General features: G+C 66.5%; 55 protein-coding genes (2 of these 55 only partly in view). 25 read left to right on the top strand and 30 right to left on the bottom strand.

From position 1 onward, the window contains the following. The 3 genes in view from ACIQC0_RS07625 to ACIQC0_RS07615 are tightly spaced (at most 10 nt apart) and all read right to left on the bottom strand, a layout consistent with a single transcriptional unit that may run on beyond the window. Positions 1-518: the 5' portion of a MaoC family dehydratase gene (locus ACIQC0_RS07625; RefSeq protein ID WP_400533887.1), read on the bottom strand. Its footprint begins 394 nt before the window's first position; 518 of the gene's 912 nt are visible here — the first part of the coding sequence; the start codon lies at positions 516-518; the stop codon falls past the left edge of the window. Further along, on the bottom strand, positions 515-1,855 hold the full coding sequence (locus ACIQC0_RS07620) for a 3-oxoacyl-ACP reductase (protein ID WP_400533884.1): 1,341 nt from the start codon (positions 1,853-1,855) through the stop codon (positions 515-517). The genes ACIQC0_RS07625 and ACIQC0_RS07620 overlap by 4 nt, the downstream gene beginning before the upstream one ends. A gap of 10 nt (positions 1,856-1,865) precedes the next feature. Further along, entirely contained in the window at positions 1,866-3,224 is a 1,359-nt protein-coding gene (locus ACIQC0_RS07615; RefSeq protein ID WP_400533881.1) for an acetyl-CoA C-acetyltransferase, read from the bottom strand. Positions 3,225-3,281: 57 nt separating this feature from the next. Between ACIQC0_RS07615 and ACIQC0_RS07610 the strand changes: the two genes are divergently transcribed. Further along, entirely contained in the window at positions 3,282-4,016 is a 735-nt protein-coding gene (locus ACIQC0_RS07610) for a TetR/AcrR family transcriptional regulator (RefSeq protein WP_400533878.1), read from the top strand. A gap of 1 nt (position 4,017) precedes the next feature. Then, complete coding sequence (locus ACIQC0_RS07605) at positions 4,018-6,138, top strand: acyl-CoA dehydrogenase (protein ID WP_400533876.1); 2,121 nt, start codon at positions 4,018-4,020, stop codon at positions 6,136-6,138. Positions 6,139-6,223: 85 nt separating this feature from the next. Here the strand turns inward: ACIQC0_RS07605 and glgA are convergent, their stop codons facing one another. Continuing rightward, entirely contained in the window at positions 6,224-7,429 is a 1,206-nt protein-coding gene (gene glgA, locus ACIQC0_RS07600) for a glycogen synthase (RefSeq protein WP_400533873.1), read from the bottom strand. Positions 7,430-7,530: 101 nt separating this feature from the next. Between glgA and glgC the strand changes: the two genes are divergently transcribed. The 3 genes from glgC to ACIQC0_RS07585 all read left to right on the top strand — a co-directional run bounded on the left by glgC (position 7,531) and on the right by ACIQC0_RS07585 (position 10,949). Further along, entirely contained in the window at positions 7,531-8,940 is a 1,410-nt protein-coding gene (gene glgC / locus ACIQC0_RS07595) for a glucose-1-phosphate adenylyltransferase (protein WP_377215848.1), read from the top strand. 70 nt (positions 8,941-9,010) lie between these two features. Then, on the top strand, positions 9,011-10,462 hold the full coding sequence (locus tag ACIQC0_RS07590; protein ID WP_377215847.1) for an SDR family NAD(P)-dependent oxidoreductase: 1,452 nt from the start codon (positions 9,011-9,013) through the stop codon (positions 10,460-10,462). A 19-nt stretch (positions 10,463-10,481) separates the two neighbouring features. Continuing rightward, a complete protein-coding gene (locus ACIQC0_RS07585; protein ID WP_400533870.1) occupies positions 10,482-10,949 on the top strand; it encodes a pyridoxamine 5'-phosphate oxidase family protein in 468 nt (155 codons plus the stop codon). 4 nt (positions 10,950-10,953) lie between these two features. On the opposite strand, the gene ACIQC0_RS07580 is transcribed toward ACIQC0_RS07585, so the two are convergent. The 3 genes from ACIQC0_RS07580 to ACIQC0_RS07570 form a co-directional block, all read right to left on the bottom strand. Next, the gene (locus ACIQC0_RS07580) at positions 10,954-11,805 is read right to left on the bottom strand and encodes a transglutaminase N-terminal domain-containing protein (RefSeq protein ID WP_377215845.1); all 852 of its coding nucleotides are present in this window, start codon (positions 11,803-11,805) and stop codon (positions 10,954-10,956) included. Beyond that, positions 11,802-12,728 carry an alpha-E domain-containing protein gene (locus ACIQC0_RS07575; protein WP_066275749.1) on the bottom strand — a complete coding sequence of 309 codons (927 nt, stop codon included), beginning with the start codon at positions 12,726-12,728 and terminating at the stop codon, positions 11,802-11,804. Before ACIQC0_RS07575 ends, ACIQC0_RS07580 begins: the two co-directional genes overlap by 4 nt. A 78-nt stretch (positions 12,729-12,806) precedes the next feature. After that, complete coding sequence (locus tag ACIQC0_RS07570) at positions 12,807-14,363, bottom strand: circularly permuted type 2 ATP-grasp protein (RefSeq protein WP_400533866.1); 1,557 nt, start codon at positions 14,361-14,363, stop codon at positions 12,807-12,809. A gap of 112 nt (positions 14,364-14,475) precedes the next feature. Here ACIQC0_RS07570 and ACIQC0_RS07565 point away from each other — a divergent pair, with 112 nt between their 5' ends. After that, complete coding sequence (locus ACIQC0_RS07565; protein ID WP_377215843.1) at positions 14,476-15,501, top strand: YeiH family protein; 1,026 nt, start codon at positions 14,476-14,478, stop codon at positions 15,499-15,501. A 19-nt stretch (positions 15,502-15,520) separates the two neighbouring features. Further along, entirely contained in the window at positions 15,521-18,151 is a 2,631-nt protein-coding gene (gene pepN / locus ACIQC0_RS07560) for an aminopeptidase N (protein WP_400533862.1), read from the top strand. A gap of 66 nt (positions 18,152-18,217) precedes the next feature. On the opposite strand, the gene ACIQC0_RS07555 is transcribed toward pepN, so the two are convergent. The 4 genes from ACIQC0_RS07555 to ACIQC0_RS07540 form a co-directional block, all read right to left on the bottom strand. After that, positions 18,218-18,475: a type B 50S ribosomal protein L31 gene (locus ACIQC0_RS07555; protein ID WP_076803010.1), complete on the bottom strand. Its 258-nt coding sequence runs from the start codon at positions 18,473-18,475 to the stop codon at positions 18,218-18,220. A gap of 139 nt (positions 18,476-18,614) precedes the next feature. Then, positions 18,615-19,424, bottom strand: a complete 810-nt coding sequence (locus ACIQC0_RS07550; RefSeq protein ID WP_400533858.1) for a TrmH family RNA methyltransferase — start codon at positions 19,422-19,424, stop codon at positions 18,615-18,617. 7 nt (positions 19,425-19,431) lie between these two features. Beyond that, a complete protein-coding gene (locus ACIQC0_RS07545) occupies positions 19,432-20,217 on the bottom strand; it encodes a sulfite exporter TauE/SafE family protein (RefSeq protein ID WP_400533855.1) in 786 nt (261 codons plus the stop codon). Positions 20,218-20,227: 10 nt separating this feature from the next. Continuing rightward, positions 20,228-21,013, bottom strand: coding sequence for an ABC transporter ATP-binding protein (locus ACIQC0_RS07540; protein WP_400533852.1), 786 nt, complete (start codon positions 21,011-21,013; stop codon positions 20,228-20,230). 156 nt (positions 21,014-21,169) lie between these two features. Between ACIQC0_RS07540 and serB the strand changes: the two genes are divergently transcribed. Then, positions 21,170-22,063, top strand: a complete 894-nt coding sequence (gene serB, locus ACIQC0_RS07535) for a phosphoserine phosphatase SerB (RefSeq protein WP_400533849.1) — start codon at positions 21,170-21,172, stop codon at positions 22,061-22,063. A gap of 89 nt (positions 22,064-22,152) precedes the next feature. Here the strand turns inward: serB and ACIQC0_RS07530 are convergent, their stop codons facing one another. Together ACIQC0_RS07530 and ACIQC0_RS07525 are read right to left on the bottom strand one after the other, a co-directional pair. Further along, the gene (locus tag ACIQC0_RS07530; protein WP_400533846.1) at positions 22,153-22,905 is read right to left on the bottom strand and encodes an SDR family oxidoreductase; all 753 of its coding nucleotides are present in this window, start codon (positions 22,903-22,905) and stop codon (positions 22,153-22,155) included. A gap of 128 nt (positions 22,906-23,033) precedes the next feature. Continuing rightward, positions 23,034-23,759 carry a beta-ketoacyl-ACP reductase gene (locus ACIQC0_RS07525; RefSeq protein ID WP_400533843.1) on the bottom strand — a complete coding sequence of 242 codons (726 nt, stop codon included), beginning with the start codon at positions 23,757-23,759 and terminating at the stop codon, positions 23,034-23,036. A 153-nt stretch (positions 23,760-23,912) separates the two neighbouring features. Here ACIQC0_RS07525 and ACIQC0_RS07520 point away from each other — a divergent pair, with 153 nt between their 5' ends. From ACIQC0_RS07520 to ACIQC0_RS07505, 4 genes are read left to right on the top strand one after another with little or no spacing between them, the layout of a single operon-like run. Beyond that, the gene (locus ACIQC0_RS07520) at positions 23,913-24,365 is read left to right on the top strand and encodes a DUF3099 domain-containing protein (RefSeq protein WP_377215835.1); all 453 of its coding nucleotides are present in this window, start codon (positions 23,913-23,915) and stop codon (positions 24,363-24,365) included. Beyond that, positions 24,362-24,628 (top strand): hypothetical protein, encoded by a 267-nt coding sequence (locus ACIQC0_RS07515; RefSeq protein ID WP_400533840.1) that lies wholly within the window; start codon positions 24,362-24,364, stop codon positions 24,626-24,628. Before ACIQC0_RS07520 ends, ACIQC0_RS07515 begins: the two co-directional genes overlap by 4 nt. After that, positions 24,629-25,504 (top strand): SURF1 family protein, encoded by an 876-nt coding sequence (locus ACIQC0_RS07510; RefSeq protein ID WP_400533837.1) that lies wholly within the window; start codon positions 24,629-24,631, stop codon positions 25,502-25,504. A 3-nt stretch (positions 25,505-25,507) separates the two neighbouring features. Further along, positions 25,508-25,984, top strand: a complete 477-nt coding sequence (locus ACIQC0_RS07505) for a YbaK/EbsC family protein (protein ID WP_400533834.1) — start codon at positions 25,508-25,510, stop codon at positions 25,982-25,984. A gap of 9 nt (positions 25,985-25,993) precedes the next feature. Here the strand turns inward: ACIQC0_RS07505 and abc-f are convergent, their stop codons facing one another. Beyond that, positions 25,994-27,592: a ribosomal protection-like ABC-F family protein gene (gene abc-f, locus ACIQC0_RS07500; RefSeq protein WP_377215831.1), complete on the bottom strand. Its 1,599-nt coding sequence runs from the start codon at positions 27,590-27,592 to the stop codon at positions 25,994-25,996. A 295-nt stretch (positions 27,593-27,887) separates the two neighbouring features. Between abc-f and ACIQC0_RS07495 the strand changes: the two genes are divergently transcribed. The 3 genes from ACIQC0_RS07495 to ACIQC0_RS07485 are packed head-to-tail and all read left to right on the top strand — an operon-like array spanning position 27,888 to position 29,883. Further along, the gene (locus ACIQC0_RS07495) at positions 27,888-28,529 is read left to right on the top strand and encodes a biotin transporter BioY (RefSeq protein WP_377215830.1); all 642 of its coding nucleotides are present in this window, start codon (positions 27,888-27,890) and stop codon (positions 28,527-28,529) included. An 11-nt stretch (positions 28,530-28,540) separates the two neighbouring features. Further along, a complete protein-coding gene (locus ACIQC0_RS07490; RefSeq protein WP_400533830.1) occupies positions 28,541-29,263 on the top strand; it encodes an energy-coupling factor ABC transporter ATP-binding protein in 723 nt (240 codons plus the stop codon). Beyond that, positions 29,260-29,883, top strand: coding sequence for an energy-coupling factor transporter transmembrane component T family protein (locus tag ACIQC0_RS07485; protein WP_400533827.1), 624 nt, complete (start codon positions 29,260-29,262; stop codon positions 29,881-29,883). Before ACIQC0_RS07490 ends, ACIQC0_RS07485 begins: the two co-directional genes overlap by 4 nt. An 11-nt stretch (positions 29,884-29,894) precedes the next feature. On the opposite strand, the gene ACIQC0_RS07480 is transcribed toward ACIQC0_RS07485, so the two are convergent. Together ACIQC0_RS07480 and ACIQC0_RS07475 are read right to left on the bottom strand one after the other, a co-directional pair. Further along, positions 29,895-31,079, bottom strand: coding sequence for a thiolase family protein (locus ACIQC0_RS07480; RefSeq protein WP_377215827.1), 1,185 nt, complete (start codon positions 31,077-31,079; stop codon positions 29,895-29,897). Beyond that, a complete protein-coding gene (locus ACIQC0_RS07475) occupies positions 31,069-32,478 on the bottom strand; it encodes a class I adenylate-forming enzyme family protein (protein WP_400533823.1) in 1,410 nt (469 codons plus the stop codon). The genes ACIQC0_RS07480 and ACIQC0_RS07475 overlap by 11 nt, the downstream gene beginning before the upstream one ends. A gap of 60 nt (positions 32,479-32,538) precedes the next feature. Between ACIQC0_RS07475 and ACIQC0_RS07470 the strand changes: the two genes are divergently transcribed. Continuing rightward, positions 32,539-33,426 (top strand): neutral zinc metallopeptidase, encoded by an 888-nt coding sequence (locus ACIQC0_RS07470; RefSeq protein ID WP_400533820.1) that lies wholly within the window; start codon positions 32,539-32,541, stop codon positions 33,424-33,426. Positions 33,427-33,498: 72 nt separating this feature from the next. On the opposite strand, the gene ACIQC0_RS07465 is transcribed toward ACIQC0_RS07470, so the two are convergent. From ACIQC0_RS07465 to ACIQC0_RS07440, 6 genes are all read right to left on the bottom strand, one after another. Next, positions 33,499-33,831 carry a metal-sulfur cluster assembly factor gene (locus ACIQC0_RS07465; protein ID WP_377215824.1) on the bottom strand — a complete coding sequence of 111 codons (333 nt, stop codon included), beginning with the start codon at positions 33,829-33,831 and terminating at the stop codon, positions 33,499-33,501. Positions 33,832-33,840: 9 nt separating this feature from the next. After that, complete coding sequence (sufC, locus tag ACIQC0_RS07460) at positions 33,841-34,632, bottom strand: Fe-S cluster assembly ATPase SufC (protein WP_400533817.1); 792 nt, start codon at positions 34,630-34,632, stop codon at positions 33,841-33,843. 80 nt (positions 34,633-34,712) lie between these two features. Continuing rightward, positions 34,713-35,066: a non-heme iron oxygenase ferredoxin subunit gene (locus tag ACIQC0_RS07455; RefSeq protein WP_400533814.1), complete on the bottom strand. Its 354-nt coding sequence runs from the start codon at positions 35,064-35,066 to the stop codon at positions 34,713-34,715. A gap of 10 nt (positions 35,067-35,076) precedes the next feature. Further along, positions 35,077-36,363 (bottom strand): Fe-S cluster assembly protein SufD, encoded by a 1,287-nt coding sequence (gene sufD / locus ACIQC0_RS07450; RefSeq protein WP_400533811.1) that lies wholly within the window; start codon positions 36,361-36,363, stop codon positions 35,077-35,079. 2 nt (positions 36,364-36,365) lie between these two features. Then, positions 36,366-37,826, bottom strand: coding sequence for a Fe-S cluster assembly protein SufB (gene sufB / locus ACIQC0_RS07445; RefSeq protein ID WP_377215820.1), 1,461 nt, complete (start codon positions 37,824-37,826; stop codon positions 36,366-36,368). Beyond that, positions 37,826-38,611 (bottom strand): helix-turn-helix transcriptional regulator, encoded by a 786-nt coding sequence (locus ACIQC0_RS07440; protein WP_377215819.1) that lies wholly within the window; start codon positions 38,609-38,611, stop codon positions 37,826-37,828. Before ACIQC0_RS07440 ends, sufB begins: the two co-directional genes overlap by 1 nt. A 124-nt stretch (positions 38,612-38,735) precedes the next feature. Here ACIQC0_RS07440 and ACIQC0_RS07435 point away from each other — a divergent pair, with 124 nt between their 5' ends. The 3 genes from ACIQC0_RS07435 to ACIQC0_RS07425 are packed head-to-tail and all read left to right on the top strand — an operon-like array spanning position 38,736 to position 41,412. Further along, positions 38,736-39,704 (top strand): ABC transporter ATP-binding protein, encoded by a 969-nt coding sequence (locus ACIQC0_RS07435; protein WP_400533807.1) that lies wholly within the window; start codon positions 38,736-38,738, stop codon positions 39,702-39,704. Next, the gene (locus ACIQC0_RS07430; RefSeq protein ID WP_400533804.1) at positions 39,701-40,459 is read left to right on the top strand and encodes an ABC transporter permease; all 759 of its coding nucleotides are present in this window, start codon (positions 39,701-39,703) and stop codon (positions 40,457-40,459) included. Before ACIQC0_RS07435 ends, ACIQC0_RS07430 begins: the two co-directional genes overlap by 4 nt. Before the next feature lie 8 nt (positions 40,460-40,467). Then, on the top strand, positions 40,468-41,412 hold the full coding sequence (locus ACIQC0_RS07425) for a heme A synthase (protein WP_400533801.1): 945 nt from the start codon (positions 40,468-40,470) through the stop codon (positions 41,410-41,412). Between the two features lie 198 nt (positions 41,413-41,610). Here ACIQC0_RS07425 and ACIQC0_RS07420 read toward each other — a convergent pair whose 3' ends face one another. Continuing rightward, entirely contained in the window at positions 41,611-42,570 is a 960-nt protein-coding gene (locus ACIQC0_RS07420) for a heme o synthase (protein ID WP_400533798.1), read from the bottom strand. A 448-nt stretch (positions 42,571-43,018) separates the two neighbouring features. Here ACIQC0_RS07420 and tkt point away from each other — a divergent pair, with 448 nt between their 5' ends. Genes tkt through pgl form a run of 6 tightly spaced genes read left to right on the top strand, consistent with a single transcriptional unit; the run spans position 43,019 to position 51,246 of the window. Then, the gene (gene tkt / locus ACIQC0_RS07415) at positions 43,019-45,136 is read left to right on the top strand and encodes a transketolase (protein ID WP_400533928.1); all 2,118 of its coding nucleotides are present in this window, start codon (positions 43,019-43,021) and stop codon (positions 45,134-45,136) included. Between the two features lie 23 nt (positions 45,137-45,159). Next, positions 45,160-46,275, top strand: coding sequence for a transaldolase (gene tal, locus ACIQC0_RS07410; protein ID WP_400533795.1), 1,116 nt, complete (start codon positions 45,160-45,162; stop codon positions 46,273-46,275). Between the two features lie 6 nt (positions 46,276-46,281). Continuing rightward, positions 46,282-47,913: a glucose-6-phosphate isomerase gene (locus tag ACIQC0_RS07405; RefSeq protein ID WP_400533792.1), complete on the top strand. Its 1,632-nt coding sequence runs from the start codon at positions 46,282-46,284 to the stop codon at positions 47,911-47,913. 15 nt (positions 47,914-47,928) lie between these two features. Beyond that, entirely contained in the window at positions 47,929-49,500 is a 1,572-nt protein-coding gene (zwf, locus tag ACIQC0_RS07400) for a glucose-6-phosphate dehydrogenase (protein WP_377215812.1), read from the top strand. Then, complete coding sequence (locus tag ACIQC0_RS07395; RefSeq protein WP_377215811.1) at positions 49,497-50,438, top strand: glucose-6-phosphate dehydrogenase assembly protein OpcA; 942 nt, start codon at positions 49,497-49,499, stop codon at positions 50,436-50,438. The genes zwf and ACIQC0_RS07395 overlap by 4 nt, the downstream gene beginning before the upstream one ends. Further along, positions 50,428-51,246, top strand: coding sequence for a 6-phosphogluconolactonase (gene pgl, locus ACIQC0_RS07390; RefSeq protein WP_400533789.1), 819 nt, complete (start codon positions 50,428-50,430; stop codon positions 51,244-51,246). The genes ACIQC0_RS07395 and pgl overlap by 11 nt, the downstream gene beginning before the upstream one ends. On the opposite strand, the gene ACIQC0_RS07385 is transcribed toward pgl, so the two are convergent. The 7 genes from ACIQC0_RS07385 to whiA all read right to left on the bottom strand — a co-directional run. Further along, on the bottom strand, positions 51,199-51,591 hold the full coding sequence (locus tag ACIQC0_RS07385) for an RNA polymerase-binding protein RbpA (protein WP_400533786.1): 393 nt from the start codon (positions 51,589-51,591) through the stop codon (positions 51,199-51,201). The genes pgl and ACIQC0_RS07385 overlap by 48 nt on opposite strands. 118 nt (positions 51,592-51,709) lie before the next feature. Next, on the bottom strand, positions 51,710-51,967 hold the full coding sequence (gene secG / locus ACIQC0_RS07380; RefSeq protein WP_377215808.1) for a preprotein translocase subunit SecG: 258 nt from the start codon (positions 51,965-51,967) through the stop codon (positions 51,710-51,712). A 47-nt stretch (positions 51,968-52,014) separates the two neighbouring features. Next, positions 52,015-52,830: a triose-phosphate isomerase gene (gene tpiA, locus ACIQC0_RS07375; protein WP_377215807.1), complete on the bottom strand. Its 816-nt coding sequence runs from the start codon at positions 52,828-52,830 to the stop codon at positions 52,015-52,017. Between the two features lie 119 nt (positions 52,831-52,949). Next, positions 52,950-54,176 carry a phosphoglycerate kinase gene (locus ACIQC0_RS07370; protein ID WP_400533782.1) on the bottom strand — a complete coding sequence of 409 codons (1,227 nt, stop codon included), beginning with the start codon at positions 54,174-54,176 and terminating at the stop codon, positions 52,950-52,952. Between the two features lie 10 nt (positions 54,177-54,186). Beyond that, positions 54,187-55,197 (bottom strand): type I glyceraldehyde-3-phosphate dehydrogenase, encoded by a 1,011-nt coding sequence (gene gap / locus ACIQC0_RS07365; protein ID WP_377215805.1) that lies wholly within the window; start codon positions 55,195-55,197, stop codon positions 54,187-54,189. A 263-nt stretch (positions 55,198-55,460) separates the two neighbouring features. Next, complete coding sequence (locus ACIQC0_RS07360; protein ID WP_377215804.1) at positions 55,461-56,087, bottom strand: superoxide dismutase; 627 nt, start codon at positions 56,085-56,087, stop codon at positions 55,461-55,463. Positions 56,088-56,187: 100 nt separating this feature from the next. Beyond that, positions 56,188-56,742, bottom strand: partial view of a DNA-binding protein WhiA gene (gene whiA, locus ACIQC0_RS07355; RefSeq protein WP_377215803.1) — the 3' portion only. The gene runs 426 nt beyond the window's last position; the window shows 555 of its 981 coding nt (coding positions 427-981); its start codon lies beyond the right edge, outside the window; the stop codon is at positions 56,188-56,190.

Genomic DNA, 56,742 nt, shown 5'->3' with positions numbered 1-56,742 from the left:
GGTTTGTCGATGCCCGGCAGGAACACGCCCTTGGCCAGGTAGGTGGAAACCCCCCGCCAGCAGGGTAGGGAGGCTCCTGACAGCCGCACCTCAGCGATGACATCAATCTGCGTCCCGGCCCGGTGGCCACGCAGGTGTGCCACCGACGCCGCGATGTCCAGGACGTCGGTGAACAGCACTGGAGCCCGTTGCTCCACCGTGTTGCGCAGGTGGATCATCCCGAGCAGGGGCAGCGGGAAGTCGTCACGGTTCATGACACTCATGGCCACGGGAAACGCCAGCGCGTGGAGGAAACCGGCCGGAAGGACGTCGCTTGCCGTCTCGCCCACCAGGTGCTGGTAGGCGGTGAGGTTGGCGACATCCACGGTGACGTCCCGGACTTCATGTCCGGCAGCGGGAAGGTCCGCCGCGTCGTGTGTCCCCAGCAGGCGCCGCCGCGCGGCCTGGGCCGCTGCATTGACGTAGAGCTTGGACAGTGACGGCATCTCCCCCAGGATCACCGGCTGCACCGTACTCACGCGCCCACCAGGTTCTGTCCGCACACCCGCACTACCTCGCCGTTGATGCCTCCGGCCGCGTCACTTGCCAGGAACGCGATAGTTTCTGCCACGTCTACCGGCAGGCCCCCCTGCTGCAGCGAGTTCAGGCGCCGGGCAACTTCCCGCACGGCGAACGGAATCCGGGCCGTCATGTCGGTTTCGATAAAGCCCGGAGCCACGGCATTCACTGCTCCTCCCTTGGCCGCTGCCAGAGGCGCTGTTGCCCGCACCATCCCGATGACTCCTGCCTTGGACGCCGCATAGTTGGTTTGTCCGCGGTTCCCGGCAATGCCACTGGTGGAGGAAACAGAGACGATCCTCGGCGCCGTAGCCAGGCGGTCATCAGCAAGAACGGCATCGTTAATACGGAGCTGGGCCGCGATGTTGATGTTGATCACCGAGCTCCAACGTGCGTGGTCCATGTTGGCCAGGAGCCTGTCCCGCGTAATACCTGCATTGTGGACCATGATGTCGAGGCTCCCGTGGCGCTGCAGGGCGTGGCTGATGATCCGTCGCCCCGCGTCCTCTGTGCTGATGTCCAGCTGGAGTGCGGTTCCGCGGACCTCGTTGGCCACGGCAGCGAGGTGGTCGCCGGCGGCAGGGACATCCACCAGGACCAGGGTTGCGCCGTCCCGGTGGAGGATCCGGGCTATGGCAGCGCCAATCCCGCGAGCGGCGCCGGTGACCACGGCCGTCTTACCGGCGAGCGGTTTGTCGACGTTTCCGGTGGGCACGTCGTCTCCGGCACCGACGGTCAGGAACTGCCCGTCGACGAAGGCCGACCTCGCTGAGAGCAAGAACTGCAAGGCTGCCAGCGCACCGGGGCTCGCCGGGGCGGCTGCCCCGGCCAGCAGGATTCCGTTCCCCGTAGCACCAGCCCTGAGTTCCTTTGCCAGGGAGCGAAGCAGCCCATCCACGCCCTGGCGCGCAGCGGCGGCAGCCGGGGATTCAGCGTCCAATGCCGGTCGCGAGATTGTGATGACGCGGCCTCCCGGCGCGAGGTCCCGCAGTGAGGCCGCTGCCGCCAAGACCGGCGTTTCCAGGTCCTCCGGACGGGAAACAGCGTCCAGGACCAGGATGATGGCAGCGAGTTTCTCCCGGGGAACGGCGTGGCGCCGGACGTCCAGGTCCCAGCCGAGCAGCGCGGCAGCAAGGTCGTCGGCGCCGGACGAGCTGCCCTGAACCAGGACGGGGCCGGTCACCAGAGGCTGTCCGGGCTCATAGCGGCGGAGCGCCGCCGGCTGCGGGAGGCCCAGCTTCCTGGCGAGCCTCTTCGCCGGGCCTTTTTTGACCAGTTGTGCGTAAGTGTCTGTCACGGCTGCCTTCCTACAGTGATTCGAGGATAGCGACCACGCCTTGTCCGCCCGCAGCGCAGACGGACACCAGGCCGCGGACGGGACGACCGCCGTCGGACGCCTTGGCGTGCAGCATTTTCGCCAGCGACCCGACGATCCGTCCGCCGGTGGCTGCGAAGGGGTGGCCGGCGGCCAAGGAGGAGCCGTTCACGTTCAAGCGGCTCCTGTCGATGCTGCCGAGGGCAGCGTCAAGCCCCAGGCGGGTGCGGCAGAACTCGTCGTCCTCCCACGCTGCCAGGGTGCTGAGAACCGTAGCAGCGAAGGCCTCGTGGATTTCGAAATAGTCGATGTCCTCGAGGGTGAGTCCATGGCGGGCCAGCAGGCGGGGCACTGCGAAGACAGGTGCCATGAGGAGTCCGTCCTTGCCATGGACGAAGTCCACTGCGGCGGCTTCCGCGTCCACCACTGCTGCCAGCTTGGGCAGGTCGTGGGAATCGGCCCACTCCTCGGAACCCAGCAGGACCACGGAAGCACCGTCCGTCAGCGGGGTGGAATTTCCGGCCGTCATAGTGGCGTCCATGCCGAGGTTCCGACCAAAGACCGGTTTGAGGGTGGCCAGTTTTTCCAGGGACGTGTCCGCGCGCAGGTTGCTGTCTCGGGCCAGGCCGCGGTACGGCGTGACGAGGTCGTCAAAAAAGCCTGAGTCGTAGGCGGCGGCGAGGTTGCGGTGGCTGCTGTAGGCCAGTTCGTCCTGTGCCTCCCGCGTGATCTTCCACTGGGCTGTGGTCAACGCCTGGTGCTCCCCCATGGAGAGGCCGGTACGTGGTTCTGCCGTTCCGGGTGCCAACGGAGCAAGATCCTTGGGGCGCAGCCGGCTGATGGCCTGCAGGCGCTGGCCCAGGGTCTTAGCACGGTTCAGGTCCAGGACCACCTCCCGCAGGCCCTCGCTCACCACGATGGGGGCGTCTGAGGCGGAGTCCACGCCGCCGGCGATCCCCGAATTAATCTGCCCCAGCTTGATCTTGTTGGAGAGGCCAACCACTGTTTCGAGTCCGGTGGCACAGGCCTGCTGGAGGTCGTAGGCCGGAGTCTCCGGCGACAGCGCCGACGCGAGGACGGCCTCACGGGTGAGGTTGAAGTCCCGGGAATGCTTGAGTACGGCACCCGCGGCGACTTCGCCGATGCGCTCGTCCTGCAGGCCGAACCGGGCAATCAGTCCGTCCAGCGCTGCGGTGAGCATGTCCAGGTTGGATGACTTGGCATATGCGCCGCCGGAACGGGCGAACGGAATGCGGTTGGCCCCGATGACCACCGCTTTGCGGGTGGAAGGGGCAACAGGCTGGCCGCCCGGCGCGGCGGCTTCGGCGGGGGGCTGTCCTTCTACGGGCATGGGATCTCCTCTGATCAACGATTACCGATACCCAGCGTACCTGATACGCTGGGTATCGTGAACATCCAGGACCCGGCAAGTGGGCTTTCCTCCGGCGCGGCCACAGACGGCCGCTCATCGCGCTGGCAGTCGCACCGTGAGGAACGGCGGCGCGAGCTCATCAAGGCTGCACGCCGCGCCGTCCACGCTTTGGGCAGCGACGCGAACATGGAAGACATCGCGGGTGCCGCTGGAACGTCAAAATCGGTGTTCTACCGGTACTTCGGCGACAAGGCCGGGCTCCAGCAGGCGGTTGGCGAAGTTGTCCTGGACCAGATGCAGCGCCGGATCCGGGAGGCTGCCCAGACCGCCCAGACACCGCGTGAAGGCCTGCTGGCCATGGTGGCGGCATACCTCCAGATGGCAGCCACGAGCCCTAACGTCTACACATTCGTTACGCGTCACGGAGCCACTGAGCCCGACGGCGCAGCGGCGTCCGCCACCGATTCGGGCGCGCTGGGGCACTTCTTCGAAGCCGTGGCCGAAATGATAGCCGCACCTATGCGTTCACATCTGGGCGGCGGCAACGAAGCGGTGATCGGCTATTGGCCCAAGGCGGCGATCGGGCTGGTCCGCAACGCCGGCGAGCAATGGCTGAACACACCGGACTCGCCTGCCAAACCCGGCCAGGAGGCGATGGCGCGGCTCATTACGGCGTGGCTTTGCGTAGGGATCGCCCCTGAACTCAGCCAGTCCGCCGGCAGGCAATTTTCCAGCATCAAACAATCTGTCAGCACCAACGAAGGACAATGACATGACTGAACTCGTGGACCGCGCCGCGCGCGGCAACCAGCGCCAGGACCAGGCGACGCAGCCCGGGCCCGGCGCAGGACCCTCCGGCGGGCACGCCGCCGTCAACGTGGAAGCCTTGGGCAAGCAGTTGCTGGGCCGGTGGTCGGGCGTGCGCCTACAGGCGCGCAGCATTGCCGCGTACCCGGAGCTGCGAAAGATCGAAGGACTGACACACACGGACCACCGGGCGCGCGTCACCGGGCAGCTTAAGTTGCTGGTGGACCACAACGCCGTCCACCGCGCCTTCCCCGAGGAGCTCGGCGGAACCAACGACCACGGCGGCAACATTGCGGGTTTCGAAGAGCTGGTCGTGGCGGACCCGTCGCTACAGATCAAGGCTGGCGTGCAGTGGGGCCTGTTCGGCTCCGCAGTTCTGCACCTGGGCACTGCTGAACACCACGCCAAGTGGCTGCCGGGCATTATGGCCCTGGACATCCCGGGCTGCTTCGCCATGACCGAGACCGGGCACGGTTCGGACGTTGCCAGCATCGCCACCACCGCCACTTATGACCCGGACACTGAGGAATTTGAAATCCACACACCGTTCCGCGCGGCGTGGAAGGACTACATCGGCAACGCGGCCGTGGACGGTCTGGCCGCGGTGGTCTTCGCCCAGCTGGTGACCCGGGGAGTCAACCACGGAGTGCACGCCTTCTACGTGGAACTGCGGGACCCGCAGACGCGGGACTTCCTGCCGGGCATCGGGGGCGAGGACGACGGTATCAAGGGTGGACTCAATGGCATCGACAACGGCAGGCTGCACTTCACCCGAGTCAGGATCCCGCGGACCAGCCTGCTGAACAGGTATGGCGACGTCGCCCCGGACGGCACATACAGCTCACCGATCGCCAGTCCGGGACGCAGGTTCTTCACCATGCTGGGAACGCTGGTCCAGGGGCGGGTATCACTGGACGGCGCAGCCGTCGCTGCGTCCAAGGTGGCGCTCAAAGCGGCCATCCAGTACGGCACGGAACGGCGCCAGTTCAACTCGTCCTCCGCCACCGACGAGGAAGTCCTGCTCGATTACCAGCGGCACCAGCGGCGCCTGCTCACGCGCCTCGCCACCACCTACGCGGCCGGGTTTGCGCATGAGCAGCTCCTGACCAAATTCGACGACGTGTTTTCCGGGGCCTCTGACACTGACGAGGACCGCCAGGACCTGGAGACCCTGGCTGCTGCCCTTAAGCCGCTGAGCACCTGGCACGCCCTGGATACCCTGCAGGAATGCCGCGAAGCATGTGGCGGGGCCGGCTTCCTCATCGAGAACCGGTTCGCCTCGCTGCGTGCCGACCTGGACGTCTATGCCACGTTTGAAGGTGACAACACCGTCCTGCTGCAGCTGGTGGCCAAACGCCTCCTGGCGGACTATGCCAAGGAGTTCCGCAGCGTTGACTTCGGAGTGCTGGCACGCTACGTCGTGGGACAGGCCACGGGCGCGGCCCTGCACCGCACCGGCCTGCGCCAGGTCGCCCAGTTCGTGGCCGACACCGGCTCAGTCCAGAAAGCAGCGATTGCGCTGCGGGACGAGGAAGGCCAGCGCGCACTCCTGACGGACCGCGTCCAGACCATGGTGGCCGAGGTGGCCACGGCGCTCAAGGGAGCCTCCCGGCTGTCGCACGCACAGGGTGCCGCGGTATTCAACCAGCACCAGAACGAACTCATCGAGGCAGCCCAGGCGCACGCGGAACTGCTGCAGTGGGAAGCCTTCACCGACGCCCTGGGCGAGGTCGCCGACCCCGGAACGAAAGTTGTCCTGACCTGGCTGCGGGACCTGTTCGGCCTGTCCCTCATCGAGAAGAACCTTGCCTGGTACCTGATGAACGGCCGGCTCTCCATGCAGCGCGCCCGCACGGTGGGCGGCTACATCAACCGGCTTCTGGCCCGGATCCGGCCGCATGCCCTGGACCTCGTGGACGCCTTCGGCTACGGCGACGAGCACGTCCGCTCCGCCATCGCGACGGGGGCCGAGAAGCAGCGCCAGGACGAAGCCCGCACCTACTTCCGGGAGCAGCGGGCCACCGGCTCGTGGCCTGCGGATGAAAAATCCCTGAAGCCCGCCGCGGCACGCACCCGGCGTAACTAGGGACACCTTGAGGAAGTAAAGAACGACGGCGCCGCCCCCGCACGTGGGGAGCGGCGCCGTCGTGCGTGGCCGCCCTGGACGGCTGCTAGTGGGCTGCAGGAAGTACCGAGCGGTACACCTCGAGGGTGGTCTGGGTGATGGATTCCCAAGAGAAGTGCTCTTCGGCGCGGCGGCGGCCAGCCTCCCCCATGGCGCGGGCGCGGTCGGGGTCCGAAACGACCTCCGTCAGCGCAGCCGCGAACTCTGACACGAACTTCTCCGGATCCAGCGGGGTCCCGGTACCGTCCGTGACCTGCTCCAGTTCCACGAGCAATCCGGTGCGGCCGTGCTCCACTACTTCCGGAATGCCGCCGGTGGCGCTGGCCACCACAGCGGCACCGCAGGCCATGGCTTCAAGGTTCACAATGCCGAGCGGCTCGTAGATCGAGGGGCAGGCGAATGCCGTCGCATGGCTGAGCACCTGGATCAGTTCGTGCCGCGGCAGCATCCGCTCGATCAGCACCACCCCGGTGCGCTCGCGCTGCAGGTCTTCAATGAGGCGGGCCGTTTCCGCAGCGAGCTCCGGGGTGTCCGCAGCTCCGAGGCAGAGAACCAACTGAACGTCGGCGGGAAGCCTGGACGCCGCGCGAAGCAGGTACGGGACGCCCTTCTGCCGGGTGTTCCGGCCAACGAAGACCACGCTGGGCTTGGCTGGATCGATGCCGAAGGCGCGGACGGCGTCGTCATTCTCATCACGCTTCCACAGCTCTACGTCGATGCCGTTGTGGACCACCCGGACCTTCTGCGGATCAACTGCCGGGTAGCTGCGCAGGATGTCCTGGCGCATGCCTTCCGAAACGGCGATAATCGCGGCGGCGGCTTCGTAGGCTGTCTTCTCCACCCAGGAGGACAGCGCGTAGCCCCCGCCCAGCTGCTCGGCTTTCCAAGGCCGGAGCGGCTCCAGGCTGTGCGCGCTGAGCACGTGCGGGATGCCGTGCAGCAGGGAGGCGAGGTGGCCGGCCATGTTGGCGTACCAGGTGTGCGAGTGGACCAGGTCCGCGCCGGCGACGTCCGGGACGATGCGCAGGTCCACGCCCAGGGTCTGGACGGCCGCGTTGGCCGAGCCGAGGTCCTCCGGGACCGAATACGACGTCACCTCCGCACCGTGATAGTCGGTATCCCGCGGCGCTCCGAAGGCACGAACCTGCAGGTCAACATGCTTACTAAGCACCCTGCTCAACTCGGCGACGTGCACCCCTGCTCCCCCGTAGATCTCCGGCGGGAATTCTTTAGTCACAATGTCTATTCGCACAAGACCCAAGGTAGTCCTTCACGCTGAACTGTTCTACTGTGAAGAAGTCCGGGGCAGACCGGACTGTTGGGGAGATACGAAGGCGTACAGGAGCGACCACTATGCCGTTGAACAAGAAAGTCCTGGCCATTGTCCTCGCAGGCGGCGAGGGAAACAGGCTGATGCCATTGACGGCAGACCGGGCCAAGCCAGCCGTGCCTTTCGCCGGCAGCTACCGCCTCATCGACTTTGCGCTGTCCAACCTGGTGAACTCCCGCTACCTGCAGATCGTGGTGCTCACGCAGTACAAGTCGCACAGCCTTGACCGGCACATTTCGGAAACGTGGCGGATGTCCACCCAGCTGGGCAACTACATCGCCTCCGTGCCGGCTCAGCAGCGCGTGGGGAAAAGCTGGTTCCTGGGCAGCGCGAACGCCATCTATCAGTCGCTGAACCTGATCCATGACGCGAACCCGGACATCGTGGTGGTGGTGGGCGCGGACCACGTGTATCGGATGGACTTTGCCCAGATGGTGGCCCAGCACGTCAGCAGCGGCGCGAAAGCCACCGTGGCCGCTGTCCGCCAGCCGCTGCACATGGCCAACCAGTTCGGCGTCATCGAAGTGGACCAGAACGACCCGCAGAAAATCGCAGCCTTCGTCGAGAAGCCGGACAGCACTCCCGGGCTGGCGGCGGATCCGTCCCAGTTCCTTGCGTCCATGGGCAATTACGTGTTCGACGCCGATGCCCTTGTGGCCGCGCTGCACGTCGACGCCGAACGGTTGGACACCAAGCACGACATGGGCGGGGACATCATTCCCTACTTTGTGAACCAGGGCGAGGCCGGCGTCTACGACTTCACCCTCAACGACATCCCCGGCTCCACTGAGCGCGACCGCACTTACTGGCGCGACGTGGGAACCATCGACTCGTTCTATGACGCCCACATGGACCTGATCTCGCCGCTTCCCGTGTTCAACCTGTACAACTCCGAGTGGCCCATCTACACCCGGCAAAGCATCTCCCCGCCGGCCAAGTTCGTCCGGGGCCAAAAGAACACCATCGGAACTGCCCTGGATTCAATCGTGTCCAGCGGTGTGGTCATCTCCGGTGGCGTGGTGGAAGGTTCGGTACTGTCCAACGACGTTTTCGTGGGGACCAGCAGCCGGGTCATCGACTCCGTCCTGATGGACAAGGTGTACGTGGGCGAAGGCGCGGTCATCAACCGCGCGATCCTGGACAAGAACGTCAGGGTCCCCGCGGGGGCGGCCATCGGCCTGGACCCTGAACTGGACCGCGCGCGCGGCTTCAAGGTGACGGAGTCGGGCATCACTGTCCTGGCGAAGGGGCAGCAGGTCCCGGAGCCCGGCGAAGAGGAACGGAAGCTCGCAGCCAACAACCTGCACCTGGTTCCCAACGCCGTGAAGGCTGCGACGGCGGACTACCCTGACGTGCGCGATTCCGTGGAACGGGCAGCAGGAACGCATGCATCGGCGGCAGCAGAATCGGTTCCCCGGGCACAGCTGTCCTAGCAGCTTTCGGGCGGCGACCAAGGGGCGGGGCCGGGCCGGGGCTGCCGCCGAAGGCTGTAAAATCAGTCCAATGAGCTCCCCCGACCTGACCCCTGAGGAAATCGAGGCCTGCCTCAAGGTCTTGAACACCATCCACGCATACGACGAGGAGCACCCGGATTACGTTGCGGTACGCCGTGCCACGGGAAAGATGTTCAAGGCCGTCAAGCGCCACCGCAGGGTCACCAAGCGGGACCTCATCGCCGAAGCGGACAGGGCTGTCATCGCACAGACCGCCACCGCCGCGCCGGACCGGATCGACGACGAAACCCGGGGCAACAAGCTGGCGCCGTCAGCCTCGGGAAAGGTGGCCGGGCACCTGATCCGGTCCCGGCCCTGCTACATCTGCAAGCAGCACTACACCCAAGTGGACGCCTTCTACCACCAGCTGTGTCCTGAATGCGCCGCCTTCAGCCATAGCAAGCGTGACGCAAGGACGGACCTCACCGGCAGGCGCGCGCTCCTAACCGGCGGCCGCGCCAAGATTGGCATGTACATCGCGCTGCGCCTGCTGCGGGACGGTGCCCACACCACCATCACCACCCGGTTTCCCAAGGACGCCGCACGCAGGTTCGCGGCCATGGAGGACAGCGCCGAGTGGCTGCACCGGCTCCGCATCGTGGGAATCGACCTGCGCGACCCGGCCCAGGTCATGGCCCTGACGGACTCCCTCAACGAGGCAGGCCCGCTGGACATCATCATCAACAACGCGGCGCAGACAGTCCGCCGGTCCGGCAACGCCTACAAGCCCCTGGTGGACGCCGAGGACGAGCCGCTGCCGGCGGCGCTGGAAGCGGCCAACGGCGGGCCTGAACTGGTGACCTTCGGGCACGCCCACGACAAGCACCCGCTCACGCTGGCCAGCAGCGTGACCGAGCACCCCGTGCTGGCCGGTGACGCCATTACGTCGCTGGCCCTGTCCACCGGATCCGCCTCGCTCGAACGGATTGCGTCGGGCACCGCCATCGATGCCGGCGGTCTGGTTCCGGACCTTGCCACCATCAATAGCTGGACCCAGGTAGTGGACCAGGTGGATCCGCTGGAAATGCTCGAAGTGCAGCTGTGCAACGTCACGGCACCCTTTTTGCTGGTCAGCAGGCTCCGGGGCGCCATGGCACGGTCCACGGCGCGGCGGAAATACATCGTGAACGTCTCGGCCATGGAAGGCCAGTTCTCGCGTGCATACAAGGGCCCCGGGCACCCGCACACCAACATGGCCAAGGCTGCGCTGAACATGATGACGCGCACCAGCGCCCAGGAGATGCTGGAAACGGACGGAATCCTCATGACCGCCGTGGACACCGGGTGGATCACGGACGAGCGCCCGCACTATACAAAGGTGCGCCTGATGGAGGAGGGCTTCCACGCTCCCCTGGACCTGGTGGACGGTGCGGCCCGGGTTTACGATCCGATCGTCATGGGCGAAGCCGGTGAAGACCAGTACGGCGTCTTCCTGAAGGATTACAAGCCCAGCCCCTGGTGAATGGCGGTATGCTCACGGCATGAGCAAAGAGCCAGCCCCCGATGTTGAAAACCTCGAACACCACGATTGCTGGGCACTGCTGCGCACGGTCTCCGTGGGCCGGCTGGCTGTCCTGACGGACGGCCACCCGGATATCTTCCCGATCAATTACACGGTGGACCGCGGGACGCTCGTCTTCCGCACCGGCGAAGGCACCAAGCTCTCTGCAGCCTCGGACGGCGCGCAGGTAGCCGTGGAGGCCGACGGCGTGGATGCGCAGACCGGCCTGGCCTGGAGCGTGGTGGCCAAGGGAACCGCCGAAATCGTCACCGGTACCGAGCACGTCCTGGACACCGCCGCCCTGTACCTTTTCCCGTGGCAGGCCGGCCACAAAGACACCTTCATCCGGATCACGCCCACCACGCTGACCGGCCGGCGCTTTAAGGTCACAGCGCCGCTGACCTGGTGGACCCAGCTCAGCGGCGCCATCAAGACTGCCCAGGAATAGGAACTCAGGCCAGCTGCGTGATTTCCACGCTGACGCTGAGGGCGGAACCTCCTCCGCCGGAGAGGATGCCCTTCAGCGGCGGCACGTCACGGTAATCCCGGCCGCGGGCTACCGTGACGTGGAAGTCCCCTGCCGGTTTGTGGTTGGTAGGATCCCAGCTGCGCCAGTCACCATCCCACCACTCCAGCCAGGCGTGCGACTGGCCGGCTACAGTTTCACCGATGCCCGCGCTGGAACGCGGGTGCAGGTAGCCTGACACGTAGCGTGCCGGGATGCCACAGCTGCGCAGCGCACCTATGGCAAGGTGGGCAAGGTCCTGGCACACACCCTGCCGCTGGCCCCAGGCCTCTTCCGCATTCGTGGTGACCGCGGTAGAGCCGGACATGTAGGTCATTTCCCCGCGCATCCATTCAAAAACGGCCAGGGCGGCCTCGTGCGGGTTCTTCCCCGCCACCACGGTGGGAATGATACCCAGCACCTCGTCCCCGGGCCCGCTCAGCCGCGACTGCGGCAGCCAGTCGCTGAACGTGCTGAGCGTTTCGGGCGCTGCGAGGACATCCCAGCCGACGATGTCAGCCTCTGAAGGGATCTTTTCGGTCCGGTGCACCTCCACCAGAATCGTGGAGACCACCTCCAGGTGGTCGTGCGGCATCTGCATGTCGAAGGCTGTTACCCGGGTGCCCCAGTAATCGCGGTAGGTACTGACCGCCGCCTGGGACGGAGACACCTTGACCACGGATTCAAGGACCACCTGCTGGGAGTCGGTCAGCGGCGTCATCCGTGCCTCGTTGTAGGACAGGGTAACCCGCTTGTTGTACTTGTACGCCGTGCGGTGGTTGATGCTCAGCCGGGTCATGAAACTTCTCCCACCCAGGCCAGTTCGTCCGCCTGATTGAAGTACTTACGGGAAATGGCGTCGGATGCCTGTGCCACGGCCTTCTGCACCCGCTCCATGTGCTCGGGCAGTTCCGACATCAGGTCGTCTGTCCGGTGGAATTCGAGGAACGTCCGGGCCTGGCCCACGATGCGGCGGGCGTCGTTGATGAAGCCCACCCGCTGCGCTGACGGGTCCAGCTTTGCAAGGCACTCGTCGGCATCACGCAGGGCGTAGACAATGGAGCGCGGAAAGAGCCGGTCCAGCAGCAGGAATTCAGCCGCGTGCTGGTCCCCGAACGCCGCGCGGCGCGTTCGGAGGAACGATTCGTAGGCACCGGCGCACCGGAGCATGTTGACCCAGGACATACCCGCGGACAGGACATCCCGGGTGGACAGCATGCGCGCCGTCATGTCGGCGCGCTCCAGGGAACGTCCAAGGACCAGGAAGAGCCAGCTTTCGTCGTGGCTGACCGTGGTGTCCGCCAGGCCGCTGACCATCGCGGTGCGTTCCAGCGTCCAGTTGCAGAACCGGTACGTGCCCACCACGTCCTTGCGGTGCTGGCTGAGGCCGTAATACGTGGTGTTCAGGCTTTCCCACAGTCCGGACGACACGGTTTCCCGCGCCCGTCGGGCGTTCTCCCGGGCGGCCCCGAGGGAGCCGGCGATTGAGGTGGCGCTGGTCTTGTCGTAGGCCAGCGCGTGCAGCAGCTCGGGCAGGCCGAAGTCCTCGCTCTGGGGGCGGGCACCCATCACGGCCAGGAGTTCCTGGGCAACGCTCTTTCGTTCATCCATGGGCAGGTGGTTGAGCCGTTCCAGGTGGACGTCGAGGATGCGGGCCGTGCCATCGGCACGCTCCACATACCGGCCAATCCAGAATAGGGATTCGGCGATGCGGCTAAGCATGTGCGGCTACCTCCTGCACGCGGGAAAAGTCGGTAAGAAAAAAGGGCACGACGGCGGCGCGGTGGTTGACTGCGCCGCTCACTGCTGCTGCTCCGGCTGCCGGTCGCGCCAGTTGCTCTCCACCGGCCACACCGAGACCCGTTCCCGGACGGTAACCGAGGGACGCGGAACGGTCTCCACCGGCATCTGGGGCGAGTCGGCCAGGACCCAGGTGTCCTTGGACCCGCCGCCCTGGCTGGAATTCACGATCAGCGAGCCCTCCTTCAGGGCTACCCGCGTCAGCCCGCCCGGCAGCACCCAGACGTTGTCGCCGTCGTTCACCGCGAAGGGGCGAAGATCGACGTGCCGGGGCCCGAACTTGTCGCCGCTGAGGGTGGGGACCGTGGAAAGCTGCAGCACCGGCTGCGCGATCCAGCCGCGCGGATCGGCCACGATGCGCTGCCGCAGGGCCTCCAGCTCCTCCGGCGAAGCGTCCGGGCCTATCACCAGGCCCTTGCCGCCGGAGCCGTCCACAGGCTTCACCACAAGCTCGGAGAGGTTGTCCAGGGTGTACTCGCGGGCTTCCTTCTCTTCGAGGCGGTACGTGTCCACATTCGCGATCACGGGCTCCTCGTTGAGGTAGTAGCGAATCAGGTCAGGAACGTAACTGTAAACCAGCTTGTCGTCCGCAACGCCGTTGCCCACAGCGTTGGCAATGGTGACACCCCCGGCACGGGCTGCGTTGACAAGGCCCGGGCACCCCAGCATGGAGTCGGAGCGGAACTGTAGTGGATCCAGGAAGTCATCGTCGATGCGCTTGTAGATGACGTCCACGCGCTGTTCGCCGGCCGTGGTGCGCATGTAGACCCGGTTCCCACGGCAGATCAGGTCACGGCCCTCTACCAGTTCGACGCCCATCAGGCCTGCCAGCAGGGTGTGCTCGAAATAAGCGCTGTTGAAGACGCCCGGGGTCAATACCACCACGGTGGGATCGTCCACCCCGGCCGGTGCCGTCTTCCGCAGGGCCGACAGGAGCCGGCGCGGATACTCTTCCACCGGGCGGATGAGCTGCTGGCCGAACGCCTCCGGCAGGCCCTTGGCCATGGCGCGCCGGTTCTCCAGGACGTAGCTGACGCCCGACGGCACGCGGACGTTGTCCTCCAGGACCCGGAAGGTGCCCGCGGCGTCCCGGACCACGTCGATCCCGGAGATGTGCACGCGAACCCCGCCGGCCGGCTCGAAGCCATGGACCTGGCGGTGGAAGTGGGCACTGGTGGTCACCAGCTGGCGTGGGATCACACCGTCGGCCACTACCGTCATTTTGTCGTAGACGTCATTGAGGAAGGCCTCCAGCGCGCGCACACGCTGCGCCACGCCGCGCTCCAGGACATCCCATTCAGACGCCGGAATGACGCGCGGCACAATGTCCAGGGGAAACGGACGCTCCTCCCCCGCGAAATCGAAGGTCACGCCGCGGTCCAGGAAGGTGCGCGCCATCGAATCCGCGCGGGCGGTCACGTCCGCCAGTGAGAGCTTGCTCAGGGCGTCCGCAACCTGCCCGTAAGAGTCCCGGGGCTGCTGCCCGGGCGCAAACATCTCGTCGTAGGCACCGGTCTTGCCCGCGGCCGCGGAGTAATCCTGGAAAAGGTCTGACATGCGCAATAGCCAACCATCTTTTGGGTTCGATTTCATACTGCCCTCCACTCTGGCGTGTTGGCAGCCGGGCAGCAGTTCGTGCTTTAGGGACCTTATCCGGCACAGTAGTCAGGTGCCACTCAGCAGACGCTTACCGGCCGCCGGGCGGATGGTTTCCGGCCTCGGCTTCTCCGCTGCCGCCGTAACCGCGGCCTTCCTGGTCCATGGCCTGCTGCCCGCACTTCCGGCGATGACAGCAGCGGTGGTCCTCGGCGTGCTCGCGGCGAACCTGCCCGCGGTGGGGGCCTGGACCGCGGGCAGGGCGCGCCCCGGCCTGGATTTCGCCGGGAAGCACCTCATGCGGGCCGGCATCGTGCTGCTTGGCTTGAAGGTCAGCGTCATGGACGTGTTGGGACTCGGCTGGCTGGCCCTGCTGCTGATAGCGGCCGTGGTGGCTGCCGGGTTCGGTGGCACGTACCTGATTGCGCGCCTTTTCCGGCTTCCTGCGGAGACGTCCCTCCTGGTGGCCGCCGGGTTCTCCATCTGCGGGGCATCCGCGATCGGCGCCGTGGCAGCGGTGCGGCGGATCCGTCACACGGACACGGTGCTGCCGGTGGCCCTGGTAACCCTGTGCGGGACGCTGGCCATCGGCGTGCTGCCGCTGCTGGTGCACCCCCTGGGCCTCAGCGCCACGGTCTTCGGCGCCTGGGCCGGGGCGTCTGTCCACGACGTGGGGCAGGTGGTGGCCACGGCGCAAACCGCGGGGACCGCGGCCCTGGGGATCGCCGTCGTCGTCAAACTCACCCGGGTGCTGCTGCTGGCTCCGGTGGCCGCGGTCGCCGGCGCGCACCACCGGCTGAATCCGGCGCCCGGAGCCGCCGCCGCCGGAAGCCGGATGCCGCCGGTGGTGCCCCTGTTCGTGGTTGGCTTCGTGGCCATGGTGGCCCTCCGCTCCACCGGTATGCTGCCGGACAGCTGGCTTGCGGCGGGTGCGGTGGCACAGGACATCCTGCTGGCCGCCGCGCTGTTCGGCCTGGGATCCGCCGTGCGCATCCGGACGCTCCTCCACACGGGGGGCCGGGCGCTCCTGGCAGCTCTCGCGTCCTGGCTGCTCATAGCCGCCCTCGGGCTGGGGGCCGCGCTGCTGATCGCCGCCTGACCTGTGATTGGATAGCGGAGTGTCACTTGAGAATCTGAGCCGCAATGAGGCGGCCGATCGTTCAGCCCTGATCACCACCGCCGCCTACGACGTCTCCCTTGACGTGCGGCAGGCCCCGGACCCCGATACCGCCGGTTATCCGAGCCGGACCACCATCAGCTTCAGCGCGGCCGAGCCCGGCAGCACCACGTTCCTGGACTTCATCCACGGCGGCGTGCACAGCGTCGTCCTGAACGGGGAGCCGCTCCGGGTGGACGACGTAGTGGACGGGCCAAGGATCCGGCTGGATAACCTGCAACGGGACAACCAGGTCACCGTCACAGGCACCGCCCTTTACAGCCGCTCCGGGGAAGGCATGCACCGTTTCACCGATCCCGCGGACGGACAGTGCTACCTGTACACGCAGTACGAGCCGGCGGACGCGCGCCGCGTCTTCGCCAACTTCGAGCAGCCGGACCTCAAGGCATCCTTCACGTTCCACGTCACGGCACCGGCCGGGTGGGAAGTGGCCTCCAACGGCGGGCAGACGGCAAGGACCGCGCTGGCCGATGACCCCGCCGCTGCCCACTGGGACTTCGCACCCACGCTCCCCATGTCCACCTACATCACCACGGTGCTGGCCGGGCCCTACTTCAAGGCGCAGGACCGGTGGGAAGCCACCCTGGACGACGGCACCGCAATGGATGTTCCGCTGGCCCTCTACTGCCGGGCGTCCATGGCGGAATCCTTCGACACGGAGGAGCTGTTCCGGCTTACAAAGGACGGCCTGGAATTCTTCAACCGGCTCTTCGACTTCCCCTACCCCTGGGGCAAATACGACCAGGCATTCGTTCCCGAGTACAACCTCGGGGCGATGGAAAACCCCGGCCTGGTCACGTTCACCGAAAGCTACGTCTTCACCTCCCGCGCCACGGACGCCCAGTACCAGGGCCGCGCGAATACCCTTCTGCACGAGATGGCGCACATGTGGTTCGGCGACCTAGTGACCATGCAGTGGTGGGATGACCTATGGCTCAAGGAGTCCTTCGCGGACTACATGGGCACCCTTGGCGTGGACCGGGCCACCGGCTGGGACACGGCATGGGTGAACTTCGCCAACAAGCGCAAGGCCTGGGCCTACATGCAGGACCAATTGCCCACCACGCATCCCATCGTGGCGGACATCCCCGACCTGGAGGCCGCCAAGCAGAACTTTGACGGCATCACCTACGCCAAGGGCGCCTCCGTACTCAAGCAGCTGGTGGCCTACGTGGGCTTTGACGCCTTCATTGCCGGGTCCCGGGCCTACTTCCGCAGCAACGCCTACGGGAACACCACGCTGGCCGACCTGCTGGAGGCGCTCAGTGCGGCTTCCGGACGGGACTTGGGGACCTGGGCGCAGGAATGGCTCCAGACATCCGGTATCTCGACGCTCCGCCTCGAGGTCACAGAGGGCGGAACGGACGACGGCGTTATTGGCAGCGCGGCGATCGTCCAGGAGGCAACCGATCCGGTCACGGGACGGAACGTGCCGCGGGCGCACCGGGTGCGGATCGGTCTGTACGACGCCGACGCTGCCGGCGCGCTGGTGCGCACCGGCAGCGTCGAGACAGATGCGGCCGGGGCGTCCACACAGGTTACGGAGCTGGCCGGCCAACGGCGTCCGGCGCTGCTGCTGCTCAACGACGACGACCTCACCTACGCCAAGGTTCGGCTGGACCAGGCATCCCTGGCCACCGTCCGCAGCTCGCTGGACCGGATCCAGGACCCAATGGCCCGGGCGCTGTGCTGGACGGCCCTGTGGGATTCAACCCGGGACGGTGAAAGCCCGGCCCGGGACTACGTTGACGCCGTGGCGGCCTTCGCGCCCTCCGAAACGGGGATCGGCGTCCTGCTGACCGTCCTCGAAAACGCCACTGCCGCCATTGACCGCTATACGCCGGCTGCAGAGCGGGTTGCGGTGCGCGCATCCTTCCTGGCAGCGGCCTCTGCCCAGCTGGACCGCTCGGCGGCGGGCTCCGACCAACAGCTGGCCTGGGCCCGGACCCTGGCCACGCTGAGCCGCCGCGACGCTTCCGGGCTGGGGCGGCTGCGGGGGCTGCTCGACGGCTCCGCACCGATGGCAGGCCTGGCGGTGGACGCCGAGCTGCGCTGGCACTTCTGGCACGCCCTCGCGGCTAACGGCCGGGCCACCCGGGAGGAACTGGATGCGGAACTCGAGCGGGACACCACCGCCTCGGGCCGGGCCGGGCATGCAACGGCCCTGGCCGCACGACCGGACACCGACGTCAAAGCCGCTGCGTGGCAGGAGGCAGTACACGGGCACAGCCTGTCCAACCAGCTCCTCACGGCCACCATCACCGGCTTCAACACTGCCCCGGCAGCGCTGCTGGAACCCTTCACCGAGCCCTACTTCGACTGCCTGCGGACGGTGTGGGACGAACGCAGCATCGAGATCGCCGGCAGGATCGTCCGAGGACTCTACCCGCTGACCCAGGACATTGCCCCCGGGCAAGACCCGGCCGGGCACCCCGTCATCGTCCGGACAGACCGGTGGCTCGAAGCCAACGGCGACGCGCCCCGGGCGCTGCGGCGGATCATCCTGGAGCAGCGCAGCCACCTGCTGCGCGCGCTCACGGCGCAGGCCGGCGTCGTGCGTTCCACCCGCTGATCCCGGAAACGCGAAAGGCCCGCACCGTTGCCGGTACGGGCCTTCAGGAAGCTCGGTGGAAGCGGGTTACTTCTTGCCGCCGAAGCCCTTGAAGCGAGCGTTGAAGCGCTCGACGCGGCCTGCAGAGTCCATGATGCGCTGCTTGCCCGTGTAGAACGGGTGGGACTCGGAGGAAATTTCGACATCGATGACCGGGTAGGTGTTGCCGTCTTCCCACTCGATGGTCTTCGAGGAAGACACGGTGGAGCGGGTCAGGAACTTCGTGCCGGAAGCCAGGTCGTTGAAAACAACAGCTTCGTACTTCGGGTGGATCTCAGACTTCATAATGGGACCTTTGTTCGCACAACTGGATTTTGCCAGCTGCCAGGTATGAATGGGATAGCTGACCCTGCGCCGGCCGGAGCTTGGGCGGCAGGACAACCAGCTATCCATCATAGCGGATGCGTACGGCCCGGGCGAACGCTCAGTGCCGCGGGCGCAACTCCCAAAACGCCACCGCGGAAGCGGCGGCCACATTGAGCGAGTCCACGCCGTTGCGCATGGGGATCTTCACTGCGAAGTCGACGGCGGCGAGTGTACTTGCGCTCATGCCCGCCCCTTCTGTGCCGAGCACCAGCGCCAGCCTCTCCGGATCCTTTGCCGCGACGGCGTCCACGTCCTGTGCGTCTTCGGTGAGTTCGAGCGCGGCCACAGTGAATCCGTGGTCCTTGAGGACCTGGAGGTCCCCCGGCCAGCTTTCGAGGCGGGCCCAGGGCACCTGGAAAACAGTCCCCATGCTGACCCGGACGCTCCTGCGGTAGAGGGGATCCCCGCAACGGGGGGAAACCAGGACGGCGTCGATGTCCAGGGCGGCTGCGGAGCGGAAGATGGCGCCGACGTTGGTGTGGTCCACGATGTCCTCCAGCACGGCGACGCGCCGGGCGCCTTCGAGGAGCTTCGGCAGCGGAACCGGGGACGGCCGTTCCATCGCCGCCATCGCACCGCGGTGCAGGTGGAAACCGGTGATCTCCTCGAGCAGGCCCGCGCTGCCGACGAACACCGGCACGTCGGGGTGCGCTGCGAAGACGTCCTGCAGGTCCGCCAGCCACTTTTCGGCGAGGAAGAACGAGCGCGGCCGGTGGCCCGCGGCCAGGGCGCGGCGGAGCACGCGGGAGGACTCAGCAATGTACATGCCTTCGGCAGGTTCACGGAGTTTGCGGAGGTGGACGTCGGTGAGGCTGGTGTAGTCGGCCACGCGGGGATCGTCAGCGGACTCAAGGTGGTGGATTGTCACCGGGTGATTATGTCAGCAGCTTGGCGAGCATGACGCCCAGGGCGACCAGGCCCAGGGCGAAGATCACGGCCCGCAGTACCGTTGGCGAGAGCCGGCGGCCGATTTTCGCCCCGAGGACGCCGCCGATGCCTGAGCTGATGGCGATGAGCAGAACTACGGTCCAGTTGATCCGGTCGAACGCGAACAGCAGGTAGGACATCGCGGCCACCAGGTTCACGCCGAGCACCAGGATGTTCTTCATGGCGTTGGCGTTCTGCATGGTGCCGGTCAGGAAGACCCCAAGGATGCCGACCAGCAGGATGCCCTGGGCCGCCACGAAGTAGCCGCCGTAGACGCCGGCAAGGTACACCAGGACCACCAGCAGTACGCCGTGGCGCTTGTCGCGGACGGCGTGTTCGGGGTTTTCCTCCCGATTGCGCACCCAGGCCTGCAGCCGCGGCTGGAATACCACCATGAGCAGCGCCAGGACGATCAGGAACGGAGCGGCGTAGTGGAAGACCGCCTCCGGCAGATGCAGCAGCAGCCAGGCGCCGGAGATGCCGCCCAGCAGGGAGGCCGGCAGGAGCCGCATCAGTTGCCTTCCGCGGCCCTTCAGTTCACGCCGGTAGCCCACGGCACCGGAAATGCCCCCGGCCACCAGGCCCATGGCATTGCTCATGGAGGCGACCACCGGGGTAATGCCGAGCGCTATCAGCACCGGGAAGGTAACCAGTGTTCCCGAGCCCACCACGGCATTGATGGTGCCGGCCCACAGGCCGGCGATCGACACAACAGTGCCGCTGAAAAGGTCCACCTGCGTGCCGCTAACGGCGTGCGACGGCGGTGTAGCGGCCCGCGTTGACCGTTACATCCAGGTCAAGGCCGAAAGTCCGGCCCAGGTTCTCTGCAGTCAGCACCTCGGCGATGGGTCCGGTGGCCACGACGCCGGCGTCGCGGAGCAGCATGGCATGCGTGAAGCCCGGCGGCACCTCTTCCAGGTGGTGGGTGACCAGGACCATCGCGGGGGCAGCCTCGTCCATTGCCAGCTCGCTGAGCCGGCTGACCAGGTCCTCGCGGCCGGCGAGGTCGAGGCCGGCGCCGGGCTCGTCCAGGAGCAGCAGCTCCGGGTCCGTCATGAGGGCCCGGGCGATCTGAACGCGCTTGCGTTCGCCTTCGGAGAGTGATGCGAAGGTGCGGTTCAGCAGCGGCCCCATGCCCCAGTCGTTGAGCAGGCGGAAGGCGCGGCGTTCGTCGTCGCGCTCGTATCCCTCACGCCAGCGGCCGGTGACGCCGTAGGCCGCGGTGACCACCACGTTGAGAACCGTCTCGTGTTCGGGAATCTGGGTGGCCAGGGCGGCAGAGGACAGCCCGATGCGCGGACGGAGTTCGAAAACGTCCACGCGGCCCAGTGTCTCGTCGAGGATGCCGGCGGTGCCGCTGCTCGGGTGCAGCCGTGCTGCCGCGATCTGGAGGAGGGTGGTCTTGCCGGCGCCGTTGGGTCCCAGGATGACCCAACGTTCGCCCTCATTGACCTGCCAATCGACTTTGTCCAGCAGTGTCTTCTTACCTCGGACAACACTGACGGAGGCCAATTCCAGAACATCACTCATAGGAGTAGACACTAGGACAAAAGAGAGGGTGACTGATAACCGGTGCGGGGCGGTTCGGCACGGGGGGGTATGACCGCCGTCACGTCGGGGGGCGGGCTCCTCCATACCGCGCAATGATTTCAAGGCGCCGCTCCCCCGCTGGCTAAGATTGCAGGCATGACTTCGAACGTGACTGCGGTCAGCTACGGCTTGAAAATGACTCCCCCGGCGCTGGAGCAGCTGCGTTCCGCCTTGGCCGCCGGGGGCGCTGCGCTGCAGTCCGAGAGCACCGCCGGTGACGACCGATACCAGGTCCACGTCGCTGAGCTGGAGGTGGCGGATTCCACGACGTCCGGCCTGGCCGCGCTGCGGCGTGCGGTATCCGGTGCGGCACTGGCGGGCCTTGATACCGCGCTCGTCCCGACCGGCCTGCGGTCGGCTGCCCGAAAACTCCTGATCATGGATGTGGACTCCACTCTGATCCAGCAGGAGGTCATCGAACTCCTCGCAGCATATGCGGGCAAATTCGAAGAAGTGGCCGCTGTGACGGAGGCGGCCATGCGCGGGGAACTGGACTTCGCCCAAAGCCTGCACGCCCGGGTGGCCGTGCTCGCAGGGCTGCCCGCCGACGTCGTCCATTCCGTCCGGCAGGAAGTAAAGCTAAGCGAAGGGGCCGCCGAGCTCGTTGCCGCATTCAAGGCAGCCGGACACGTGGTTGCCGTAGTGTCGGGCGGCTTCAACCAGATCCTGGAGCCCATCGCCGGCGATCTGGGCCTGGACTACTGGCAGGCCAACGAGCTCGAGATTGTTGACGGCGCGCTGACGGGCAAGGTGCTGGGCGCCGTGGTGGACCGCGCTGCGAAGGAAAAGTACCTGCGCGAGTGGGCTGCCGACGAGGGCATTCCCTTGGAGCACACGATCGCGGTGGGCGACGGCGCCAACGACCTGGACATGCTGGGTGCCGCCGGCATCGGCGTGGCCTTCAACGCCAAGCCGGCCGTGCGGGCCGTCGCCGACGCAGCCCTCAACATGCCGTACCTGGACGCCGTCCAGCACATCGCCGGAGTCTGACCCCTTAACCGCGAAATGACACTTCGTGGCAGTGTCCGGGAGGAACATTGCCGCGAAGTGTCATCTCGCGGTTGGGTGGAAGCTGAGACCTACTGCGCGCCCTTGCCGAAGTAGTCTGCGCCGCCGGCGTACTCCGTGTGGCCGGACTCAACGTCTGCGGCAACCATGCCGGCCACCACTTGGGCGAACTCCTCCACGGAGTACAGCTTGCCGGCCTCTGCGCGGCGCGCTTCGATAGCGCCGGGGGCTGAACGGTCCAGCAGGGTGGCGGTGACGGTGCCTTCGATCATGTCGCCGGAGACCACAACCAGCGAGATGCCCTTGTCCGCCAGGTTGGGGACAAGCTCACGCAGGGCGTCCTCGCCCGCGCGCTTGCTGCGGGCCACCGGTTCATAGGCGTCCATGGTGGGCACGGTGTTGATGAAGTGGGCCTGGTGGCTGGTGACGAACACCACCCGGGAGCCCCCCTTCATCAACGGGACAGCGGCGTTGAGCATATTCACCTGGGCGTCGCGGTTGAGCTTGAGCGCATAGTCCTCGCCCATGCCGGTCTCCATGCCGCCGGAAGCGTTGAGGACCAGGATGTCCAGGGAACCGAAGTTCTCCATCGCTGCGCTGGCCAGCGCCTGGACGCCTTCCTGGGTGGTCAGGTCCGCTCCCACCGCCACGGCACGGCCACCGTCGGCTTCGATGCCCTGGACCACTTTGTTGGCGCGGGGCGCCTTCTGACGATAGTTGACGACGACGGCCGCGCCCTCGCCTGCGAGGATCTTGGCCACCTCGGCGCCGATTCCCCGGGAGGACCCGGTGACAATGGCGGTCTTGTTATCCAGCAGTCCCATGCATACTTCCTTTGTTCTAAACGTCCAATTCGCTGTTGCTCTGCAGACCATCATGCCAGCGCACAGCAGTGATTCCGTTGTCCGGGTCCAACAAAGAAGCCCGGCCGGGCTAGTTTCCTGGAAGACTCCTAGTGGCCCATGCCCAGGCCGCCGTCCACGGGGATGACCGCGCCGGAAATGTAGGCTGCCTCGTCGCTGGAGACCCAGCGGACCACGTTGGCAACCTCGGACGCTTCGGCGAAACGGCCAGCGGGGATGCTGGAGAGGTAATCCTTCTGGGTGGCCTCCGGGAGCTCAGCGGTCATGTCCGTGTTGATGAAGCCCGGCGCCACCACGTTCGCCGTGATCCCGCGGGAGCCGAGCTCGCGCGTCAGGGACCGGGCGATACCCACCAGGCCTGCCTTGGAGGCGGAGTAGTTGATCTGGCCAGGCGCGCCGTACAGGCCGGAGACGGAGGAGATGAGGACGACGCGGCCCTTGCGCAGCCGGATCATGCCTTTGGAGGCCCGCTTGATGACGCGGAAGGCCCCGGTGAGGTTGGTGTCGATCACCGACGTGAAGTCATCCTCGCTCATGCGCAGCAGCAGCGTGTCCTTGGTGATGCCCGCGTTGGCGACCAGGACCTCCACCGGACCGTGGGCGGCTTCGACCTCCTTGAACGCGGCGTCCACGGATGCCTCATCGGTAACGTCCGCCTTGACACCCAGGATGCCCTCGGGCAGTTGCGTTTCACTGCGGTAAGTCACGGCTACCTTGTCGCCATTGGCCAGGAAGGCTTCCGCGATGGCCAGTCCGATGCCGCGGTTACCGCCGGTGATCAGGACGCTGCGGGGGGCGGAAACTGCTTCAGTCATTGACGGACTCCGGTTCTCTGCGGCATGCGGCGCCGCGGTAGCAAGGTGGTGTTGGGACTGCCTCCGATCTTAGCGAACGCCCGGGACCGGGTTTGGGTGCCACTGCCGTTGGTGAGAGAATTAATCCAAGCCTTTGGAGCGTGATCAATCACCGTGACCCTTGAAAACCATGCGGGACAGTCCGCGCCCGGAGAACCCGGCCGGTTCTCGGGGGACGCCGAGGTCCACAGCATTACGGATGCCGCCGCGGCGCACTCGGTGGACATGCACAAGCGCATGGTCAAGTACGCCCTGGCCATGGGCATCCGCATGGTGTGCCTGATCCTGATCTTTGTGGTCGACGGCTGGTTCAAGCTCATACCCGTGGCCGGGGCAGTGTTCCTGCCCTGGATCGCCGTCATCATCGCCAACGGAAGCGACCTCGCGGAAGGCCACAGCGACCTCTTGCTGGATTCGGCACCGCTTGCCGAACTTGAAGCGCCGGCGGCCGCGGGCGTGGATGATGATCCCGGCAGCACCCTGCTCCAGGGCGAACTGATTGACGAGTCGGACCTGAATGGTCAATTTCACAACCCCAATCCCGGGGAGGAGCGGCGGGCATCATGAGTATTTTCGATTTCGCCGCGGGGTCTGATCCCGCGTTCCCGGAGAACGCGGCAGTCTGTTCGCGCAAGGCCTGCCGCGCCGACGCGTCATGGCAGCTGTTGTGGAACAACCCCAAGATCCATACACCGGAACGCCGCAAGACCTGGCTGGCCTGCGGGGAACACCGGGAATGGCTCGAAGACTACCTGCAGACCCGTGGCCTGTGGAAGGAAACCCTTCCCCTGGACGCCGCCGCGGACGGCGCCCCGGAGCAGGACAGCTGAATGTACCGCTTCCTGTTTTCCAGCAAGTGGCTGGGTTACCTGCTGCTGGCCGCGATCTTCGCCTCTGCCTGTGTGTTCCTGGGCCGCTGGCAGATGGACCGGCGCGCTGAAACACTCGCGGAAATCAACCGCGTGGTCAGCAACTATTCGGCTGCTCCCGTCCCGTTTGCGCTGGCAAAGGACCAGTTTCAGGCGTTGGCGCCGGAAAAGGAGTGGGCCCAGGTTGAGCTGAAGGGCTCGTACGACCCGGACGCGCAGCGAATTGTCCGCAACCGCCCGCTCAACGGCCAGCCGGGCTACGAAGTCGTGGTCCCGTTCCGCCTCGACTCAGGCGAGACCGTCATCATCGACCGCGGCTGGCTGCCCATCGGCAACAACAACCCGGGCAGCCCGGATTCGGTGCCCGCTCCCCCGGCCGGCGACGTCACCGCCGTCGTCCGCTTGAAGCACCCTGAGCCGGAACTGCAGCGCGGTGCACCGGAAGGCCAGCTGGCCTCCATCGATCTGAAGGCCTACGCGGCGCAGCTGTCCTACCCGATCCTCACAGGTGCCTACGGGCAGCTGGCTTCGGAAACGCCGCCGGCCGCGGAGATGCCGTACCCGTTCCCCAAGCCGTCCGTCGAGGAGGGCACGCACCTGTCCTACTCGCTGCAGTGGTTCGCGTTCGGCGTGCTGATGTTCGTGGGCTTCGGCTATGCCGCCCGGCAGCAGGCGCGGAACGCGGCCATCGACGCGGAGGACGACGGCGACGCGGAAGCGGCCGGGACCGTCCACTCCGCGGTTCCCGCCCGGCGTCGTCCGGCCCCTTCGCGGGGGCGAAAGCGGCCCACGGCCGAAGAAGAGGAAGATGCGCTGCTGGACGCGCAGGGGTACTGACCGGTGACCTCGAACGACGGCGGCCCGGTGACCCTGGTGCGCTCGGCCCTGGTCACCGCGGGGGTCGGCGACACGATCCGCCACTTCCCTGCAGGTGTACCGACTGCCGCGGCCGCCGCCGAGGCGCTGGGGTGTGACGTTTCGGCGATCACCAACAGCCTGGTGTTCGAACTGGCAGGCGAACCGCTGCTGATCCTTGCCAGCGGCGCGGCGCGGGTGGACACGGCACTGGTGGCGGGACAGTTGGGCTCGGGAAAGATCCGGCGCGCCTCCCCGGACTTCGTGCTGGAACACACAGGCCAGGAGGTAGGCGGAGTAGCCCCGGTCGGCCACCCACAGCGAATCAGAACCCTCCTGGACCACTCTCTGCAAACCAAGGACCTCCTCTGGGCAGGAGCGGGCGACCACACGACGATGTTCAGCATCACCTATCAGCAACTGCGCAGGATTACTGGAGCCGAAGAAATGCCGGTCCGTTGACCCGGCGGCTCAAGCGAGCGTGATCAGGTCCAGGTAGTCCTCGTTCCACAGATCTTCGACCCCGTCCGGCAGCAGCACGACGCGCTCCGGGTTGAGGGCCTCTACCGCACCTTCGTCGTGGCTGACGAGGACGACGGCGCCGGTGTAGTTGCGCAGTGCGCCCAGGATTTCGGCGCGGCTGGCGGGGTCGAGGTTGTTGGTGGGTTCATCCAGAAGGAGGACATTGGCGCTGGAGGCCACGATGGTGGCGAGGGCGAGGCGGGTCTTTTCACCGCCGGAGAGGACCCCGGCGGGCTTGTCGACATCGTCTCCGGAGAAGAGGAACGAACCCAGGATGCCGCGCACTTCCGCGTCCTTCATGTCCGGGGCGGCCGAGCGCATGTTTTCCAGGACTGTCCGGTTGACGTCCAGGGTTTCGTGCTCCTGGGCGTAGTAACCCACCTTAACGCCGTGGCCCGGAATGACCTCGCCGGTGTCCGGCTGGTCAACCCCCGCCAGCATGCGCAGCAGGGTGGTCTTGCCGGCGCCGTTGAGGCCCAGGATGACCACCTTGGACCCGCGGTCGATGGCGAGGTCCACGTCCGTGAAGATCTCCAGCGAGCCGTAGGACTTGCTGAGTCCGTCTGCGGTGAGCGGGGTCTTGCCGCAGGGCGCCGGGTCCGGGAAGCGCAGGGCTGCGACGCGGTCCTGCTCGCGAACGGCCTCCAGGCCGCTGAGCAGCCGTTCGGCACGCTTGGCCATGTTCTGCGCCGCAACGGCCTTAGTGGCCTTGGCCCGCATCTTGTTGGCCTGGTCCATGAGGACCTGGGCCTTTTTCTCGGCGTTGGCACGTTCACGTTTGCGGGCCCGCTCGTCCGTTTCGCGCTGCTGCAGGTACCGCTTCCAGTCCATGTTGTAGAAGTCGATCTGCGCCCGGTTGGCGTCCAGCAGGAACACCTTGTTGACCGTAGCCTCGAGGAGTTCGGTGTCGTGGCTGATGACGATCAGGCCGCCCTGGTGGTTCTTGAGGAAGTCGCGCAGCCAGGCAATGGAGTCGGCGTCGAGGTGGTTGGTGGGCTCGTCCAGGAGCATGGTCTCGGCATCCGAGTACAGGATGCGCGCCAGTTCCACGCGGCGCCGCTGGCCGCCGGAGAGAGTCTTGAGCGGCTGGTTCAGCAGCCGGTCCGGCAGGGCGAGGTTGGAGCAGATCGAGGCGGCCTCCGCCTCGGCTGCGTATCCGCCGGCGGCGAGGAACTCTGCCTCGAGCCGGTCGTAGCGGTTCATCGCCTTCCGCTGGACTTGTGCGTCGTCGCTTGCCATCTCGTCCTGCGCCGAACGCAGCTTGCCCACCACGATGTCCAGGCCACGTGCCGACAGGATCCGGTCCCGGGCCAGCTGCTCCATGTCCGGGGTCCGGGGATCCTGCGGCAGGTAACCGATTTCGCCGCTGCGGGTCACTTTCCCGGCGGCGGGAAGGCCTTCGCCGGCGAGGACGCGGGTGAGGGTGGTTTTGCCTGCACCGTTGCGGCCCACCAGCCCGATCTTGTCCCCCTTGTCGATGCGGAAGCTCACCTGGTCCATGAGGAGCCGGGCGCCGGCGCGCAGTTCAAGATCCTGGACGGTAATCACAGCAGGTAAGGCCTTTCACAACAGGGAACGCCACAACCGCGCACAGTTCCTGCGGGGCGGCCGGGGAGAGTGGCCGGAGAACGGCCCATGAAAGTCTACCGCGCTTTATCTTCATCCCTCCTTACCGCGGAGGCTTGGAGGAACGCCGGAGGCGCCCGGGCACCCGGCCTGTTTGTACCCGGCCGTCAGGGGCGGACGGCCGCTTTAGTAGGGGCCCTACAAGATGGGGCCTGTCTGGCCCGGGTAACGTCGGCGGTACATCCGCTTTTCCTTGTTCAACCCCGACAGGACCACCATGAGCAACACTCGCACCCCCGCCCCCAAAACCGCAGCGCTTCGATCCAACTGGAACGCCACCGACCTTGGCCTGATCGCCGTCTTCGCCGCCCTCGTGGCCGGTTCTGCACTCGTTCCCGGGCTGGCCGTCAACGGCTTCGGCGTTCCCATCACCTTCCAGACCCTCGCCGTCATGCTGACCGGCCTGGTGCTCGGCCCGGGCCGCGGCTTCGCCGCCGTCGGCCTCTACGTCTTGCTGGGCCTCGCCGGACTGCCTATCTTCAGCCAGGGCCGCAGCGGTCTGGGCATCCTGGCCGGCCCGTCAGTGGGCTACATCATCGCGTTCCCCATCGCCGCAGGCGTCGTTGGCTGGCTGGCCACTGTGGTCATCCGCCGCACCGCCAACGCCCGCGCCCTCTGGTTCTTCCTCGCTGCCACCGTAACCAGCGTGGTGGTGGTCCACTCCCTGGGCATCCTGGGTATTGCCATGAACACCAAGGCGACGATCGGCCAGGCGTTCCTCAGCGACCTCGTCTTCTACCCGGGAGACCTGGTTAAGAACGTCCTCGCCGGCCTTATTGCCGTGGCCCTGCACCGGGCCTTCCCGGACATCCTGGTGCGCCGTTCCCTGCGGACCGTACCCGCACAGGTCCAGGACTAGGGTTCTCCACCATGCCCACAGTGACGTTCGACCAGGTAACAGTCTCCGTTCCCGTGGACCATTCCCCGGTGCCCAAGGTGCTGCTGGAAGCAATCAGCCTGCGGCTCACCGAGGAACGGATCGGAGTTATCGGGGCCAACGGTTCCGGCAAGTCCACCCTGCTCCGCCTGGTTAACGGCCTGGTCCAGCCAACGTCCGGGGCGGTGGCCGTGGACGGCGCGGACACTGTGCGCGCCGTCCGGGCGGTCCGTCGCGCCGTAGGCTTTGTTTTCACCGATCCGCTTTCCCAGCTGGTGATGCCCACCGGCCGGGAGGACGTGGAACTCTCACTGCGCCGCTCCGTCCGGAACGGCAAGGAGCGGCGCGCCAGGGCGGAAGCCTCACTGGACCGGCTGGGGCTCCTGCACCTCGCAGACCAAAGCATCTACGAACTCTCCGGCGGCGAACGCCAGCTCATGGCCTTGACCGCAGTCCTCGCCGTCGATCCGGCCATCCTGGTCCTTGACGAGCCGTCCACCCTGCTTGACCTGCGCAACCGGGAACTACTGCGGCGCACCCTGGCCGGCCTGGACCAACAGATCATCATGTCCACGCATGACCTGGACCTCGCCCTGGCGATGGACCGCGTGCTGGTCATTGAGACGGGCAAGGTCGCCTACGATGGCTCCCCCGCGGAGGCCGTTGCCGCCTACCGCAGCCTGTGCGCCGAGCAGGCCGGGGCCGGTGCGCCGTGAGGGGACACGGCTTCCTCCTTGCCAATTACGTGCCGGGTACCTCCCTGCTGCACCGGACCCCCACGGGCCTGAAGTTCGTGCTGGTGTTCGCCACCGGGCTGGCCTCTTTTGTGGTGCTGGACTGGCGGGTTTCGGCGGCGGCGTTGGCGGGCTTCTGCGTGCTGTTCCTCAGCACGGGGGCCGGACCACAGCGTCTCTGGGCCGCGGTCAGTCCCCTGCTTCCCGTCCTGGCGGTCATCGCCGCCTTCCAGTGGTGGCAGCTGGGCGGCCCGGCAGCAGCACGGATCGTGCTGAACATCCTGATCTGCGTGGTTGCTGCGTCACTGTTGACGGCCACCACACCGGTCCAGCAAATCCTCGACGCAGTGGTGGGGGCGGCCCGGCCCTTCAGACGCCTCGGCGCCGACCCCGAACGTTTTGCCCTCACCATCGGCGTGATGCTGCGCAGCATCCCCTACATTGCCGGAACTTTTGCGGACGTCCGCGACTCCGCCCGGGCCAGGGGCCTGGAACGTAACCCGCGCGCGCTTGTCCTGCCTGTCTTCATCACCTCGGTGACATTCGCCCGCCAGACCGGCGAAGCACTGGCAGCGCGCGGCCTCGGCGAGCCTGAGGACTAAGGGCCGGTGCGTCAGTCCGCCAGCCGGGCGTACTGCAGCAGCGCAGCCGTGCCCATTCCGCCGGCAATACTGATCATGGCCAGCCCCAGTAATCCCGGCCGGTCCACCGCCCGGGCCTGGGCCAGCAGGCGGGTGACCAGCACGGCGCCCGACGCCCCATAGGCATGCCCCAGCGCCAGGGCGCCGCCGTCAAGGTTGGCCGCTTCAGGGTCAATCCCCAGCAGGTCCAGACTGGCCAGCGTCTGCGCAGCGAACGCCTCATTAAACTCCACCAGGTCCAGCTGGGAAGCAGTCACCCCAGCCGCCGCCAGGACCTTGCGCGCTGCCGTGGCCGCACCCACGCCCAGGAGTTGCGGTTCTACGCCGGACGTGTCCGTCCCCAGCACAAGCAAGCCGTCCGCAGCGCCCAGTTCCCGCGCGCGCTGCACTGAAGTGATCACGACGGCGGAGGCTGCGTCAGCGTCAAAGCACGAGTTGCCGGCCGTAACAGTTCCCCCTTCCACGAAAGCAGCGGGGAATCTCGCCATCACGGCCGGGCTGAGCCCGCGGCGTGGACCGTCGTCGGCCGACACCGTTCCGGACAGTCCAGCCAAAGGTACCGTTTCAGCCGCGAACCGGCCCGCTGCAGCGGCGGCGAGGGCCCGCCGATGGCTCCGCAAGGCGAACGCATCCTGCCGCTCCCGTCCGACGCCGAACTCCCGTGCCACGTTCTCGGCCGCCACCCCCATGTCCGGGTCGCCATAGCGCGCCGGCACAAAGCGGGCGCGCGCGAAAAACTCGGGGACGCCGTCGTCGTCCGGGTAAGCGCGGAGGGGCGCCGTGCTGGTGCTTTCCACCCCGCCGGCCAGATAGAGGGGATTGCCCCCGGCGGCCACCAGGCCGCCGGCCAGGACGATGGCGTCCAGACCCGAACCGCACTGACGGTCAACGGTGAGCCCTGGAACCTCCACCGGCAAACCGGCTTCGAGCAGTGCGAACCTGGCCACGTTGCCGCCGCCGCCGACGGCGTTGCCGATGACGACGTCCGTCACGCTTGACGGGCCGACCCCCGAATCCGACACCAGCCGGCTCAGGACCGGCGCCAGCAAGTCGTGGGCGCGCAGGCCCCGCAAAGCGCCGTTTGTGCGGCACACGGGGGTGCGCCGGGCAGCAACGATCACCGGCTGGCGGTCCGGCGGGAGCACATCAGGAGCCAAGGCTGCGCACCCGCGTGTCCCGCGTGCTGATCCATTCAAGGAAGAGGCTGCGGCTGACCTTGCCCCGGTCGGTGACCGGAAGCTCTGCCAGGGCGTAAAACTGCAGGGGCCGCTTATCCCTGGCCAAAATGTCCTCCAGCCCGGCACGCAGCTGCGTGGCGGTGACTCCCCCATGGGACGGCACCACGCCGGCCACTACGCGCTGGCCGCGGAGGTCATCGGGCATGCCCGCGGCCACGGCCGCAGCAACACCGGGCACGGCCGAGAGCGCCAGTTCCACTTCATGCGGGTAGACGTTTTTGCCGGCCGTCAGGATCATGTCCGAGCGGCGCCCAAGGATGTGGAGCTCTCCGGCCTCCAGGTAGCCCTGGTCTCCTACGGTGAACCAGTCGTTATCAAAGGCACGCAGCGCCTGGCCGTCGTCTCCCCAGAGGTAGCCGTCGCTCACCATGGCGCTCCGGACGCAGATGTTGCCGGGCTCTCCGTCCTCGAGGGGGGATCCGGCGTCGTCAATAATGCGCACTTCGACGCCCGGGAAAGGCCTGCCGATCCCGGTGCCGCCCCGCGAGGGCGTCCGGCTGGCCGGCAGGCCAGCCCCGGATACAAAGCTCAGTTCGGAGGCACCGTAATACTCGAAGATGGTGGCGTTCGGTGCCCAGCGGCGGGCCGCCTCCAGGGTGCGCGCGTCGAGCTTGGAGCCGGCACAGATGATGGTTCGCACACCCGAGGCGTCTACGCAACCGGTGAGACCGCGTTCGCTGAGCATCCGGAGCATGGTCGGTACCAGTACCAGGCGCGTGACGCGGTCATGGGTGATGGCCGCGTGCACGTCGCCGACGTCGAACGCCTTGAGGGTCTGGAATTCGGATCCCGCGTAGAGGCACTCCGCCAGGGCGTAGAGGTTCAGGCTGGCCGCCAACGGACCGGGAGCCAGCGTGACGTCGTCCCGGCGGAGCCCGAAGAACTCAATCGAGGCTTCGAAGGATTCCTGCCAGGACCGGCGCGACCTGGTGAACGCCTTGGGAACCGAGGTGGTGCCGGAGGTAAGTCCAATCAGGAAGGGGGAGTCTGCCGGCCCGTCCTCCAGCGCATCATCGGTGGCGACGGCCGCAGCCCGCGCAGAAGCGTGGACCCGGTGCACGATGTCGTCCTGGAGCGCTGCGGGCCACGCCGGATCGAGCACAGCGCACTGCCGTCCCCCCGCAACAGCTGCGGCGAACTTCACGGCAAAGTCGGTTGAATTCGGCTCGCAGAGGGCGCTGACGGACTTGGTGTCCGCGACCACTGAAGCGGCCTGGTCCCGGAGCTGCTCCCAGTCCAGGCGCCGGCCGGCGACCACGACGGCAGTGTCGTGGGGCCGTTCCGCGGCCCATCGCTGGATTCTGTTGAGAAAAGGCATCGGATCAACTTTACCGGCCGGGCTCCTCCCCCATCGAGGGCCACGGGCTATTGTGACCATATGAGTTTCAATGACAATGTGCAGCTGGACCCATCGCAGGTCCAGGACCGGCGCGGCATGGGCCGCGGGGTGAAGGTGGGCGGCGGCATCGGCGGCGGGCTCATCCTCCTCATCGCAGCCCTACTGGGCGTCAACCCGCAGCTGTTGGAAGGCCTGGTCGGTGCTGGTCAGGCTCCCCCGGGCCAGGAACAGGGGACGGCCCCGGCCTGCAGCACCGGAGCGGACGCCGACCAGCGGATCGACTGCCGGATCACCGGCACGGTCAACAGCCTGAACGCGTTCTGGCCGGAATACCTTGCGCAGTACAAGGTGAAATACCCCCAGCCCGAGACCGTCATTTTCACCGGCGGCACCAACACCGGTTGCGGATCCGCCACCAGCGCAGTGGGACCGTTCTACTGCCCGGCGGACACCACGGCCTACTTCGATCCGGACTTTTTCCAGGAGCTCGTGGACCGCTTTGGTTCATCCGGCGGTCCCCTTGCGCAGGAATACGTGGTGGCGCACGAATTCGGACACCACGTGCAGAACGTCCTGGGCGACATCAACCGCGCGCAGCAGGATCCCCAGGGGCCGGAGTCCGGCGCCGTCCGGGTCGAGCTCCAGGCTGACTGTTATGCAGGACTGTGGGCCAAGCACGCCACCACCGTGCCGGACCCGTCCACAGGCCAGCCCTTCCTGGAACCCCTCACGCAGCAGGACCTGAACGATGCCCTGTCCGCCGCCTCCGCCGTAGGTGACGACCGGATCCAGGAATCCACCACCGGGCAGGTGAACCCGGAAGCCTGGACGCACGGTTCCAGCGAGCAGCGCCAGCGCTGGTTTAGCCGCGGCTACGAGTCCGGCGACATCAGGCAGTGCGACACATTCGCGGCCCGCACCTTGTAGCCCCATCGATTGCTTACGACGGCGGCCGGTTACCTTTCCCGGGAAAGGTAACCGGCCGCCGTCGTACTCTATTTAGATGTTGAAGCCGAGGGCCCGCATCTGGTCCTTGCCATCGTCGGTAATCCGTTCGGGACCCCATGGCGGCATCCATACCCAGTTCAGGCGCCAGTCGTCCACGACACCGTCCAGGGCCTTGCCCACCTGCTCTTCGAGCACATCGGTGAGCGGGCACGCTGCCGTGGTCAGCGTCATGTCGATCAGCAGCGCGCCGTCGTCGTCCGAGTACTTCAGGCCGTAGAGCAACCCGAGGTCCACGATGTTCACGCCCAGTTCCGGGTCGATCACATCCTTGAGCGCCTCTTCGACATCCTCCAGGGCCGTCTGGCCCGGCGTGATTTCGGTCATGGCCAGTCCTTACTGGGCCTGCGCCACGGCGGGTGCAGCGGCAGCGCCGGCACCCTTGGCGTAGCGGTCGTAGCCTTCTTCTTCCAGGCGGTCGGCCAGCTCGGGGCCGCCTTCCTCAACGACCTGGCCATCAACGAACACGTGCACGAAGTCCGGCTTGATGTAGCGCAGGATGCGGGTGTAATGCGTGATGAGCAGCGTGCCCATGTTGCCTTCAGCGTGTGCCCGGTTGACGCCTTCGGAGACGACCTTCAGCGCGTCAACGTCCAGGCCGGAGTCGGTCTCATCCAGGACGGCGAACTTGGGCTTGAACAGCTCGAGCTGGAGGATTTCCACGCGCTTCTTTTCGCCGCCGGAGAAGCCTTCGTTGACGTTGCGCTGGGCGAAGTCGGCGTCAATGCGCAACTGCTCCATAGCAGCCTTGACGTCCTTGGTCCAGGTGCGCAGCTTGGGGGCTTCGCCGTCGATAGCGGTCTTGGCGGTGCGCAGGAAGTTGGTCATGCTCACCCCGGGCACCTCGACCGGGTACTGCATGGCCAGGAAGACACCGGCGCGGGCGCGCTCGTCCACGCTCATTTCCAGCACGTCTTCGCCGTCCAGCGTGATGGAACCGCTGGTGACGTTGTAGCGGGGGTGGCCGGCGATGGTGGAAGCAAGGGTGGACTTCCCCGAACCGTTGGGGCCCATGATCGCGTGCGTTTCGCCCGTGCGGATGGTCAGGCTGACGCCCTTCAGGATTTCCTTGGTGCCCTGCTCCGTCCCAATGCTGACGTGCAGGTCCTTGATCTCAAGAGTAGACATGTGTCCGTGTTCTCCTCTGCACCGTGCCTCCCGGCGCGGTGCGGTCTTTTGTCTGGAAGTAGTTTCGTAAATCTGTGGTGCTAGCCGGTGACGGAGGCGCCATTGAGGACGTTGGTGACGTCCACGTACACCTCGCCGCCATGGATCTCAACGGCGAAAACCGGAACGGGGTCATAAGCAGGCAGCTGCAGCGGCTGGCCGCTGCGCAGGTCGAACTGGGAACCATGGCCCCAGCACTCGATGGTGCAGCCTTCAACGTCGCCTTCGGAGAGCGAAATATCGGCATGCGAGCAGGTGTCCCCGATCGCATGGATTTCGCCCATGGAATCCTTGACCACGGCGACCGGATAGTCGTCGATCAGGATGCGCAGGGCCTGCTTGGGCTTGATCTCGTCCGCCTTGCAGACAAGCTCACCCTTCGGCTGGTTGCTCATGACCCGTCCCTCAGTTGTCCGTCAGCGCGAGTTCGTGCTCCACAGCCTCGGTGAGCCGTTCCTCGAGGGAGGGAACCTTGATCTGCTGGATGATCTCGTTCAGGAAGCCCCGGACCACCAGGCGGCGGGCAACATCCTCCGGGATGCCGCGTGCCATCAGGTAGAACAGGTGCTCGTCATCCATGCGGCCGGTGGCGCTGGCGTGGCCTGCACCCTCGATCAGGCCGGTCTCGATTTCGAGGTTCGGCACGGAGTCGGCGCGGGCACCGTCGGTCAGCAGGAGGTTGCGGTTGGCCTCGTAGGTGTCTGTGCCTTCGGCTTCCTTGCGGATCAGGACGTCGCCAACCCAGACGGCGTGGGCGTTGCGGCCTTGGAGGGCGCCCTTGTAGAGCACGTTGGACTTGCAGTTGGGCTGTGCGTGATCCACGAACAGCCGCTGCTCCAGGTGCTGGCCGGCGTCTGCGAAGTACAGGCCGAACATTTCGGCCTCGCCGCCCGGTGCGGTGAAGCGGGCGGACGGGGTGACACGGACCAGGTCGCCGCCAAGGCTGACCATGATGTGCTTGAACTTGGCGTCCCGGCCGATCTTCGCCTGCTGGGAGGACGCGTGCACGGCGTCGTCGTTCCATTCCTGCAGGGTGACGACGGTCAGGGTGGCGCCGTCTTCGACGACGATTTCCACGTTCTGCGACAGCACAGCGGATCCGCGGTGGTTCAGGACGACGACGGACTTGGAGAATTTCTCCGCGACGATCACCAGGTGCTGCGCGGCGGCGTCCGCAGCGGAGCCCTCGATGTCCACGGTGATTTCCGTGGCGGCTTCGAACTCCGAGGGGACCGTGAGCACGGTGGCCTCTGCAAAGTTCTCCCAGGCGTTGGCGGACACGCGGTCTTCCGGGATGCCGGCGGTGCCGATGCGGCTGTCGCCGCGGCCCACGGTTTCAACCCGGACCTGCTCCGGGCCGCTGACGGTGACGGCGGGTCCCGAACCCGACAGGACCTCACTGTGCAGGCCACGGAGCCGCTTCAGCGGGGTGAAGCGCCAGTCTTCTTCCATGCCGGTCAGCGGCTTGAAGTCGGCCAGGTTGTAGGAGGTGAGGCGGCCGGCACGGGAGCTGTCCGGGACGCCTTCTCCGCCTCCGTGGGAGTGGCTCTTGGTGGAGGCGCCGGCCAGGGGTGCCTTGGCACCCGCGGCGTTGATCGGCGAGAGGCTCTCGCCTTCCTCCGTGAAGCCGTTGATGAACGGCTGGGCTGAAGGCGCGCCGATGCGCGCCTTTTCAGTAGTGATTTCAGTCATCGTTATCCGACGGACCCTTCCATCTGCAGTTCAATGAGGCGGTTCAGCTCGAGTGCGTACTCCATGGGGAGCTCGCGGGCAATGGGCTCGATGAAGCCGCGGACGATCATCGCCATCGCTTCGTCTTCGCGCATGCCGCGGGACATCAGGTAGAAGAGCTGCTCCTCGCTGACCCGGGAAACCGTTGCCTCGTGGCCCATCACGACGTCATCCTCGCGGATGTCGATGTACGGGTAGGTGTCCGAGCGGCTGATGGTGTCCACCAGCAGCGCGTCACAGCGCACGGTGTTGGCCGAGTGCTTGGCTCCTTCGCGGACCTGGACCAGGCCACGGTAAGCCGCACGGCCGCCGCCGCGGGCCACCGACTTGGAGATGATGGAACTCTTGGTGTTCGGCGCGATGTGCACCATCTTGGACCCGGTGTCCTGGTGCTGGCCTTCGCCGGCGAACGCGATGGACAGGGTTTCACCCTTGGCGTGCTCGCCTACAAGGTAGACGGCCGGGTACTTCATGGTCACCTTGGAGCCGATGTTGCCGTCGACCCATTCCATGGTGGCGCCCTCTTCGCAGACGGCACGCTTGGTCACCAGGTTGTACACGTTGTTGGACCAGTTCTGGATGGTCGTGTACCGGACGCGGGCGCCCTTCTTGACGATGATCTCCACGACGGCCGAGTGCAGGGAGTCGGACGTGTAGATCGGGGCGGTGCAGCCCTCGATATAGTGCACGTAGGAGTCTTCGTCCGCGATGATCAGGGTCCGCTCAAACTGGCCCATGTTCTCGGTGTTGATGCGGAAGTATGCCTGCAGCGGGATGTCGACGTGGACGCCCTTGGGGACGTACACGAAGGAGCCGCCGGACCATACCGCCGTGTTGAGCGAAGCAAACTTGTTGTCGCCCACCGGGATGACGGTGCCGAAGTATTCCTGGAAAATCTCCGGGTGTTCCTTAAGCGCGGTATCCGTGTCCAGGAAGATGACGCCCTGGGCCTCGAGGTCCTCGCGGATCTGGTGGTAGACCACCTCGGACTCGTACTGCGCGGCAACGCCGGAAACCAGGCGGCTGCGCTCGGCTTCCGGGATGCCCAGCTTCTCGTACGTGTTCCGGATGTCCTCGGGCAGGTCTTCCCAGGAAGCGGCCTGCTTCTCGGTGGAGCGCACGAAGTACTTAATGTTGTCGAAGTCAATGCCTGACAGGTCCGCACCCCAGGTGGGCATGGGCTTGCGGTCAAAGTACTTCAGGCCCTTGAGGCGCAGGTCCAGCATCCACTCCGGCTCGCTCTTCTTGGCCGAGATGTCGCGGACAACCTCTTCGTCGAGCCCACGGCGGGCGTTGGCACCGACGTCGTTCTTGTCAGCCCAGCCGTACTCGTAGGTGCCGATGCCGTGCAGCTCGGGATTCTTTTCCAGAATCTCGGAGATCACAGTGTTTTCGGCTGCTTTCTCTGATAGTTGGTCCGTCATCACGGCCTTTCTTGCTGATGGTTGGATTCGTCGTCCAGACGGGCGGGGACTGCGGAGGAACCGGCCGGCTCCCGCACAGGCAGCCTGCCTGTAGGTATATGGGTGGTGCAGACGTGGCCGCCACGGGCCAGGGTTGAGAGCCGGCGGACGTCCACGCCCACCAGCCGGGAGAAGACTTCCGTCTCCACGTCGCAGAACACCGGGAATTTCGCCGCGAGCTGCTGGATGGGGCAATGCCCCTGGCACAGCTGCACGCTGGAGAGGGCCGCCGGGAGGGGCGCCTTGGCCTCGATGGAGGCGGCAGACGCCACGAAGTTGTCGCGGCTCAAGGCTGCTGCCAGCGCTTTGGCGCGATCGGCAATCTCCGGGCCGGCCTGCTCGACCTCGGGGGCGTAGCGCGCCTCCATTTCGGCGAAACGCTCGACGGCGAACGCCCGCACCGCGTCCGGGCCGCCGATCGCCTGCAGTTCCTTGAGCGCAAGGGCGGCGATGTCCAGATAGTCGTTGCCAAGGGTGGACTGTCCCTGTGAACTGAGCACATACCGGCGCGCCGGACGGCCGGCACCGCCGCCCGCGCGGGCAACGCGCTTGACCTCAATGACGCCGGCGCGGGACAGATGGTCCAGGTGGCGGCGCACCGCAGCGGGGGTAAAGCCCAGGAGCTCGCCCAGTTCAGCGGCGCTGACAGGGCCGTGTTCCAGGACGGCGGCGAGGACCCGGTCCCGGGTCCGCTCGTCGGCGTCGGCCACCGGCCCGGCCAAGGGCACGGCGGAAGCAGTAGTCATGGAATACACAACACAATCATGTCGTAATTTAGTCCACGTCTCCAGTAAGGGGAGGCTGGCCTGACCTTGGCCGGCTGTCCGCCGTTGATATGGGAGAGAATACTACGTCCCGTAGAATACTCGGGTGCGATCCCCCATCTCTCCCGTCCTGTCCATACGTGGGCTGATTAAGGACGTCGGCCCGCTGGCCGCCCTGGACGGCAAAATGCTGCGCGTGGTAGGCGGAGTCTCCCTCCACGCCGAGCCCGGCCAGGTCACAGCCCTGCTGGGGGCGAACGGCGCCGGCAAGACCACCACCCTCGAATGTGCCCAGGGCCTGCAGAAGCGGAGCGGCGGTACCATCTCGCTGCTGGGACAGGACCCCGCCTCGGCTGGCGCTGCGCTGCGGGCCCGCGTGGGTGTGATGCTCCAGGATGGCGGCCTCCCGCCGTCGGCCCGTCCCCTTTCGCTCCTCCGGCACATTGCCGGCCTTTACGCCAACCCCTGGCCCGTGGACGAGCTGGCAGACCGGCTGGGCATCGGCGGGTTCGCACGAACCACGGTGCGGCGCCTGTCCGGCGGGCAGCGGCAGCGCCTGGCGCTGGCCGCGGCCCTGGTGGGCCGCCCGGAAGTCCTCTTCCTCGACGAACCCAGCGCCGGCCTGGATCCGCAGTCCCGCCAGCTGGTCTTTGACCTCATCGCTGAGCTGCGCGACGGCGGCATCGGCATCGTCCTCACCACGCATCTGATGGACGACGCGCAGCGGCTCGCGGATTACGTGTACATCATCGACGGCGGACGGAACGTCGCCGAGGGAACCGTCCAGCAGTTGCTGCAGCGGAGCCCTGAGGTGGAGGAAGGCGCCGAGCATGTGCGGACCCTGGTGTTCGACGCGGCCCCCGGACTGGACCTGGGCGGCGTACTGCCCGCCGGCGTCGAAGTCTCCGAGCCGAGGGCCGGCAGCTACACCGTGACCGGCGCCCTGACGCCGGGCCACCTGGCCGCCCTGGCCGCCTGGTGGGAAGCGCACGGCATCATGCCCGCCGCCATGAGCCTGCAGGCCCGCAGCCTGGAGGACGTCTTCCTGGACATCTCCGGAAAGGACATCCGATGATTGCCACTCGTGCCGCCGCGCCTGCCTCCCTGGGCCGCAGGATCCTGCTGCAGGGCCGCTATGAAGCGCTGTCCATGCTCCGGAACGGCGAGCAGCTCATCCTGGCCATTGTCCTGCCCCTCCTGGCTCTCGTTGGTCTAACTGTCACTCCGTTCCTGGACGGGTTCGGCGCAAGCCGGATCGACGTGGCCGTACCCGGTATCCTGGCACTGTGTGCCATGTCCACGGCGTTCACCGGACAGGGCATCGCCACCGGTTTCGACCGGCGGTACGGCGTGCTGCGATTCCTGTCCACCACTCCCCTGGGCCGCGGCGGGCTCCTTGCCGGCAAAGCGCTCTCCGTCCTGGCCGTGCTCGCCCTGCAGACTGCTGCGGTGGCTGCGGTGGCGCTGCCACTGGGCTGGCGGCCCCTGGGTGCCGGGTGGCTGCCCGGGCTGGCCCTGCTGGTCCTGGGCGCGGCAGCGTTCACCGCGCTCGGCCTGCTGGTCGCGGGCACCGTCCGCCCCGAAGCCACCCTGGCCATCACCAATTTGCTCTGGATCCTCCTTGCCGCGCTCGGCGGGATCATGATGCCCGCGGAGCGACTGCCGGGGGCGGCGGCCGGCATCGTTACGCTGCTGCCGTCCGGCGCCTTGGGAGAAGCCCTCCGCGAAGCTTTCCTCAGCGGCTCCCTTAATATCGGGGCCGCCCTCATACTGGTGCTCTGGACCGTTCTGGCCGGGGCGGCAGCCATCCGTTGGTTCAAGTGGAATTGAGATAACCCGTGAGTACGGCTTCACGCCTCCCCCAGTTCGCCGGCCGATTCGTGTCGCGGCTGCCCCGCGCCGTCGACAAGCGGATCCGCGGACTCGCCGTCGCCTCCCTGGTGGGCCAGACAGTACTCGTGGTGACCGGGGGTGCCGTCCGTCTGACCTCCTCGGGGCTGGGCTGCCCCACCTGGCCGCGCTGCACCGAGACCTCGCTGGTGAACACGCCCGAGATGGGCATTCACGGCTTCATCGAGTTCGGGAACCGGCTCCTGACATTCGCGCTGGCGGCCGTAGCGGCCCTCATGCTGGTCTACCTGTGGAATCTTCGCAGGGAACGCCGCGACCTGTTCCTCCTGGCCCTCGGACTGCTGGCCAGCATCCCGGCACAGGCGGTCATCGGCGGCATCACCGTTCTGACCGGGCTCAACCCCTGGGTGGTCGGGCTGCACTTCCTGGTGTCCATGGCCCTGGTGGTCTTCGCCACGCTGTTGGTGAACCGCGCCTTCGGCCGGACCGGCAGGTTCCAGACCCTGGCGCTGCCCGCACTGCCCGGAATGATGCGGCCGGTGACTGCCGCCGTCGCGCTTTTTGCTTCCCTTGCCGTCGTGCTGGGCGTCGCCGTGACGGGCGCGGGGCCGCATGCCGGTGACGCTGAGGCGCCGCGCAATGGCCTCGACTGGGACCTGTTCTCCCACATCCACGCAGTACCGGCCTATTTGGTGACCGCGGGAACAGCCGTGGCGCTGGCCGTGGTCCTGATGCGCCGCATCCGCGGGCCCTTCCGTGCCGCCGTCCTGGGACTCCTTGCCGTCACGGTGCTGCAGGCCGTCATCGGGTTCACGCAGTACTACAACGGCATCCCGGCTCTGCTCGTGGGGACCCACATGCTTGGCGCCGCACTGTTGATGGCAGCGGCCACCAACACCTGGGACCTGGCCCGCTGGAGCCAGGTGAAGTAGCGACGCTCTCTCAGATACTGCAGGTTTCCGGGCAACGCTCTCGCACTTAACGCCGCCTCCCGGGCAACGCTCTCGCACTCCCCACTCAACCGACGTTCTGAAACGGGCTGTTTGTGACGCTTGGTGAGAGAGCGTCCGGCGAAGCCCGACGCTAAGCGAGAGAGCGTCCGGCGAAGCCCGACGCTAAGTGAGAGAGGGTCAGCCGGCCATCACTGCGGGGCCGATGAACGGGTCCACGGCCAGCGCCAGGAACAGCAGCGTCAGATAGCTGATGGAACCGTGGAAGACCTTCATGGCCCGCTTGTCCGGGATGTCCTCGCGCTGCGCGCGGTTGTAGAGGGCATGGGATTCGTAGAGGAACCAGGCACCAGCCAGTACGGCGGTGATGGTGTAGACCCAGCCTGCCCCGCCGGCAGGAATCATCAGCAGCGAGCACGCCACCATGGCCCAGGCGTAGAGCACCACCTGGACGGAAACCACCTTGGCACCGGCAATGGCCCCAAGCATGGGCACCTTGGCATTGCGGTAGTCCTCGCCGTACCGCATGGACAGCGGCCAGTAATGCGGCGGTGTCCACAGGAAGATCACCATGAACAGGATGATGGCCGGCCATTCCACGGAGTTGGTGACGGCCGCCCAGGCGATGAGTACCGGGAAGCAGCCTGCTGCACCGCCCCACACGATGTTCTGCGCGGTGCGGCGCTTGAGGATGATCGTGTAAATCACCACGTAGAAGAAGATCGCGCCGAGGCCCAGCCATGCTGACAGCGGATTGGCCCCGAACCACAGGATGACGATGGCAGCCGCTCCCAGGAGCCACGAGAACACCAGCGCCTCGCGGGGAGTCACCTCGCCAGTGACCAGCGGGCGGTTCTCGGTGCGCTGCATGAGCTTGTCGATGTCCCGGTCGATGTAGCAGTTGAACGCACCGGCACTGCCAGCGGCGAAGGCGCCGCCAACCAGGGTGGCGAGGATCAGGCCGATGGACGGGAAGCCCCGCTCCGCATAGATCATCGTGGGGAGCGTGCTGACCAGCAGGAGTTCGATGACCCGCGGCTTGGTGAGGGCGAGATACGCCTTAGCCTTACGTGCAAACCCGGCACGTGGTGCCCGGGAAGCGTTCAGCGGCGTATCTGTAGTGCTCACGGTGGCAGTCACCCGTTCTGTGTGGCAGTTTTGTGCGGCATGGAGAATGCCGTGGCGCCTGATCGAGGCGCGCGTTCCGGCGGAGGCCTCCGAATATCATACCGCGCCGGCACCCTCCCGGCGGCCCGCCCATAGGTGCTGGTGATTGCGCGCGCAACGTTTCGAGCAGATTAAGTCAGGCGCACTTAAACCGCATTCACATAAGGGGAAATTGCGTCCAGAACGTGAGATTTGCGCTGCCCACAAGGTGGAATAGAGCTAAGCTGTCACCAGATCAGCACGCAGCCGGGAACAGCTTAAAAGGGCCGTCCCGGGCTGGCCGGTGGCTGAGTGATAGATCAACGTTTCGATGGTGAACGGCTGGTACACACCGCAGCAGGCGCCATGCAACGTGCCTTCACACGGATCCGGTGTGCCGCCTGCCATCAGCACAGAGAGGGGCCCGGTTTTCGTGCCACATTTGGAAGAGCAAGAACTGTCATGGACCGAGTTGGACCAGCGCGCCGTGGACACCGTCCGCGTCCTCGCTGCGGATGCCGTGGAGAAGGTGGGCAACGGCCACCCCGGCACGGCAATGAGCCTGGCTCCGGCCGCGTATCTTCTCTTCCAGAAGCTGATGCGCCACGACCCGCGGAACCCTGAGTGGATTGGCCGTGACCGGTTCATCCTCTCCCCCGGCCACACGTCGCTCACGCTGTACATCCAGCTGTTCCTGTCCGGCTATGGTCTGGAGCTGAAGGACCTTGAGTCGCTGCGCACCTGGGGTTCGCTCACCCCGGGCCACCCCGAGTACAAGCACACGGCAGGCGTGGAGATCACCACTGGACCGCTGGGCCAGGGCCTGGCTTCCTCGGTTGGCTTTGCGTATTCCCAGCGCCGCCAGCGCGGTTTGTTCGACGCCGATGCCGCCCCGGGCACCAGCCCGTTCGACCACACGATCTGGGTCATTGCGTCCGACGGCGACCTCCAGGAAGGCGTGACGGCTGAGGCTTCGTCGCTGGCCGGGCACCAGGAACTGGGCAACCTTGTTGTCGTTTACGACGAGAACCACATTTCCATCGAGGACGACACCGACATCGCGTTCACCGAGGATGTCCTGAAGCGCTATGAGGCCTACGGGTGGCATGTCCAGCGCGTGGACTGGACCAAGACCGGCGAATACAAGGAGGACGTGCAGGAGCTGCACTCCGCACTCCTCGCGGCCAAGGCCGAGACGTCCAAGCCGTCCATCGTTTCGCTGCGCACCATCATCGGCTACCCGGCCCCGAAGAAGCAGAACACCGGCAAGATCCACGGTTCCGCCCTGGGCGCCGAGGAAGTGGCCGCGTTGAAGGAAGTGCTGGGTTTCGACCCGGCCAAATCCTTCGAGGTGGACCAGGAAGTCCTGGCCCACGCCCGCTCTGTCGTGGAGCGCGGCGCCGCTGCCCGCAAGGAATGGGAAGAGTCCTTCAACGCCTGGCAGGCGGCAAACCCGGAAGGCGCCGAGCTGCTGCAGCGGATCGAAGCCAAGGAACTTCCCGCAGGCATCGACGAAGCGCTGCCCGTGTTCCCCGCCGGCAAGGACGTCTCCACCCGCGCGGCCTCCGGCAAGGTCCTGAACGCTCTCGGCCCGGTCATGCCGGAACTGTGGGGTGGCTCCGCCGACCTCGCCGAGTCGAACAACACCACTATCGAAGGCTCGCCGTCGTTCGTGCCGGCCTCCAAGCAGACTGACGCGTGGTCCGGAAACCCGTACGGTCGCGTCCTGCACTTCGGTATCCGCGAGCACGCCGCCGCCTCGATCGTGAACGGCATCAGCCTGCACGGCCGGACCCGCGCGTTCTCCGGCACGTTCCTGATCTTCTCCGACTACCAGCGCCCGGCCATCCGCCTCGGTGCACTGATGGGCGTCCCGTCCCTCTACGTGTGGACGCACGACTCCATCGGCCTCGGCGAAGACGGCCCCACCCACCAGCCGGTGGAGCAGCTCGCCTCGCTGCGTGCCATCGTCGGCTTGGACGTCGTCCGCCCCGGCGACGCCAACGAGGTCGCAGCAGCCTGGAAGACCATGTTGGAGAACCACAGCAACCCGGCCGGCATCGTGCTCACCCGGCAGAACATCCCCACTTGGGAACGCGGAACGGGTGACGCCGACGGCGACACCTTCGCTTCCACCGCAGGTGTCGCGAAGGGCGGCTACGTCCTGGCCGAGGCCTCGAAGGAGGGCGCCACCGTGCCGGCCGATGCCATCCTGATCGCCACCGGTTCCGAGGTCCAGCTGGCCGTCCAGGCCCGCGAAGCGCTCCAGGCCGAAGGCGTCGCCACCCGCGTGGTCTCCATGCCCTGCGTGGAGTGGTTCAACAAGCAGGACGCCGGCTACCGCGAATCCGTTCTCCCGGCCGCCGTGAAGGCACGCGTGTCCGTCGAGGCCGGCCTGGCCCTGGGCTGGAAGGAATTCGTCGGCGACGCCGGCCGTTCCATCAGCCTCGAACACTACGGCGCCTCCGCCGACTACAAGCGGCTCTTCCAGGAGTTCGGCATCACGGCCGAGGCCGTGGCCGCCGCCGCCAAGGACTCCCTCGCAGGCCTCCAGGCCTAACCCGATTTCCAGGAGACAAGAACATGACTACTCCCACCCAGCAGCTGTCCGACGCCGGCGTTTCGATCTGGCTCGATGACCTCTCCCGCGGCCGCCTCGAAACGGGCACCCTCCGCAAGCTCATCGAAGAGAAGAACGTGGTCGGCGTGACCACTAACCCGTCCATCTTCCACGCTGCCATCACAGCCGGCACCGACTACGACGCCACCATCGCCGCCCAGGCTGCAGCCGGCGCATCCATCGAGGACACCATCTTCGAAATCACCACCACGGACGTGGCCGATGCCTGCGATCTGTTCGCCCCGGTCGCCGCGGCCACCAACGGCGTGGACGGTCGCGTCTCCATTGAGGTGGACCCGCGCCTCGCCTGGGACACCGCCGGCACCATCGCCGAAGCCAAGCACCTCTACAAGAAGGTCAACAAGGACAACGTCCTGATCAAGATCCCCGCCACGCTCGAGGGCCTGGAAGCCATCACGGCCACGCTCGCCGAAGGCATCAGCGTCAACGTGACCCTGATCTTCTCCCTCGAGCGCTACCGCGCCGTCATCAACGCTTTCCAGTCAGGCCTGGAGCAGGCGAAGGAGAACGGCCACGACCTCTCGAAGATTCACTCCGTGGCGTCCTTCTTCGTCTCCCGCGTGGACACCGAAATCGACAAGCGCCTCGACGCTCTCGGCACCGAGGAAGCCAAGGCACTCAAGGGCAAGGCCGGAGTCGCGAACGCCCGCCTCGCCTACCAGGTCTACGAAGAGCTCTTCGCCACCGAACGCTGGGCCCTTCTCGCTGAAGCCGGCGCACGCCCCCAGCGCCCGCTGTGGGCCTCCACCGGTGTCAAGGACCCGGCCTACCCGGACACCCTCTATGTGACCGAACTGGTTGCCGCAGGCGTGGTCAACACCATGCCGGAGAAGACCCTGGACGCTACCTTCGACCACGGCGTGGTTACCGGCGACACCATCACCGGCACGTACGCGGAAGCCAACGCCACCCTGGATGCCCTTGAGAAGCTCGGCGTCTCCTACAACGACGTCGTCGCGCTCCTAGAGTCCGAAGGGCTCGACAAGTTCGTGGCCAGCTGGAAGGAACTCCTGGCCGACGTCGAAGGCGCCCTCGCCGCTGCACGGAAGGCTTCCTAGTCCCCCATGAGCACTCTCAGCTACGACGCCACCGGCGCTGCCCGGAAAGCCGCTGAACAGCACCTGCCCGCCCTGGTCGAGGACCGGATCGCGACAAGGATCTTCGCCAAGGACCACACCCTGTGGGGTCCCGACGCCGAGGCGGAGTCCGCGGTCCGGCTCGGCTGGGTGGAGGCGGCCACCGTCTCGCAGCCTTTGGTGCCGCAGATCCTGGAACTCCGCGACGCCCTGCGGGCCGAAGGGATCACGCGCATTGTCCTCTGTGGCATGGGCGGGTCCTCGCTCGCCCCGGAGGTGATGGCCGGAACGGCAGGCGTCGAGCTGACGGTGCTGGACAGCACGGACCCGGATCAGGTCCGTGCTGCCCTGGCTGACCGGCTGGAGCAGACCGCCATCGTGGTCTCGTCCAAGTCCGGTTCCACCCTGGAAACCGACTCGCAGCGCCGGATCTTCGAACACGCCTTCAACGAAGCCGGACTCGACGCAAAGAGCCGCATCATCATCGTCACCGATCCCGGCTCACCCCTGGACAAGGCATCGCGCGAGGCAGGCTACCGTGCCGTCTTCAACGCGGATCCGAATGTCGGCGGACGCTACTCGGCCCTGACCGCCTTCGGACTGGTTCCGTCCGGCCTGGCCGGCGTGGACGTCCAGACTTTCCTGGACGAGGCTGAGGAAGCTGCGGAAATCCTTAACGAGGACGCCCCGGAGAACATCGGCCTCGCCCTGGGTGCAGCCCTGGGCGGCACCAGCCCGCTGCGGGACAAGATCGTCATTGCCGAGGAGGGCTCGGGCATTGTGGGCTTCGCCGACTGGGCAGAACAGCTCATCGCGGAATCCACAGGCAAGCTGGGGACCGGAGTCCTGCCGGTCGTTGCCGGGCCTGCCTCGCCCGAGGTGGGCGCAGGCGCCCCCGACGTGCTGGTGGTGCGGCTGGTAGCCGCGGATGCCGACGTCGAACTCGGCGAGAACGAGGTAGCCATCGCCGGCGGACTCCCCACGCAGATGCTGGTCTGGGAGTTCGCCACCGCCGTGGCGGGCCGGCTGCTGGGGATCAACCCCTTCGACCAGCCCGATGTCGAAGCGGCCAAGGTTGCCGCGCGCGGCCTGTTGGACGCACAGCCTGAGCCTTCGGCGGCCGCGTTCGTGGACGGCGCCATCGAGGTGCGCGGCGGAGAGTGGCTGGGCGACGCCGCCACGGCGGAAAGTGCCGTTGCTGCACTCCTCGGTACGCTGGGCAGCGACAGCTACCTCAGCGTCCAGGCCTACTTCGACCGTTTGGCCTTCGCTCCGCTGGAGGGCATCCGCGACGGCCTGGCCGCCGTGACTGGACGTCCCGTGACGTTCGGCTGGGGTCCGCGGTTCCTGCACTCCACCGGGCAGTTCCACAAGGGCGGGCCGGCCGTGGGTGTGTTCCTCCAGGTGACGGCCCAGGCCGCTGAGGACCTCGCAATTCCGGACCGGCCGTTCACCTTCGGTGAACTGATCGCAGCCCAGGCGGCCGGTGACGCCCAGGTCCTGGAGCAGCACGGCAGGCCTGTCCTGCGCCTGCACCTCACGGACCGCGCCGCGGGTGTGGCACAGTTGCAGGACATTATCTTCGCCCTCACCGCACGGGCATCCGCTACCGAAAGCTAAGGCACCGAAGGAACCATGCCAGAAACTGAATACGGCAGAACAACCGGGGCTCGTCCCGGCAAACCCCTGCGGAATCCGCTACGGGATCCGCGGGACCGCCGTCTGAACCGGATTGCCGGGCCGTCATCGCTGGTGCTCTTCGGCGTTACCGGCGACCTTGCCCGCAAGAAGCTCATGCCCGCGGTGTATGACCTGGCTAACCGGGGCCTGCTGCCGCCGAGCTTCGCGCTGGTCGGTTTTGGGCGCCGTGACTGGAGCGATGCCGACTTCGCGGCCCAGGTGAAGGACTCCGTGGAGGCCTATGCCCGGACCCCCTTCGATGAGGCGGTCTGGAACCAGCTGTCCGAGGGCGTCCGTTTTGTGCAGGGCGAGTTCGACGACGACGGTTCCTTTGAGCGCCTGGGGAAAGTCATCGATGAGCTTGACGCGGTCCGCGGTACCCGTGGGAATCACGCTTTCTACCTGTCGATCCCGCCCAAGGCGTTCGAGCAGGTCTGCCGCCAGCTGTCCAAGCACGGCCTGGCGCAGGGCGACGGCGACAAGTGGCGCCGTGTGGTGATCGAGAAGCCGTTCGGACACGACCTTGAGTCCGCGCGGAAGCTCAACGACATCGTGGAGTCCGTTTTCCCCGCGGATGCGGTGTTCCGGATCGACCATTACCTGGGCAAGGAAACGGTCCAGAACATCCTGGCGCTGCGTTTTGCGAACCAGCTGTTCGAGCCGCTGTGGAACGCAAATTACGTGGACCACGTCCAGATCACGATGGCGGAGGACATCGGCACGGGCGGCCGCGCCGGATATTACGACGGCGTGGGTGCGGCCCGCGATGTCATCCAAAACCATCTGCTGCAGCTGCTTGCGCTGACCGCGATGGAGGAGCCAATTTCCTTCAACGCGGACGACCTCCGCGCCGAGAAGGAAAAGGTGCTGGCCGCGGTCAAGCTGCCTGAAGACCTCTCCGCCCACTCCGCCCGGGGCCAGTTCACCGGCGGTTGGCAGGGTGGCGAACAGGTGCAGGGCTACCTTGAGGAAGACGGCATCCCGGCCAACTCCACCACGGAAACCTTCGCGGCCATCCGCGTGGATATCCACACCCGGCGCTGGGCCGGCGTGCCGTTCTACCTGCGCGCGGGCAAGCGCCTGGGCCGCCGCGTCACCGAGATCGCGGTGGTGTTCAAGCGCGCCCCCAACCTGCTGTTCCGGGACCACAGCGAGGATGATTTCGGCCAGAACGCCGTGGTGATCCGGGTCCAGCCGGATGAGGGCGTCACCATCCGTTTCGGTTCCAAGGTCCCCGGCACGCAGATGGAAGTCCGCGACGTGACCATGGACTTCGGGTACGGCCACTCGTTCACGGAGTCCAGCCCCGAAGCGTACGAGCGGCTCATCCTGGATGTGCTGCTGGGCGAGCCGCCGCTGTTCCCGCGGCATGAAGAGGTGGAGCTGTCCTGGAAGATCCTCGACCCGTTCGAGGAGTACTGGGCACAGCTGAACGAACAGCCCGAGCCGTACGCGCCCGGTTCCTGGGGGCCGGCCTCCGCTGACGAACTGCTGGCACGCGACGGACGAACCTGGAGAAGGCCATGATTGTAGACCTGCCGGACACCACTACCTCGAAGGTTTCCAAGAAGATCATGGCCCTGCGCGAGCAGGGCGGTGTGATCGCTCTGGGCCGTGTCCTGACGCTGGTGGTGGTCACCAAATCGGGCCAGGAAGAAGACGCCATCGAGGCCGCCAATGAGGCCAGCCGGGAACACCCCTGCCGGATCATCGTCCTCGCCGACGCAGGCAAGGAGCACCCGGACCGCCTCGACGCGCAAATCCGGGTGGGCGGCGACGCGGGAGCCTCCGAGGTCATTGTCCTGCGCGGCTATGGCGAGCTCGCGCACGAGAGCGAGTCGCTGGTCGCAGCGCTGCTCCTGCCGGATGCGCCCATCGTCGCCTGGTGGCCGCACGGCGCTCCGGAAAACGCGTGCGAAACCTCGATCGGGCGGATCGCGCACCGCCGCATCACCGATTCCGCCAATGAAGCGGACCCGCACGCGGCACTGGAGAACATCCGGAGCACCTACAAGGCCGGCGACACCGACCTGGCGTGGACCCGCCTGACCAACTGGCGGATCCAGCTGGCAGCAGTCCTGGACCAGGTGGACTCCTCCCCCGTGACCGCCGTCGCAGTGGAGGGTGCCTCAGATTCGCCGAGCACCATCCTGCTGGCTGCATGGCTCACGCTAACCCTGGACGCCCCCGTCACCATCGTGGCGGACCCGGCAGGGACGGGCATCCGCCGGGTGCGGCTCACACGCCCCGGCGGTGACGTGCAGCTTTTCCGTCCGGGTCTTTCCGTGGCGGAACTGACCCAGCCGGGCCAGCCCGCGCAGCGGATTTCGCTGCCACGGCGCAGCCTCCGCGACTGCCTTGCGGAGGAACTCCGCCGTCTCGACCCGGACGAAGTGTTCGGCGAAGTGATTACTATTGGACTGCCACGTACCAATCTAAGGAGCGTCCGACCCAGTGAGCGTTGAGCCACGAGTAAGCATCCATCCTGATTCGTCCGTCCTGATGGCGGCCATTGCGGCCCGCCTGATCACAAAGCTTGTCGATGTTCAGGACAAACATGGCGAGGCCACCGTGGTCCTGACTGGAGGTACTGTCGGCATCGGCACGCTGAAGGCTGTTGCCGATTCCCCGGCGGCGCCGGCCGTGGACTGGTCGAAGGTCAATTTCTGGTGGGGCGACGAGCGGTTCGTCGCTGCCGGCGACCCCGACCGCAACACCAAGCAGGCGTTTGATGCCCTGTTGTCGCACATTCCGGTGGACCCGGAGCGCGTGCACCAGCCGGGATCATCCGATGACTTTGCCACGCCCGAGGAAGCTGCGGCGGACTACGCCCGCCAGCTGCGCGACGCGGCCGCCGCCGAGCACGCAGCAGACATGTCGGACGACAGGCCTGAGAACCCGGGCGCACTGCCCAGACTCGATGTGGTCCTGCTGGGCGTGGGTCCTGATGCGCACATCGCCTCGCTCTTCCCGGAGCAGGGCGGCATCCGCGAGAAGGAACTCACGGTGGTGGGTGTGCGCAACTCCCCGAAGCCGCCGCCCCTGCGCGTATCGCTGACGCTGCCCACGATCAATACGGCTGCCGAAGTCTGGATGGTGGTGGCCGGCGAGGACAAGGCCGGTGCCGTGGGCCTCGCCCTGGCGGGTGCCAATCCTGTTCAGGTGCCGGCGGCTGGTCCGCGCGGAACCTCGAGGACACTGTGGCTCATCGACGAGAATGCTGCTTCACGTGTCCCCGAGCAGCTCGTCCGGAAGGACGCCGCGGGCGCGTAAGCGCTCCAGCGCTCCGGCCAGGACAGCCTCGGCGTCCTCGCCGGAGCGCCGCTCTTTAACGTATTCCAGGTGCGTCTTGTATCCCTCTTCGGTGGTACTGTGCGCTTCCGGCGGCAGGCCGTCCCTGGTGGCCGCTCCCCCGCAGCGCCGGCACTCCCACTCCGCAGGAATCTGGTCCTCCGGCAGTTCGCAGAAAACGGGCTGGGTGAGGTGGCCGCTGGCGCATGTATAGGTCACCCGCATCCTCGGGACGGACTTGCCGGGATCCCCGTTCTCCAGGCTTGAACCCGTACCTTCGGTGACGCCGGCCCTGGTACCACGGAAACCGGAAGACGGATGTAGCATCGGGTTCTCCTGCCTCGTTAAACAAAACTGTGGCTGTCGGTATCCGACAGCCACAGTTTAGTTGGCTTCGCCGTGCGGCGGCAGGGGCAGCACGGTCACTCTCCGGTGCACCCGGCGATTATGAATCGCCGGCACCCGCGAAGCGCATCATCAGGCCAAGCGCGATGATGACCAGGCCCCAGGTGACGCCTAAGATGACCGTGAACCTGTTCAGGTTCCGCTCGGCTACTCCGGAGGAGCTCAGTCCGGAGCTCATGCCGCCGCCGAACATGTCCGAGAGTCCCCCGCCCCGTCCCTTGTGCAGGAGGATGAGCAGCGTCAGCAGCAGGCTGGTGATGCCCAGGAGGATCTGGAGGATAACTTGAAGAACGTCCACGACGGCCTTTCAGGAGTTGGAATGCGGGAGCGCGTACAGGGTCCGGACTAGTCCGTGACCAGGTGGCTCTCGAACCTGACAATATTAGCAAACTCGGCAGGGTCAAGGCTGGCACCGCCCACGAGCAGTCCGTCCACGTCGCGCTCCCGGAGGATGGCGGCGGCGTTGGCCGCCTTGACCGAGCCGCCGTACAGCAGGCGGGTCCTGGCAGCGACGTCGGCGCCGAAAGCGGATTCCAGTTCGGCGCGGATGGCTGCGCACATTTCCTGGGCGTCTTCCGGCCCGGCGACCTCACCGGTGCCAATGGCCCAGACAGGTTCGTAGGCGACCACGAGTTCGGCCGCCTGGTCATTGCTGAGGCCCGCAACGCCGGCGCGGAGCTGGTCCAGGGTGTGCTCGACGTGGGTGCCTGCCTGGCGGATTTCCAGGCCTTCGCCGACGCAGAGCACGGGCGTGACACCGTGGCGGAAAGCAGCCTTCACTTTGGCGTTGAGGACCTCGTCCGTTTCCTGGTGGATGGTGCGGCGTTCGCTGTGGCCCACCAGCACATAGCTGCAGCCGAGCTTTGCAAGGAACTGGCCGGAGATGTCGCCGGTATAAGCGCCGGAATCGAACTGGGACAGGTCCTGGCCGCCATAGGCGATGTCCAGGTCGTCGCCCTGCACCAGGGTCTGTACGCCGCGGAGGTCGGTGAACGGCGGGAACACCGCCACCTCGACCCGGCTGTAGTCGTGCTTGGCGTCAGACAGTGTCCAGGCGAGTTTCTGCAGCAGCGTGATGCCCTGGACGTGGTCCATGTTCATTTTCCAGTTGCCTGCGATGAAGGGCTTGCGGTCGAAGGCGCCGTTGGTTGACGTAGTCACGTTTGCTCCATAAAGGTCTTGGGTATGGGACCGGCCGGCAGGCTGCGGGGCAACCTGCCGGCCGAAAGGGTATTACAGTCCCGGCATGTTGTGCCGGGCGGACGGCTGCCGGACAGTCGTTAGCGGTCCAGGACGCTCAGTCCCGGCAGTTCCTTGCCCTCAAGGTATTCCAGGCTGGCCCCGCCTCCGGTGGAGATGTGGCCGAACTGGTCATCGGCGAAACCGAGGGTGCGCACGGCCGCAGCAGAGTCACCGCCGCCGACAACCGTGAACGCACCGGTTTCGGTCAGGGCCTGGGCGATGGCCCGGGTCCCGTGGGCGAAGGCTTCGAATTCGAAGACGCCCATCGGTCCGTTCCAGAACACAGTCTTGGCGCCCTTGATCCGCTCTGCGAAGGCGGCAGCGGAATCCGGACCGATGTCGAGGCCAATGCCGCTTGCTCCGAAGCTGCTGGATTCGATGGCGTCAGCGGCTACGGTCTCGTGGGCGGCGTCGGCTGCGAATTTCTCCGCCACCACAACGTCCGTGGGCACCACGAACTCAGTGCCGGCGTCCGCTGCGCGCTTGAGGTAGTCCTGAACCACGGGGATCTGGTCTTCCTCGAGCAGGCTCGAGGCAACCTTGTGCCCGGCGGCCGCGAGGAACGTGAACAACATGCCCCCGCCCACCAGGATGGTGTCGGCCTTGCCGATCAGGTTGTCAATGACAGCCAGCTTGTCTGAAACCTTCGAACCTCCCAGAAGTACCACGTAGGGGCGCTGGGTGTCGGCGGTGAGCTTGCGCAGCACCTCGACCTCGGTGTGGACCAGGTCGCCCAGGTACGACGGAAGCCGGGTGGCGACGTCGTACACGGATGCGTGCTTGCGGTGCACCGCACCGAAGGCATCGTCCACGAACGCGCCGTTGTCACCGGTGAGTGCAACGAGCTCATCGGCGAAGGCGCCGCGCTCGGCGTCATCCTTGCTGGTTTCGCGGGCGTCGAAGCGCACGTTTTCCAGCACGAGGGCTTCGCCGTCCTGCAGCGCTGCCGCAGCTTCCCGGGCCGAGCTGCCCACCGTGTCACCGGCGAGGGTGGCCTTGAAGCCGGCCAGCTCCGCCAGGCGCGCCACGGCCGGCTTGAGGGAGTACTTTTCATCAGGCTCGCCCTTGGGGCGGCCGAGGTGAGCTGTTACCAGCACGCGGGCACCGGCGTCCGTGAGCTTTGACAGCACTGGAAGGGAGGCCTTGATACGGCCGTCGTCAGTGACTGTAGAGCCGTCGAGCGGCACATTCAGGTCACTTCGAACCAGAATGTACCGCCCGCGGACACCTTCAGCGAGTAGTTCGTTGAGGGTGTGAGATGTCATGTGTCTAACCCTAGCCCAGCTTGGATGCGACGAGCTCCGTGAGGTCAACGAGGCGGTTGGAGTAGCCCCATTCGTTGTCATACCAGGAAACAACCTTGACCTGGTTGCCGATCACCTTGGTCAGGCCGGAGTCGAAAATCGAGGACGCGGGGTCGCCCACGATGTCCGACGAGACGATCGGCTCGTCGGTGTAGGTCAGGAAACCCTGCAGTTCCTCAGACTCAGCGGCGCGCTTGAGCGCGGCGTTGACTTCCTCGACGGTGGTCTCGCGGGACACGGTGACGGTGAGGTCCGTGGCGGAGCCGGTGGGTACGGGAACGCGGATGGCGTAGCCGTCCAGCTTGCCCTTCAGCTCCGGCAGGACCAGCCCGATGGCCTTGGCTGCACCCGTGGAGGTGGGGACCATGTTGATGGCTGCGGCCCGTGCGCGGCGGAGGTCGTTGTGCGGGCCGTCCTGGAGGTTCTGGTCCGCAGTGTAGGCGTGCACAGTGGTCATCAGGCCACGCTCGATGCCGAACTCATCATTCACTACCTTGGCCAGGGGGCCCAGGCAGTTGGTGGTGCAGGAGGCGTTGGAGATGATGTGGTGGGTGGCGTTGTCGTACAGGTTGTGGTTCACGCCCATGACGATGGTGATGTCTTCATCCGAGGCCGGGGCAGAGATGAGGACCTTCTTGGCGCCGGCGTCGATGTGCTTCTGCGCAGCGGCGGCCTTGGTGAAGAAGCCGGTTGACTCAATGACGATGTCGACACCCAACTCGCCCCAGGGCAGGTTGGCGGGATCGCGCTCGGCGAGGACCTTGATGACATTGCCATTGACGACGATGTTGCCGTCCTTGACCTCGATGGTTTCCTTCAGGCGGCCGCCCACGGAGTCGTACTTGAAGAGGTGCGCGAGGGCTTCGGGGCTGGTGAGGTCGTTGACGGCAACGATCTCCAGGTCTGCGCCCTGTGCGAGTGCTGCGCGGAAGTAGTTGCGGCCAATGCGGCCAAAGCCGTTGATACCAATACGGGTCGTCACTTTTTCAGTCTCCTTGGTGCTTTCGGGAAGCACTACTAGTTGAGCGGGCCAGAAAGCCTACTAACAGATCCCGCACGTCATTGGGCAGAGATGATTTACATACCGGAGGACGACCAGCCTCATTGCTGAAGGCTGACCGCCTTCCGTGACCCATCTTACGTTTAACCGGGTCCGCCCCCGCAACTGCGGGGGCGGACGGTCCACATCGCGGCCCTTTTAAGTCCGAATGTGAAGTTTGTTACACGAATGTGTAGCCGGGGTCACTACGGGAGGGTAATGAGCCCCGTGGCGTTGGCGCGTGCTGCATCGAAGCGCTTGGCGACATCTGCCCAGTTGACGATGTTCCAGAAGGCCTTGACGTAGTCAGCTTTGACGTTCACGTAATCCAGGTAGAAGGCGTGCTCCCACATGTCCAGCATGAGCAGCGGGGTGGTGCCCAGCGCGACGTTGCCCTGCTGATCATAAAGCTGCTCGATGACGAGGTTGCCGCCGATGGGCTCGTAGGCCAGGAAGCCCCAGCCGGAACCCTGCAGGCCGAGGGCCGCGGCGGAGAACTGGGCGCGGAAGGCGTCGAAGGAACCGAAGGCGTCATCGATGGCTGCGGCAAGTTCACCTTCGGGCTTGTCGCCGCCGTCCGGGGAGAGGTTGTTCCAGAACACGGAGTGGTTCACGTGGCCGCCGGTGTGGAAGGCCAGGTCCTTTGAGAGGCGGTTGATGTTAGCGAAGTCGCCCTTCTCGCGCGCTTCTGCCAGCTGGGCCAAGGCGTTGTTGGCGCCCGTGACGTAAGCGGCGTGGTGCTTGCTGTGGTGCAGCTCCATGATCCGCGCGGAGATGTGCGGTTCGAGGGCGGCGTAGTCGTAGCTGAGTTCGGGCAAAACGTACTCGGTCACAAAATCCTCCAATATCGTGGACCTCCCGGTCCTTCTGGTGTCTCTCGGATTGTGCATCCGGACGTCAGGCGCCCGGAATTATTTCGATTCTATGGGCCTGCTACTCGTCCAGCATTTCCGGCGTCACATTGGCGTCCGTGCCGGGAATTCCCAGGTCGATGGCGCGTTTGTCCGCCATGGCCAGCAGCCGGCGGATCCGTCCGGCGATGGCGTCCTTGGTCATCACCGGATCCGCGAGGCGGCCCAGTTCGTCCAGGCTGGCCTGTTTATGCGCCACGCGCAGCTCGCCAGCGTACTTCAGGTGGTCCGGGACGTCGTCGCCAAGGATTTCCAACGCACGCTCCACCCGTGCTCCGGCCGCAACGGCTGCCTGGGCGGAGCGGCGGAGGTTGGCGTCGTCGAAGTTCGCCAGGCGGTTGGCTGTCGCGCGGACCTCCTTGCGCATGCGGCGTTCCTCCCACACCATCAGCGCGTCATGGGCGCCCATCCGGGTCAGCAGGGCGGCAATCGTGTCCCCGTCACGGATGACCACGCGGTCCACGCCCCTGACCTCCCGGGCCTTGGCCTGGATGTCCAGTCGGCGGGCGGCGCCCACGAGTGCAAGTGCAGACTCCGGGCCAGGGCAGGTGACTTCCAAAGAGGATGAGCGGCCGGG

The organism is Pseudarthrobacter sp. NPDC092419 (assembly GCF_044755045.1).
Lineage (GTDB): Bacteria > Actinomycetota > Actinomycetes > Actinomycetales > Micrococcaceae > Arthrobacter.
Note: the sequence above shows the minus strand (reverse complement) of the source record. Positions and strands in the feature narration are given on the sequence as shown.

Bases quoted from the DNA above. Each gene is read 5' to 3' on its own strand.
- ACIQC0_RS07615 (WP_400533881.1), bottom strand. From the start codon at position 3,224: ATGCCCGTAGAAGGACAGCCCCCCGCCGAAGCCGCCGCGCCGGGCGGC.
- ACIQC0_RS07605 (WP_400533876.1), top strand. From the start codon at position 4,018: ATGACTGAACTCGTGGACCGCGCCGCGCGCGGCAACCAGCGCCAGGAC.
- glgC (WP_377215848.1), top strand. From the start codon at position 7,531: ATGCCGTTGAACAAGAAAGTCCTGGCCATTGTCCTCGCAGGCGGCGAG.
- ACIQC0_RS07590 (WP_377215847.1), top strand. From the start codon at position 9,011: ATGAGCTCCCCCGACCTGACCCCTGAGGAAATCGAGGCCTGCCTCAAG.
- ACIQC0_RS07585 (WP_400533870.1), top strand. From the start codon at position 10,482: ATGAGCAAAGAGCCAGCCCCCGATGTTGAAAACCTCGAACACCACGAT.
- ACIQC0_RS07580 (WP_377215845.1), bottom strand. From the start codon at position 11,805: ATGACCCGGCTGAGCATCAACCACCGCACGGCGTACAAGTACAACAAG.
- ACIQC0_RS07575 (WP_066275749.1), bottom strand. From the start codon at position 12,728: ATGCTTAGCCGCATCGCCGAATCCCTATTCTGGATTGGCCGGTATGTG.
- ACIQC0_RS07570 (WP_400533866.1), bottom strand. From the start codon at position 14,363: ATGTCAGACCTTTTCCAGGATTACTCCGCGGCCGCGGGCAAGACCGGT.
- ACIQC0_RS07555 (WP_076803010.1), bottom strand. From the start codon at position 18,475: ATGAAGTCTGAGATCCACCCGAAGTACGAAGCTGTTGTTTTCAACGAC.
- ACIQC0_RS07540 (WP_400533852.1), bottom strand. From the start codon at position 21,013: ATGAGTGATGTTCTGGAATTGGCCTCCGTCAGTGTTGTCCGAGGTAAG.
- serB (WP_400533849.1), top strand. From the start codon at position 21,170: ATGACTTCGAACGTGACTGCGGTCAGCTACGGCTTGAAAATGACTCCC.
- ACIQC0_RS07530 (WP_400533846.1), bottom strand. From the start codon at position 22,905: ATGGGACTGCTGGATAACAAGACCGCCATTGTCACCGGGTCCTCCCGG.
- ACIQC0_RS07525 (WP_400533843.1), bottom strand. From the start codon at position 23,759: ATGACTGAAGCAGTTTCCGCCCCCCGCAGCGTCCTGATCACCGGCGGT.
- ACIQC0_RS07515 (WP_400533840.1), top strand. From the start codon at position 24,362: ATGAGTATTTTCGATTTCGCCGCGGGGTCTGATCCCGCGTTCCCGGAG.
- ACIQC0_RS07510 (WP_400533837.1), top strand. From the start codon at position 24,629: ATGTACCGCTTCCTGTTTTCCAGCAAGTGGCTGGGTTACCTGCTGCTG.
- ACIQC0_RS07495 (WP_377215830.1), top strand. From the start codon at position 27,888: ATGAGCAACACTCGCACCCCCGCCCCCAAAACCGCAGCGCTTCGATCC.
- ACIQC0_RS07490 (WP_400533830.1), top strand. From the start codon at position 28,541: ATGCCCACAGTGACGTTCGACCAGGTAACAGTCTCCGTTCCCGTGGAC.
- ACIQC0_RS07475 (WP_400533823.1), bottom strand. From the start codon at position 32,478: ATGCCTTTTCTCAACAGAATCCAGCGATGGGCCGCGGAACGGCCCCAC.
- ACIQC0_RS07470 (WP_400533820.1), top strand. From the start codon at position 32,539: ATGAGTTTCAATGACAATGTGCAGCTGGACCCATCGCAGGTCCAGGAC.
- ACIQC0_RS07465 (WP_377215824.1), bottom strand. From the start codon at position 33,831: ATGACCGAAATCACGCCGGGCCAGACGGCCCTGGAGGATGTCGAAGAG.
- sufC (WP_400533817.1), bottom strand. From the start codon at position 34,632: ATGTCTACTCTTGAGATCAAGGACCTGCACGTCAGCATTGGGACGGAG.
- ACIQC0_RS07455 (WP_400533814.1), bottom strand. From the start codon at position 35,066: ATGAGCAACCAGCCGAAGGGTGAGCTTGTCTGCAAGGCGGACGAGATC.
- sufD (WP_400533811.1), bottom strand. From the start codon at position 36,363: ATGACTGAAATCACTACTGAAAAGGCGCGCATCGGCGCGCCTTCAGCC.
- sufB (WP_377215820.1), bottom strand. From the start codon at position 37,826: ATGACGGACCAACTATCAGAGAAAGCAGCCGAAAACACTGTGATCTCC.
- ACIQC0_RS07440 (WP_377215819.1), bottom strand. From the start codon at position 38,611: ATGACTACTGCTTCCGCCGTGCCCTTGGCCGGGCCGGTGGCCGACGCC.
- ACIQC0_RS07430 (WP_400533804.1), top strand. From the start codon at position 39,701: ATGATTGCCACTCGTGCCGCCGCGCCTGCCTCCCTGGGCCGCAGGATC.
- tal (WP_400533795.1), top strand. From the start codon at position 45,160: ATGACTACTCCCACCCAGCAGCTGTCCGACGCCGGCGTTTCGATCTGG.
- ACIQC0_RS07405 (WP_400533792.1), top strand. From the start codon at position 46,282: ATGAGCACTCTCAGCTACGACGCCACCGGCGCTGCCCGGAAAGCCGCT.
- zwf (WP_377215812.1), top strand. From the start codon at position 47,929: ATGCCAGAAACTGAATACGGCAGAACAACCGGGGCTCGTCCCGGCAAA.
- ACIQC0_RS07395 (WP_377215811.1), top strand. From the start codon at position 49,497: ATGATTGTAGACCTGCCGGACACCACTACCTCGAAGGTTTCCAAGAAG.
- ACIQC0_RS07385 (WP_400533786.1), bottom strand. From the start codon at position 51,591: ATGCTACATCCGTCTTCCGGTTTCCGTGGTACCAGGGCCGGCGTCACC.
- ACIQC0_RS07370 (WP_400533782.1), bottom strand. From the start codon at position 54,176: ATGACATCTCACACCCTCAACGAACTACTCGCTGAAGGTGTCCGCGGG.